Origin of the sequence: Variovorax soli (assembly GCF_031454625.1) — a bacterium.
GTDB classification, from domain to species: Bacteria; Pseudomonadota; Gammaproteobacteria; order Burkholderiales; family Burkholderiaceae_C; genus Variovorax; species Variovorax soli_A.
The window spans coordinates 555,899-610,087 of the sequence record NZ_JAVDRF010000002.1 but is presented as its reverse complement, the minus strand read 5'-3'; the positions used below and the strand labels follow the sequence as shown (position 1 = coordinate 610,087).

At 66.0% G+C, this 54,189-nt stretch carries 60 protein-coding genes and 2 tRNA genes (2 of these 62 only partly in view); 26 read left to right on the top strand and 36 right to left on the bottom strand.

Going from position 1 to position 54,189, the window contains the following annotated elements; translation table 11 throughout:
* From nusA to J2739_RS06845, 7 genes are all read right to left on the bottom strand, one after another.
* A protein-coding gene (gene nusA, locus J2739_RS06875) for a transcription termination factor NusA (RefSeq protein ID WP_309899852.1) crosses the window boundary here: on the bottom strand, positions 1–329 show its 5' portion. It extends 1,156 nt beyond the left edge of the window; the window shows 329 of its 1,485 coding nt (coding positions 1–329); its start codon is at positions 327–329; the stop codon falls past the left edge of the window.
* 17 nt (positions 330–346) lie between these two features.
* Positions 347–970, bottom strand: a complete 624-nt coding sequence (gene rimP / locus J2739_RS06870) for a ribosome maturation factor RimP (RefSeq protein ID WP_309899850.1) — start codon at positions 968–970, stop codon at positions 347–349.
* Positions 971–1,123: 153 nt separating this feature from the next.
* A complete protein-coding gene (locus J2739_RS06865; RefSeq protein ID WP_309899848.1) occupies positions 1,124–2,329 on the bottom strand; it encodes a YbfB/YjiJ family MFS transporter in 1,206 nt (401 codons plus the stop codon).
* Between the two features lie 21 nt (positions 2,330–2,350).
* Complete coding sequence (locus J2739_RS06860) at positions 2,351–3,964, bottom strand: ABC transporter ATP-binding protein (protein WP_309899846.1); 1,614 nt, start codon at positions 3,962–3,964, stop codon at positions 2,351–2,353.
* Between the two features lie 31 nt (positions 3,965–3,995).
* Positions 3,996–5,015: an ABC transporter permease gene (locus tag J2739_RS06855; protein WP_309899980.1), complete on the bottom strand. Its 1,020-nt coding sequence runs from the start codon at positions 5,013–5,015 to the stop codon at positions 3,996–3,998.
* Positions 5,016–5,091: 76 nt separating this feature from the next.
* Positions 5,092–6,126 carry a microcin C ABC transporter permease YejB gene (locus J2739_RS06850; protein WP_309899845.1) on the bottom strand — a complete coding sequence of 345 codons (1,035 nt, stop codon included), beginning with the start codon at positions 6,124–6,126 and terminating at the stop codon, positions 5,092–5,094.
* A gap of 8 nt (positions 6,127–6,134) precedes the next feature.
* Positions 6,135–7,931, bottom strand: a complete 1,797-nt coding sequence (locus J2739_RS06845) for an extracellular solute-binding protein (protein ID WP_309899843.1) — start codon at positions 7,929–7,931, stop codon at positions 6,135–6,137.
* Positions 7,932–7,968: 37 nt separating this feature from the next.
* Here J2739_RS06845 and fabI point away from each other — a divergent pair, with 37 nt between their 5' ends.
* The 3 genes from fabI (at position 7,969) to J2739_RS06830 (ending at position 10,755) form a co-directional block, all read left to right on the top strand.
* Positions 7,969–8,751, top strand: a complete 783-nt coding sequence (fabI, locus tag J2739_RS06840) for an enoyl-ACP reductase FabI (protein ID WP_309899839.1) — start codon at positions 7,969–7,971, stop codon at positions 8,749–8,751.
* Between the two features lie 74 nt (positions 8,752–8,825).
* Positions 8,826–9,677, top strand: coding sequence for a DNA ligase (locus J2739_RS06835; protein WP_309899838.1), 852 nt, complete (start codon positions 8,826–8,828; stop codon positions 9,675–9,677).
* 208 nt (positions 9,678–9,885) lie between these two features.
* Positions 9,886–10,755 (top strand): EamA family transporter, encoded by an 870-nt coding sequence (locus J2739_RS06830; protein WP_309899836.1) that lies wholly within the window; start codon positions 9,886–9,888, stop codon positions 10,753–10,755.
* 63 nt (positions 10,756–10,818) lie between these two features.
* Here J2739_RS06830 and J2739_RS06825 read toward each other — a convergent pair whose 3' ends face one another.
* Positions 10,819–13,113 carry an Orn/Lys/Arg family decarboxylase gene (locus J2739_RS06825; protein WP_309899834.1) on the bottom strand — a complete coding sequence of 765 codons (2,295 nt, stop codon included), beginning with the start codon at positions 13,111–13,113 and terminating at the stop codon, positions 10,819–10,821.
* A gap of 117 nt (positions 13,114–13,230) precedes the next feature.
* Here J2739_RS06825 and J2739_RS06820 point away from each other — a divergent pair, with 117 nt between their 5' ends.
* The 4 genes from J2739_RS06820 to J2739_RS06805 all read left to right on the top strand — a co-directional run bounded on the left by J2739_RS06820 (position 13,231) and on the right by J2739_RS06805 (position 16,936).
* Positions 13,231–13,656 (top strand): NfeD family protein, encoded by a 426-nt coding sequence (locus J2739_RS06820; protein ID WP_309899831.1) that lies wholly within the window; start codon positions 13,231–13,233, stop codon positions 13,654–13,656.
* A gap of 49 nt (positions 13,657–13,705) precedes the next feature.
* Positions 13,706–14,635 (top strand): SPFH domain-containing protein, encoded by a 930-nt coding sequence (locus J2739_RS06815; RefSeq protein ID WP_309899830.1) that lies wholly within the window; start codon positions 13,706–13,708, stop codon positions 14,633–14,635.
* Between the two features lie 36 nt (positions 14,636–14,671).
* Positions 14,672–14,762: transfer RNA gene (locus J2739_RS06810), tRNA-Ser, on the top strand.
* Positions 14,763–14,842: 80 nt separating this feature from the next.
* A complete protein-coding gene (locus tag J2739_RS06805) occupies positions 14,843–16,936 on the top strand; it encodes an ATP-dependent nuclease (protein WP_309899828.1) in 2,094 nt (697 codons plus the stop codon).
* A 75-nt stretch (positions 16,937–17,011) separates the two neighbouring features.
* On the opposite strand, the gene J2739_RS06800 is transcribed toward J2739_RS06805, so the two are convergent.
* From J2739_RS06800 to J2739_RS06720, 17 genes are all read right to left on the bottom strand, one after another.
* Complete coding sequence (locus tag J2739_RS06800) at positions 17,012–17,257, bottom strand: HNH endonuclease (RefSeq protein ID WP_309899827.1); 246 nt, start codon at positions 17,255–17,257, stop codon at positions 17,012–17,014.
* Positions 17,258–17,559: 302 nt separating this feature from the next.
* The gene (locus J2739_RS06795; protein WP_309899825.1) at positions 17,560–17,748 is read right to left on the bottom strand and encodes a hypothetical protein; all 189 of its coding nucleotides are present in this window, start codon (positions 17,746–17,748) and stop codon (positions 17,560–17,562) included.
* The gene (locus J2739_RS06790; RefSeq protein WP_309899823.1) at positions 17,745–18,206 is read right to left on the bottom strand and encodes a P27 family phage terminase small subunit; all 462 of its coding nucleotides are present in this window, start codon (positions 18,204–18,206) and stop codon (positions 17,745–17,747) included. Before J2739_RS06790 ends, J2739_RS06795 begins: the two co-directional genes overlap by 4 nt.
* A 64-nt stretch (positions 18,207–18,270) precedes the next feature.
* The gene (locus J2739_RS06785) at positions 18,271–18,573 is read right to left on the bottom strand and encodes an HNH endonuclease (RefSeq protein WP_309899820.1); all 303 of its coding nucleotides are present in this window, start codon (positions 18,571–18,573) and stop codon (positions 18,271–18,273) included.
* Complete coding sequence (locus J2739_RS06780) at positions 18,563–18,736, bottom strand: hypothetical protein (RefSeq protein ID WP_309899819.1); 174 nt, start codon at positions 18,734–18,736, stop codon at positions 18,563–18,565. The genes J2739_RS06785 and J2739_RS06780 overlap by 11 nt, the downstream gene beginning before the upstream one ends.
* Positions 18,736–18,948: a hypothetical protein gene (locus tag J2739_RS06775; RefSeq protein WP_309899817.1), complete on the bottom strand. Its 213-nt coding sequence runs from the start codon at positions 18,946–18,948 to the stop codon at positions 18,736–18,738. Before J2739_RS06775 ends, J2739_RS06780 begins: the two co-directional genes overlap by 1 nt.
* Positions 18,948–19,388 carry a hypothetical protein gene (locus tag J2739_RS06770; protein WP_309899815.1) on the bottom strand — a complete coding sequence of 147 codons (441 nt, stop codon included), beginning with the start codon at positions 19,386–19,388 and terminating at the stop codon, positions 18,948–18,950. The genes J2739_RS06775 and J2739_RS06770 overlap by 1 nt, the downstream gene beginning before the upstream one ends.
* The gene (locus J2739_RS06765; RefSeq protein WP_309899813.1) at positions 19,388–20,410 is read right to left on the bottom strand and encodes a phage major capsid protein; all 1,023 of its coding nucleotides are present in this window, start codon (positions 20,408–20,410) and stop codon (positions 19,388–19,390) included. Before J2739_RS06765 ends, J2739_RS06770 begins: the two co-directional genes overlap by 1 nt.
* An 85-nt stretch (positions 20,411–20,495) precedes the next feature.
* Complete coding sequence (locus J2739_RS06760; protein WP_309899811.1) at positions 20,496–20,768, bottom strand: hypothetical protein; 273 nt, start codon at positions 20,766–20,768, stop codon at positions 20,496–20,498.
* Positions 20,765–21,091 carry a hypothetical protein gene (locus J2739_RS06755; RefSeq protein ID WP_309899809.1) on the bottom strand — a complete coding sequence of 109 codons (327 nt, stop codon included), beginning with the start codon at positions 21,089–21,091 and terminating at the stop codon, positions 20,765–20,767. Before J2739_RS06755 ends, J2739_RS06760 begins: the two co-directional genes overlap by 4 nt.
* Positions 21,091–22,416: an AAA family ATPase gene (locus J2739_RS06750; protein WP_309899807.1), complete on the bottom strand. Its 1,326-nt coding sequence runs from the start codon at positions 22,414–22,416 to the stop codon at positions 21,091–21,093. The genes J2739_RS06755 and J2739_RS06750 overlap by 1 nt, the downstream gene beginning before the upstream one ends.
* The gene (locus J2739_RS06745; protein WP_309899805.1) at positions 22,413–22,613 is read right to left on the bottom strand and encodes a hypothetical protein; all 201 of its coding nucleotides are present in this window, start codon (positions 22,611–22,613) and stop codon (positions 22,413–22,415) included. Before J2739_RS06745 ends, J2739_RS06750 begins: the two co-directional genes overlap by 4 nt.
* Positions 22,610–22,807 carry a helix-turn-helix transcriptional regulator gene (locus J2739_RS06740; protein ID WP_309899803.1) on the bottom strand — a complete coding sequence of 66 codons (198 nt, stop codon included), beginning with the start codon at positions 22,805–22,807 and terminating at the stop codon, positions 22,610–22,612. The genes J2739_RS06745 and J2739_RS06740 overlap by 4 nt, the downstream gene beginning before the upstream one ends.
* A 90-nt stretch (positions 22,808–22,897) precedes the next feature.
* The gene (locus J2739_RS06735; RefSeq protein ID WP_309899802.1) at positions 22,898–23,296 is read right to left on the bottom strand and encodes a hypothetical protein; all 399 of its coding nucleotides are present in this window, start codon (positions 23,294–23,296) and stop codon (positions 22,898–22,900) included.
* Positions 23,293–23,511, bottom strand: coding sequence for a hypothetical protein (locus J2739_RS06730; protein WP_309899800.1), 219 nt, complete (start codon positions 23,509–23,511; stop codon positions 23,293–23,295). The genes J2739_RS06735 and J2739_RS06730 overlap by 4 nt, the downstream gene beginning before the upstream one ends.
* On the bottom strand, positions 23,504–23,704 hold the full coding sequence (locus J2739_RS06725) for a hypothetical protein (RefSeq protein WP_309899798.1): 201 nt from the start codon (positions 23,702–23,704) through the stop codon (positions 23,504–23,506). The genes J2739_RS06730 and J2739_RS06725 overlap by 8 nt, the downstream gene beginning before the upstream one ends.
* Positions 23,705–23,835: 131 nt before the next feature.
* Complete coding sequence (locus tag J2739_RS06720; protein WP_309899796.1) at positions 23,836–25,071, bottom strand: tyrosine-type recombinase/integrase; 1,236 nt, start codon at positions 25,069–25,071, stop codon at positions 23,836–23,838.
* A gap of 340 nt (positions 25,072–25,411) precedes the next feature.
* On the opposite strand from J2739_RS06720, the gene J2739_RS06715 reads away from it, so the two are divergent.
* On the top strand, positions 25,412–25,813 hold the full coding sequence (locus J2739_RS06715) for a response regulator (protein WP_309899794.1): 402 nt from the start codon (positions 25,412–25,414) through the stop codon (positions 25,811–25,813).
* 32 nt (positions 25,814–25,845) lie between these two features.
* Here the strand turns inward: J2739_RS06715 and J2739_RS06710 are convergent, their stop codons facing one another.
* From J2739_RS06710 to J2739_RS06695, 4 genes are all read right to left on the bottom strand, one after another.
* A complete protein-coding gene (locus J2739_RS06710; protein ID WP_309899792.1) occupies positions 25,846–27,060 on the bottom strand; it encodes a branched-chain amino acid ABC transporter substrate-binding protein in 1,215 nt (404 codons plus the stop codon).
* 136 nt (positions 27,061–27,196) lie between these two features.
* Complete coding sequence (locus J2739_RS06705; protein ID WP_309899790.1) at positions 27,197–27,697, bottom strand: hypothetical protein; 501 nt, start codon at positions 27,695–27,697, stop codon at positions 27,197–27,199.
* On the bottom strand, positions 27,697–28,134 hold the full coding sequence (locus J2739_RS06700) for a DNA polymerase III subunit chi (protein WP_309899788.1): 438 nt from the start codon (positions 28,132–28,134) through the stop codon (positions 27,697–27,699). Before J2739_RS06700 ends, J2739_RS06705 begins: the two co-directional genes overlap by 1 nt.
* 6 nt (positions 28,135–28,140) lie before the next feature.
* The gene (locus J2739_RS06695) at positions 28,141–29,634 is read right to left on the bottom strand and encodes a leucyl aminopeptidase (protein WP_309899786.1); all 1,494 of its coding nucleotides are present in this window, start codon (positions 29,632–29,634) and stop codon (positions 28,141–28,143) included.
* A 21-nt stretch (positions 29,635–29,655) separates the two neighbouring features.
* Between J2739_RS06695 and lptF the strand changes: the two genes are divergently transcribed.
* The 6 genes from lptF (at position 29,656) to J2739_RS06665 (ending at position 34,792) form a co-directional block, all read left to right on the top strand.
* Positions 29,656–30,765, top strand: coding sequence for an LPS export ABC transporter permease LptF (gene lptF / locus J2739_RS06690; protein WP_309899783.1), 1,110 nt, complete (start codon positions 29,656–29,658; stop codon positions 30,763–30,765).
* On the top strand, positions 30,762–31,868 hold the full coding sequence (gene lptG / locus J2739_RS06685; RefSeq protein WP_309899781.1) for an LPS export ABC transporter permease LptG: 1,107 nt from the start codon (positions 30,762–30,764) through the stop codon (positions 31,866–31,868). Before lptF ends, lptG begins: the two co-directional genes overlap by 4 nt.
* A gap of 17 nt (positions 31,869–31,885) precedes the next feature.
* Positions 31,886–32,272: a sirohydrochlorin chelatase gene (locus tag J2739_RS06680; protein WP_309899779.1), complete on the top strand. Its 387-nt coding sequence runs from the start codon at positions 31,886–31,888 to the stop codon at positions 32,270–32,272.
* Positions 32,273–32,335: 63 nt separating this feature from the next.
* Complete coding sequence (locus tag J2739_RS06675; RefSeq protein WP_309899777.1) at positions 32,336–33,277, top strand: CysB family HTH-type transcriptional regulator; 942 nt, start codon at positions 32,336–32,338, stop codon at positions 33,275–33,277.
* 80 nt (positions 33,278–33,357) lie between these two features.
* Entirely contained in the window at positions 33,358–34,524 is a 1,167-nt protein-coding gene (locus tag J2739_RS06670) for a pyridoxal phosphate-dependent aminotransferase (protein ID WP_309899775.1), read from the top strand.
* Positions 34,525–34,633: 109 nt separating this feature from the next.
* On the top strand, positions 34,634–34,792 hold the full coding sequence (locus J2739_RS06665; RefSeq protein ID WP_083944858.1) for a DUF3309 family protein: 159 nt from the start codon (positions 34,634–34,636) through the stop codon (positions 34,790–34,792).
* 63 nt (positions 34,793–34,855) lie between these two features.
* On the opposite strand, the gene hrpA is transcribed toward J2739_RS06665, so the two are convergent.
* The gene (gene hrpA / locus J2739_RS06660) at positions 34,856–38,779 is read right to left on the bottom strand and encodes an ATP-dependent RNA helicase HrpA (RefSeq protein WP_405053838.1); all 3,924 of its coding nucleotides are present in this window, start codon (positions 38,777–38,779) and stop codon (positions 34,856–34,858) included.
* A gap of 134 nt (positions 38,780–38,913) precedes the next feature.
* On the opposite strand from hrpA, the gene argA reads away from it, so the two are divergent.
* The 9 genes from argA to J2739_RS06615 all read left to right on the top strand — a co-directional run bounded on the left by argA (position 38,914) and on the right by J2739_RS06615 (position 48,577).
* Positions 38,914–40,260, top strand: coding sequence for an amino-acid N-acetyltransferase (gene argA / locus J2739_RS06655; protein WP_309899770.1), 1,347 nt, complete (start codon positions 38,914–38,916; stop codon positions 40,258–40,260).
* A 24-nt stretch (positions 40,261–40,284) separates the two neighbouring features.
* The gene (gene dapC / locus J2739_RS06650) at positions 40,285–41,496 is read left to right on the top strand and encodes a succinyldiaminopimelate transaminase (RefSeq protein WP_309899768.1); all 1,212 of its coding nucleotides are present in this window, start codon (positions 40,285–40,287) and stop codon (positions 41,494–41,496) included.
* Entirely contained in the window at positions 41,493–42,317 is an 825-nt protein-coding gene (dapD, locus tag J2739_RS06645; RefSeq protein ID WP_309899766.1) for a 2,3,4,5-tetrahydropyridine-2,6-dicarboxylate N-succinyltransferase, read from the top strand. Before dapC ends, dapD begins: the two co-directional genes overlap by 4 nt.
* 38 nt (positions 42,318–42,355) lie before the next feature.
* Positions 42,356–43,504, top strand: a complete 1,149-nt coding sequence (locus J2739_RS06640; protein ID WP_309899764.1) for a PilT/PilU family type 4a pilus ATPase — start codon at positions 42,356–42,358, stop codon at positions 43,502–43,504.
* Positions 43,505–43,514: 10 nt separating this feature from the next.
* Positions 43,515–44,696 (top strand): succinyl-diaminopimelate desuccinylase, encoded by a 1,182-nt coding sequence (gene dapE / locus J2739_RS06635; RefSeq protein ID WP_309899762.1) that lies wholly within the window; start codon positions 43,515–43,517, stop codon positions 44,694–44,696.
* Between the two features lie 62 nt (positions 44,697–44,758).
* Positions 44,759–45,625: a 50S ribosomal protein L3 N(5)-glutamine methyltransferase gene (gene prmB, locus J2739_RS06630; protein WP_309899760.1), complete on the top strand. Its 867-nt coding sequence runs from the start codon at positions 44,759–44,761 to the stop codon at positions 45,623–45,625.
* Positions 45,622–47,592, top strand: coding sequence for an ABC-F family ATP-binding cassette domain-containing protein (locus tag J2739_RS06625; protein WP_309899758.1), 1,971 nt, complete (start codon positions 45,622–45,624; stop codon positions 47,590–47,592). Before prmB ends, J2739_RS06625 begins: the two co-directional genes overlap by 4 nt.
* Before the next feature lie 25 nt (positions 47,593–47,617).
* Positions 47,618–48,190: a hypothetical protein gene (locus J2739_RS06620; protein ID WP_309899756.1), complete on the top strand. Its 573-nt coding sequence runs from the start codon at positions 47,618–47,620 to the stop codon at positions 48,188–48,190.
* 162 nt (positions 48,191–48,352) lie between these two features.
* Positions 48,353–48,577, top strand: a complete 225-nt coding sequence (locus J2739_RS06615; protein WP_309899754.1) for a hypothetical protein — start codon at positions 48,353–48,355, stop codon at positions 48,575–48,577.
* 153 nt (positions 48,578–48,730) lie between these two features.
* Here the strand turns inward: J2739_RS06615 and J2739_RS06610 are convergent, their stop codons facing one another.
* Complete coding sequence (locus tag J2739_RS06610; RefSeq protein WP_309899752.1) at positions 48,731–48,925, bottom strand: hypothetical protein; 195 nt, start codon at positions 48,923–48,925, stop codon at positions 48,731–48,733.
* 140 nt (positions 48,926–49,065) lie between these two features.
* Here J2739_RS06610 and J2739_RS06605 point away from each other — a divergent pair, with 140 nt between their 5' ends.
* Together J2739_RS06605 and J2739_RS06600 are read left to right on the top strand one after the other, a co-directional pair.
* Positions 49,066–49,593, top strand: coding sequence for a protein-tyrosine phosphatase family protein (locus J2739_RS06605; protein ID WP_309899750.1), 528 nt, complete (start codon positions 49,066–49,068; stop codon positions 49,591–49,593).
* A gap of 205 nt (positions 49,594–49,798) precedes the next feature.
* Complete coding sequence (locus J2739_RS06600) at positions 49,799–50,050, top strand: hypothetical protein (protein ID WP_309899748.1); 252 nt, start codon at positions 49,799–49,801, stop codon at positions 50,048–50,050.
* A gap of 90 nt (positions 50,051–50,140) precedes the next feature.
* On the opposite strand, the gene J2739_RS06595 is transcribed toward J2739_RS06600, so the two are convergent.
* The 5 genes from J2739_RS06595 to tolB form a co-directional block, all read right to left on the bottom strand.
* A tRNA-Lys gene (locus tag J2739_RS06595) sits at positions 50,141–50,216 on the bottom strand.
* A 54-nt stretch (positions 50,217–50,270) separates the two neighbouring features.
* Positions 50,271–51,083 carry a tRNA threonylcarbamoyladenosine dehydratase gene (locus J2739_RS06590; RefSeq protein ID WP_309899745.1) on the bottom strand — a complete coding sequence of 271 codons (813 nt, stop codon included), beginning with the start codon at positions 51,081–51,083 and terminating at the stop codon, positions 50,271–50,273.
* Positions 51,084–51,098: 15 nt separating this feature from the next.
* Positions 51,099–51,854 carry a tol-pal system protein YbgF gene (ybgF, locus tag J2739_RS06585; RefSeq protein WP_405053837.1) on the bottom strand — a complete coding sequence of 252 codons (756 nt, stop codon included), beginning with the start codon at positions 51,852–51,854 and terminating at the stop codon, positions 51,099–51,101.
* Positions 51,851–52,366, bottom strand: a complete 516-nt coding sequence (pal, locus tag J2739_RS06580; RefSeq protein WP_309899741.1) for a peptidoglycan-associated lipoprotein Pal — start codon at positions 52,364–52,366, stop codon at positions 51,851–51,853. Before pal ends, ybgF begins: the two co-directional genes overlap by 4 nt.
* A 25-nt stretch (positions 52,367–52,391) precedes the next feature.
* A complete protein-coding gene (gene tolB / locus J2739_RS06575; protein ID WP_473774979.1) occupies positions 52,392–53,708 on the bottom strand; it encodes a Tol-Pal system beta propeller repeat protein TolB in 1,317 nt (438 codons plus the stop codon).
* 145 nt (positions 53,709–53,853) lie between these two features.
* Here tolB and msbA point away from each other — a divergent pair, with 145 nt between their 5' ends.
* Positions 53,854–54,189: the beginning of a lipid A export permease/ATP-binding protein MsbA gene (msbA, locus tag J2739_RS06570; protein WP_309899738.1), read on the top strand. The gene runs 1,449 nt beyond the window's last position; the window shows 336 of its 1,785 coding nt (coding positions 1–336); its start codon is at positions 53,854–53,856; its stop codon lies off the right edge, out of view.

The following is a 54,189-nucleotide window of genomic DNA, read 5'->3' as shown; positions in this document are numbered from 1 at the left end:
GCGCCGATGCGGCCGATCGGCACCGACTCCACCGCTTCCTCGATGTACTCGTCGACCTCGATGTCGGGCATCTCTTCCTTGGCCTCGAACAGCAGGATCTCCTGGTCGGGCAATTGCAGGCCGGCCTCGTCGGGCACCACGTGCCAGCGGCGGAAGGTCTCGTAGTCGCCGCTGTCGCGATCCACCGCGACGCGGATGTCCACATCGCCCTGGTAGAGCTTCTTGGTGGCTTGCGCCAGGGCGGACTCGACCGCGCCGAAGACGACGTCGCGCTCGACGTTCTTCTCGCGCGAGATCGCATCCACCAACATCAACATTTCGCGATTCATGCCACCACTCTCCTTGTTCATTCCGACGCCGTCATGTCGGGTTTGGGCCTGCGCCCCTTGAAATCCACGATCGGGGCGAGCCGCGCCTCGCGCAGTTCGTCCAGGGTGAAGCCCAGCGCCTGCATCGGGGCGGGCGCGCGCTTCTTGCTGATCTTCTGGCCGGGCTTCGGCGCCGTCTTTCCTTCGGGCTCCTGGTTCCAGACGATCTGCCAGCCCTGGGCGCCGTCGGCGCCTGCGACCCGCTCCAGCGTGCCGCGAAACTTCTTGCGGTTGGCCGCCACCTGGCCACCCGCGGCGGCGCCCATGGGCGCCTTCAGCGTGATGTCGACCACCTCGCCGATGAAACGTTCGAAATCCTGCTCATTGCGCAGCGGCCGGTCAATACCCGGCGAAGAAACCTCGAGCCGCTTGTAGTCGACGCTGTCCACCTCGAGCGCGAACTGCAGCTGGCGAGTGACCTTTTCGCAGTCTTCGACGGTGACGAAAGCCTCTGGCGTCCCCGGAGCCACCGCATCCGATGTGGGGCCGCTCCAGGGGAAATCAATCGTGACGCGCAGCAGTCCTCCCGCCGAGCGTTCGATCTCGACCAGGTCGTAGCCGAGGCCGGCCACGGTGCGTTCCACTGTCTGCTGCAATGCCACGTGCTTGAGTGAGCCTTCTGAGTGTGTGCCCGGTGCGCCGCCCGCTCGGCGCTCCGGGAAATGCTTCGACCAATAAAAAACGGGCGGTAGGTACCCGCCCGTTTGGTCGTGAGCCTCGAATTATATGCCAAACACGTCAGGAAGCGCCGGTTTCTACGCGGCGAACGCGCCTGCCGGCCGCCTGGAGCGCCACCAGACCCAGGCGAACAGCAGCGCGCCCAGCGCGAGCGCGGCGGCGGCCGCCAGCAGCGGCACGGTGAAGGAGCCGGTGCGCTGGGCCAGGGGCGCGGCGAAGAGCGGTCCCAGGATCTGCCCGACGCCGTAGGAAGCCGTCGCATAGCCGATCAGTCCGGCCGCCGCGTTGCCGCGCAGGCGACGCGCTTCCCTCATCGCGAACAGGGTGATTGCCGTGAAAGGGAGGCCCAGCAGCAGGCTGCCGAGCATGAAGCCTGCGATGCTGGGCCATGCCACCGACAACAGCACGCCGAGCGCCTGCAACGCATAGGCGAGCGCGAGCAGCAGCCGGTTGTCCCAATGCACCGGCGCCCGCGCACCGATCAGCGCACCGGGCACCACCGCCAGACCCAGCATCGGCCAGAACAGATCGGGCCAGGATGACCCCGGCAGGGCCTGGCGCGCGATCACGGGCAGGAAGGTGGCGGTGATGATGTAGCCGAAGCCCGCCAGGGCGTACAGCACGATCAGCCAGCCCGCATCGCTGCGGGCCGTGGCGCCCCCGGTTTGGGCCGCGGCCGCTGCGCCTGCGGCAGGCGCGGTAGCCTCTGAATGTGCGCCGTCGCCGAAGATGTGCCAGACGCCGGCGATCAGCAGCGCCGACAGCAGCCCGAAACCGATCCAGCCGGCTTCCGAGCCCCAGCGTCCGATCGCGCCGCCCAGCAGGCCGGTTACCGCGATTCCGATCCCGGGCCCCGTGTAGATCACGCCCTGCAGCGTCGGCGCGTGGGTTTCCGCCAACCGGCGCAGGCCCCAGCCCGAAGCGAAAACGAAGGTCCAGGCGCTCACGACGCCCGCGGCCGCGCGCAGCACGCCCCAAGCAGTGAAGTCGTCCCAGAGCCCCATGCCGAGCAGCAGGGCAGCGGTGGCGACCAGCCCGCCGCGCACCATGGCAGCGGCTTCGAGCCGGATCGCCGCACAGGACAGCGCGCCGACGAAGTAGCCGAGGTAGTTGAGCGAGGCCAGCAGCCCGCCCTCCTCCAGGTCCAGCTTGCCCTCGTGCAGCATGACCGGCAGCATGGGCGTGAAGGCGAAGCGGCCCAGGCCCATGGCGACCGCCAAGGTCACCATGCAGGCGAGCGCCGCCCGCCAGGCGTTGCGCCGGTCGCTTGCGATGGTGCTCATGGGTTCGTTGCGTCCTTGCAGTCAGCCGACGGCAGCGGCGACCAGCTTTTGGGTATAGGGATGTTCGGGCGCATCGAGCACCCGCAGGGCGGCGCCGGATTCGAGGATCGCGCCGTCCTTCATGACGATGACCTGGTGCGCCATGGCGCGGATCACCTCGACGTCGTGCGTGATCAGGAGATAGCTGAGCCCGCGCTCGCGCTGCAGGCGCTGAAGGAGAGCCAGCACCTGTTTCTGGATGGTGACATCCAGGGCGCTGGTGGGCTCGTCCAGCACCAGCAGCCGCGGGTCGACGATCAGCGCACGCGCGATGGCCAGCCGCTGGCGCTGGCCGCCGGAGAACTCATGCGGGTAGCGGTCGAGCAGCGAGGGGAACTGCGCCTCGCCCAGCCCCACGTCGGCCAGCGCCGCCAGCGCTCGCGACCGGCGGGCGGCGACGTCGAGTTCCGGCGAATGCACCGTCAGGCCCTCGCCCACGATCTGCTCCACCGTCATGCGCGGCGAGAGGGAGGAAAACGGGTCCTGAAAGACCACCTGCATCTGCCGGCGCAATGCGCGGTTGCTCGCCCGGCCGGCGTTCCAGCGATGGCCCGCGACACCAAGGGTTCCGCCGTGCTTGAGCAAGCCCAGCGCGGCGAGCGCCAGCGTCGACTTGCCCGAGCCGGACTCCCCCACCACGCCCAGCGTTTCGCCCTGCCCGATGCGGAAATCGGCGTCGTGAACCGCCACGAACTCGCCCTTGCGGAACCAGCCGGCCAGGCCCGGCCGTGGGACCGGGTAGCTCACGCGCAGGCCCTGTGCCTCGAGCACCGGCGGCTCCTGTTGGGCGGGCACGGGCGGCACGTCGCGCACTGGCCGGCTGTCGATCAGCTTGCGGGTGTACGGGTGCTGCGGCGCGCCGAACACGCCGCCCACCGTCCCCTGCTCGACGATGTGCCCGTCCTCCATCACCGCCACGCGATCGGCGAAACGGCGCACGAGGTTCAGGTCGTGGGTGATGATCAGGACCGCCATGCGGTGCTTGTCCTGCAACTCGGCCAACAGCTCCAGGATCTGCGCGCGCACCGTCACGTCGAGGGCGGTGGTCGGCTCGTCAGCCAGCAGCAGGCGCGGCTTGCAGGCCAGGGCCATCGCGATCATGGCGCGCTGGCGCTGGCCGCCCGAGAGCTGGTGCGGAAAGGCCCTCGCCCGCCGCTGCGGCTCAGGGATGCCGGTGTCGGCCAGGAGCTGCACTGCCGCTTCGTGCGCCGCCCGTTTCGGCAGCGCCTCGTGCAGTTCCAGCACCTCGGCGATCTGGTCGCCGACGGTGTAGAGCGCGTTGAGCGCGGTCATGGGCTCCTGGAAGATCATCGCGATCTCCTTGCCCCGGATCGCGCGCAGCGCACGCTCGGGCAGAGACAGCAGATCGCGCGGACCGGCACCCTCCCCGCTCCCGGCCAGCCGCGCGTGCCCGGACACGTCGGCGTTGAGGGCCAGCCGAAGCAGGCTCAGCGCGGTCACGGTCTTGCCCGAGCCCGATTCGCCCACCAGGGCCAGCTTTTCGCCGGGCGCGATGCTGAAATCGATGCCGTGCACCACTTCCTTGCCGCCGAAGGCGACGCGCAGGCCTTGCACCTCGAGCAATGCCGCGCTCATACCAACCCCTTGGAGCGGCCCGGCGCGGTGCTCATCGATCGGCCTTTCGCGGATCCAGCGCATCGCGCAGGGCGTCGCCCATGAAGGTCAGCAGCATCAGCGTCACGACAAGCACGCCGAAGGTGGAGATCGAGATCCACCAGGCATCGATGTTGGCCTTGCCCTGGCTCAGCAGTTCGCCGAGCGACGGGGTACCGGGCGGCACGCCCAGGCCCAGGAAGTCCAGCGAGGTCAGCGCCAGGATCGCCGCGCTCATCCGGAAAGGCAGGAAAGTCACGACCGGCACCATGCTGTTGGGCAGGATATGGCGCCACATGATCTGCAGGTTGCCCACGCCGAGCGCGCGCGCGGCCCGCACGTAGTCCATCTGCCGGTTGCGCAGGAATTCGGCGCGCACGTAGTCGGACAGGCCCATCCAGCCGAACAGGCTCAGCAGGATCAGCAGGAGCGCCACGCTGGGCGCAAAGATGGCGCTGAAGATGATCAGCAGGTAGAGCTCGGGCATCGATCCCCAGATTTCGATGAAGCGCTGGAAGGCGAGGTCGGTCTTGCCGCCGAAGTACCCCTGGATCGCCCCCGCGACGATGCCGAGGACCACGCCGATGGCCGTGAGGGCCAGCGCGAACAGCACGCTGACGCGAAAGCCGTAGATCAGCTGAGCCAGCAGGTCGCGGCCGCGGTCGTCGGTGCCGAAGATGTTCTCGCCGGACGGTGCCGCGGGATTCGGCGACTTGGCGAAGTAGTTGAGCGTCCGGGGGCCATAGTGATTCGGCGCGTAGATCGCCCAGTTGCTGCCTTGTGTGATGCGGTCGCGGATGAATGGATCGAGGTAGTCGGCCGGGGTCTCGAAGTCTCCGCCGAAGGTCTTCTCGGAGTAGTCGCGCACCACGGGGAAATAGATCTGGCCGTCGTAGCGCACCACCAGCGGCTTGTCGGTCGAAAGCAGCTCGGCAAAGAGGCTCAGCACGACCAGGACGCTGAAGAGCACCAGGCTCCAGTAGCCGAGCCTGTTGCGCTTGAAGCGCAGCCAGGCCCGGCGGCCGGGACTCAGACTGACCGCCGGCGCCGCCCCGCCCGTCCGTGCCGAACCTGTCGACGCCGAGACGGCCCCTTGGGCGAGAGGCGACTCAATCGAACTTGACACGCGGATCCACCCACACGTAGCAAAGGTCACTGATCAGCTTGGTCACCAGCCCTATCAGCGTGAAGAGAAAGAGCGTGCCCAACACGACGGGGTAATCGCGCCGGATCACGCTCTCGTAGCTCAGCAGGCCCAGGCCGTCGAGCGAAAACAGGGTCTCGATCAGCAGCGAGCCGGTGAAGAAGGCGCCGATGAAGGCGGCCGGGAAGCCGGTGATGATGGGGATCAGCGCATTGCGGAACACATGCTTCCAGAGCACGCTGCGATCGCTCAGGCCCTTGGCGCGCGCGGTCAGCACGTACTGCTTTCGGATCTCCTCGAGGAAGGAGTTCTTCGTCAGCATCGCGGTCACGGCGAAGCTGCCCAGCACCATGGCCGTGACCGGCAACGTGATGTGCCAAAGGTAGTCGACGATGCGGGCACCCCAGCCCATGCTCTCCCAGTTGGACGAGGTGAGCCCGCGCAACGGAAACCATTGCAGCTGGCCGCCGAAGATCACCAGCAGCGCCACGCCGAGCACGAAACCTGGAATGGCATAGCCGATCAGCACGAGCAGCGTGGTCGCGAGATCGAATCGGCTGCCCGCGCGCACGGCCTTGGCCACGCCCAGCGGTACCGCGATCAGGTAACTGATGAAGAAAGTCCAGAGTCCGAGACTGATGGAGACCGGCATCTTTTCCTTGATCAGTTCCCACACGGCCTTGCGCTGATAAAAGCTGGCGCCCAGGTCGAAACGCGCAAAGGACTTGAGCATGCTCCAGAAGCGCTCGGGCGCCGGCTTGTCGAAGCCATAGAGCTTGCGGATTTCTTCGATGCGCTGCGGGTCCACGCCCTGGCGGCCGCGATAGCCGGCACCCGCAGCCGCCGCGCGTTCGCCACCCGAGTCGCGCCCCTGCAGCTGCGCCATCATCTGCTCCACCGGCCCCCCGGGCACGAACTGGATCACCACGAAGGTCAGCAGCAGCACGCCGAACAGCGTGGGCAGCATGAGGAGCAGACGCTTGAAGATGTAGCTGGCCATGGGGTGCTCTACTTGTTCGAGGGCGAGGCCCACCAGGTCGATACGGCCCAGGCCCCCACGTCATAGTACGGCGGCAGCACCTTGGGAAGCACGAAGGGCCCCGGCCGATAGCCGACCAGGAAGCTGTTGCTGGTCCATTGCGGAATCGAGTAGTAGCCGTGGGAGAGCACCCTGTCGAGCGAACGCATGGCCGCTGCCAGCTGCGGGCGAGTGGTGGCCTCCACCACCTTCTGCAGCAACGCATCGACCGCCGGATCGCGAATGCCCCAGAGGTTGGCGGAGCCCGAGGTCTCGGCAGCCTTGGAGCCGAAATAGTCGAACAGCTCGCCGCCTGGCGCCGCCGTGCCGGGCTTGCGCAGGCTGCCGAGCTCGAAGTCGAAGACATCCATGCGCTGCTGGTACAGCGAGGCGTCCACGTTGCGAATGGTGAGCTCGATGCCCAACTTGCGCATGGCGGCCTGCATCGGAAGCACCAGCCGATTGCCTGAAGGCTGTGCGTTCAGGTACTCGATGGTCATCGCCTCGCCCTTGGCGTTGCGCAGGGCGCCGTCGCGATAGGTCCAGCCGGCCTCGCCCAGCAAGGCACGCGCCTTGCGAAGGTTTTCGCGCAGGCTGGAGGGCGGATCGGTGCTGGGCGGCACCGGCGCCGGCCCGAAGACCTCGGGGCGAAGCTGCTTGCGCAGCGGCTCCAGCAACGCCAGTTCTTCCGCGCCGGGCAAGCCTTCGGCATGGAAATCGCTGTTCGGGAAGTAGCCCACCGCCCGTTTGTACAGGCCGTAGAACATCTGGCGGTTGAGCCATTCGAAGTCCATCGTCAGGCCCAGTGCCTGCCGCACCCGTATGTCCTGGAACTTCGGATTTCGCAGATTGAGGATATAGCCCTGGAAATCGCCGGGATTGCGGTTTTCGAACGCCTGCTTCCTGAGCTCGCCGGTGTCGAAGGCCTTGCCGTAGTACTGCCGGGCCCAGTTGCGCGAAATGAACTCGCGCATGAAGTCGAACTCGCCGGCCTTCAGCCCTTCGAAGCGCGCCGTCTCGTCCAGGTAGAGTTTGAAAGTGACGCGATCGAAATTGAATTGGCCCCTGCGCACAGCCAGCGCCGCGCCCCAGTACTTGGGATCGCGCACATAGGTGATGTCGCGCCCCAGGCGAGCACTGGACGGCCGGTAGGGCCCGGATGCGATGGGCAGGTCGGTGTTGATTTGGTCGAAAGGCTTGCCGCCGCCCCAGGCGCGGCTGAACACCGCCATGCCGCCCACGACCAGCGGCAGCTCCGCGTTGCTGCGCGTGAAATCGAAGCGCACGCTGCGCTCGCCGAGCGCCTTCACGCCCTTCACCTCGGCATAGATCGTCTTGAACTGCGGCGCCGCCAGCTTGCCGGTCAAGGTCTCGAAGGAATGGACCACATCGGCCGCCAGCACGGGCGTTCCGTCGTTGAAGCGTGCCTCGGGCCTGATCCTGAAGGTGGCCGACAGCTTGTCCGGCGCCACTTCCACGTCCTCGGCCAGCAGGCCGTAAGCGGTGGTGGGTTCCTCGTCGTTGCCGATGAGGAGGCTCTCGAACACCAGTTGCGTCAGCCCGGCCGGCGGCGTGCCTTTGAGGGTGAAGGGATTGAACTTGTCGAAGTTGGTGGAGACGATGGGCGGCACCATGCGGATCTCGCCGCCCTTGGGGGCTTGCGGATTCACATAGTCGAAATGCGTGAACTCCGGCGGGTACTTGATGTCCCCGAACTGTGCATACGCATAGGCGGCCCACGAGGGAGCTGCCGAGAGCGCCAACACCAAGAGCAGCCAACCTCGCATGCGAGAATTCTGCCCAAGATTTTCACGAGGTCGCTTCATGGGCTTTCTTTCCGGCAAAAAATTCCTGATCACGGGCGTGCTGAGCAACCGCTCCATCGCCTACGGCATCGCCAAGGCTTGCCACGAGCAAGGCGCCGAGCTCGCCTTCAGCTACGTGGGCGAGCGCTTCAAGGACCGCATCACGGAGTTCGCCGCCGATTTCGGCTCCAGCCTGGTGTTCGATTGCGATGTCGGCGATGACGACCAGATCGCCAGGCTGTTCGGCGACCTGTCGCAGACCTGGCCCAAGTTCGACGGCTTCGTGCACAGCATCGGCTTCGCGCCGCGCGAGGCGATCGCCGGGGACTTCCTCGACGGCCTGTCGCGAGAGGGCTTCAAGGTGGCGCACGACATCAGCGCCTACAGCTTCCCGGCCATGGCCAAGGCCGCGCTGCCCTACCTCAACGACAAGTCGGCCCTGCTGACGCTGACCTACCTCGGCTCGGTGCGTGCGCTGCCCAACTACAACACCATGGGCCTGGCCAAGGCCTCGCTCGAGGCCTCGGTGCGCTATCTGGCCGAGTCACTGGGCCCTAAGGGCATGCGCGTCAACGGCATCAGCGCCGGGCCGATCAAGACGCTGGCGGCCAGCGGCATCAAGGGCTTCGGCAAGATCCTCTCGGCGGTGGCCGAGTTCTCGCCCATCCGCCGCAACGTGACCATCGAGGAAGTGGGCAACGTCGCTGCGTTCCTGCTGAGCGACCTCGCCAGCGGCGTGACGGCCGAGATCACCTACGTCGACGGCGGCTTCAGCCAGGTGGTGGGCGGCACCGCCGAGTAGCCGCGCAGCCCGCGGCACTCTGCCGGCGGCGGACCGGCTTCGCAGCAACAAGAAGATCACTCAGGGAACAACACATGGATCGTCGAAAGCTTCTGCTTCTCGGCCCGGCACTCGCGCTGGCGCCCTTCACCCTCGCGCATGCAGCCGCCCGAGCCCTCATGCTGTCCGATGTCTACCGCCGCGGCATGCCGCTGGCGGACTACTGGGTCAGCGAGAAATACGACGGGATGCGCGGCTACTGGGACGGCAAGCAGTTCTGGACCCGCAGCGGCGAGCGCGTGGCCGCTCCCGCCTGGTTCACCGCACCCCTGCCGGCCGTGCCGATGGACGGCGAGTTGTGGGCCGGCCGGGGGCGCTTCACCGACGCGGTGTCCACCGTCCGCGACCAGACGCCGAACGACCCGGCCTGGCGCAACATCCGCTTCATGGTCTTCGACCTGCCGGAACAGCCCGGCGACTTCACCGCACGGCTGGCGGTGCTGCGCAAGCTGCTGCCCCTCACGGCTGCGCCCTGGGTGCTGCCGGTGCCTCAGGCGCGCGCCACCACGCACGAAGACCTGAAGGCGCTGCTCGACAAGACGGTGCGCATGGGCGGCGAAGGCCTGATGCTGCACCGGGGCGCCTCCCTCTATCGCGGCGAACGATCGCCCGACCTCCTGAAGTTCAAGCCCTACGACGATGCCGATGCCCGCGTGCTGGCGCATGTGCCGGGTCGCGGCCGGCACACCGGCCGCATGGGCGCGCTGCTGGTCGAGACGCCCGAAGGCCGGCGATTCAAGCTCGGGGGCGGCTTCAGCGATGCGCAGCGCGAGCATCCGCCTGCGGTGGGCAGTTGGGTCAGTTATCGCTTCAACGGGACGAACCCCGGCGGGCTGCCGAGGTTCGCGCGCTTCCTGCGAGTGCGCGACGACCTCGGGTCCTCCTAGAACCCTCGCCTGGGCAGCAGCACCTTGTGGGGGTTGAGACCGGCGCCGGAAGGGCGGCGGCTGTAACCAGTACGGGAGCCGCTCCGTACCGGATTCGCTGCATGGCGCGCGATGCTGCATTTCTGCCCCGCTACCATCGGCGCATGTCCAGTCCCGTCTCGACGCACGACGCGCGCACCGGCTCGCGCTGTTTCGAAGCGCCTGCACGGTGGCGCTGAGCGGCCCCATCGTCCTGGCGGTGCTCTTCGGCGCCCTGCTGCACGCCGCCTGGAATGCGCTCATCAAGTCCGGGCGAGACAAGGCGCTCGACACGGCGCTGGTCCACAGCCTGGGCATCTTCATCGCCGTTCCACTGGTGATGGTGACCGGCCTGCCGCCGGTGGCCGCCTGGCCCTACATGGCCACTTCGCTGTTGATCCATGTCGGCTACTACATCGCCCTTGCCGGCGCCTACAAGCACGGCGACCTGAGCCTCACCTATCCGGTGATGCGCGGCTGCGCGCCGCTGCTGGTCGCGATGGGCAGCCTGAGCGTCATCGGCGAAGTGATCTCGACGATCGCCTGGGCCGGCATCGCCCTCCTGTGCATGGGGGTGGTGACGCTGGGTCTGTCGCCCTCCGCCCTGCACGGAAAGGACGAGGGCCGTCGCGGCAAGGCCCTGGGCTTCGCACTGGCCAACGCCGCCATCATCGCCCTGTACACCGTCGTCGACGGCATCGGCGTGCGCATCTCGGGCCATGCGCTGGCCTATGTCGCCACGCTGTTCCTGTTCGACGGCATCCCCTTCCTGCTGCTGGTCCTTTGGCGCCGGCGCGGCCAGCGCCGGGCCGCCCTGGCCTACATGGCGGGGCGATGGAAGCCGGCGCTGGTGGGCAGCGCGGCCTCGCTGTGCAGCTATGGCATCGCACTGTGGGCCATGACCCGCGCGCCGATCGCGATCGTGGCGGCCTTGCGCGAGACCTCGGTGCTGTTTGCTGCGCTGATCGGCGCGCTGTTCCTGCGCGAGGCCTTCGGCTGGCAACGCGCAGCCGGCACGCTGGTCATCGTGGCCGGTGTCATGATGCTGCGCCTGGGCTGAGCCACCGGGCCCGCTCCAGGACGAAGGCCGCAGCGCGCGGGGCGGAGACTATTGGCTCGCTGCTCAGCCGGCGCGCACGCAGTCCGCGTAGTAGCGCTTCCTGCCGTTCTCGTCGATGCGCGCCACCAGGCCATGGATGTCGGTCTCGAAGCCCGGGCACTCCTTGTTGAATTCGCGCGCGAACTTGAGGTAGTCGACGATCTTCTTGTTGAAGACCTCGCCCGGGATCAGGAGCGGAATGCCCGGCGGATACGGTGTGATCAAGCTGGTGGTGATGCGCCCCTCGAGTTCGTCGATCTCCACCCGCTCGGTCTTGCGGTGTGCGATGTGGGCAAAGGCGTCGCTCGGCTTCATCGCCGGCGTCAGGTCGCTCAGGTACATCTCGGTGGTGAGCCGCGCCACGTCATAGCGTGCATAGAGCTCATGGACGTGCTGGCAAAGGTCGCGCAGCCCCAGGCGCTCGTAGCCCGGATGGCTCTGGCAGAACTCCGGCAGGATCCGCCACATCGGCTGGTTGCGCGCGTAGTCGTCCTTGAACTGCTGCAGCGCGGTCAGCAGCGTGTTCCAGCGGCCCTTGGTGATGCCGATGGTGAACATGATGAAGAAGCTGTAGAGCCCGGTCTTCTCCACGATCACGCCGTGTTCGGCCAGGAACTTGGTGACGATGCTGGCCGGGATGCCGGTGCCTGCGAACTTGCCGTTCAGGTCCAGGCCCGGCGTCACGATGGTCGACTTGATCGGGTCGAGCATGTTGAAGCCGTCGGCCAGCTTGCCGAAGCCATGCCAGTGGCGCGAGCCGTTCTTGCCGTTCGCGTTGCTGCGCGACTCGCCCTGCATGATCCAGTCGCTCGCGCGGCCGATGCCCTCTTCCACCAGCTTCTCAGGCCCCCAGACCTTGAACCACCACTCGTCCTTGCCGAACTCCTCCTCCACCTTGCGCATCGCGCGGCGGAAATCGAGTGCCTCGAGGATGCTCTCTTCCACCAGCGCCGTGCCGCCGGGCGGCTCCATCATCGCGGCGGCCACGTCGCAGCTGGCGATGATGGCGTACTGCGGGCTGGTCGAGGAGTGCATCAGGTAGGCCTCGTTGAAGAGGTCGCGGTCGAGTGCGCGGTTCTGCGAGTCCTGCACCAGGACATGGCTCGCCTGGCTGATGCCCGCCAGCAGCTTGTGGGTGGACTGGGTCGCGAACACCAGCGACTCCTTCGGCCGGACGCGCCGCTTGCCCATCGCGTGGTAGGCGCCGTAGAACGGATGGAAGGCCGCGTGAGGCAGCCAGGCCTCGTCGAAGTGCAGCGTGTCGACGTAGCCGTCGAGCATGCCCTTGATGGTCTCGGTGTTGTAGATCACGCCGTCGTAGGTGGACTGCGTCAGCGTCATGACCCGCGGCTTGACCTTGCCGGCGTCGACGTGCGAGAGCAGTGGATTGGCGCGGATCTTGTCCCTGATGGCGGACGGTTCGAACTCGCTTTGCGGGATGGGTCCGATGATGCCGAAGTGGTTGCGCGTCGGCTTCATGAAGACCGGAATCGCGCCGGTCATGATGATCGCGTGCAGCACCGACTTGTGGCAGTTGCGGTCCACCACCACCACGTCGTCCGGCGCCACGGTGTGGTGCCACACCATCTTGTTGCTGGTGCTGGTGCCGTTGGTCACGAAGAAGCAGTGATCGGCGTTGAAGATGCGCGCCGCATTGCGCTCGCTGGCCGCCACCGGGCCGGTGTGGTCGAGCAGTTGACCCAGTTCCTCCACGGCGTTGCACACGTCAGCGCGCAGCATGTTCTCGCCGAAGAACTGGTGGAACATCTGCCCGACCGGGCTCTTGAGGAAGGCCACGCCGCCGGAATGGCCCGGGCAGTGCCAGGAGTAGGAGCCGTCCTCCGCGTAGTCGATCAGCGCCTTGAAGAAGGGCGGCTGCACCCCCTCGAGGTAGGACTTGGCTTCCCGGATGATGTGGCGCGCCACGAACTCCGGCGTGTCCTCGAACATGTGGATGAAGCCGTGCAGCTCGCGCAGGATGTCGTTGGGGAGATGGCGCGAGGTCTTGGTCTCGCCGTAGATGTAGATCGGCACGTCGGCGTTCTTGCGCCGTACCTCGCCGATGAAGTTGCGCAGGTTCAGCACCGCCGGATCGAGGTCGGGACCGGGGGTGAACTCCTCGTCGTCGATCGACAGGATGAAGGCGCTCGCGCGGCTCTGCTGCTGCGCGAATTGGCTCAGGTCGCCGTAGCTGGTGACGCCCAGGACCTCGAAGCCCTCTCTTTCGAAAGCCTGCGCCAGGGCGCGGATGCTGAGACCCGAGCTGTTCTCGGAGCGGAAGTCCTCGTCGATGATGACGATCGGAAAGCGGAATTTCATGGCGGGCTCCGGGGGGCGGGACAAGCAAACAGGCGCGAAGTGTACGGAATTCAAATGAAGGAACCGCAGTCCTTTTGACACAGAATGTCTTGCCTTCACTTAGAGAGGAGTGGTGTCATGGCGAGTTCCACCGTCTGGTGGCTGATTGCGGGGGGAGCCATCGTGCTGGAGCTGATGTCCGGCACCGTCTACCTGCTGCTGCTGAGCGCGGGTTTCGCGGCAGCGGCGCTCTCGGCGCATGCCGGCGCGGGACTGGCCGCCCAGCTGGTCGTGGCCGCGGTGGTCGGCGTCGGCGCCGTGCTCGCATGGCACCTGGTCCGCCGCCGGCGCCCGGCCGAGCCGCCGGCCGAAGCCAATCGCGACATCAACCTCGATATCGGCGAGCGGATCTACGTCGACGCATGGAACCCGGACGGCACCGCCACCGTGCGCTACCGTGGCGCGCAGTGGACCGTGGTGCCCCGCGCCGGCGCCATCCCGGCAGCCGGCGAGCACCGGGTGGCCGAAGTGGTCGGCAGCCGGCTGGTCGTCGACAAGGTCTGAGTACAAGCAAAAAGCAACAAGCAACAAAGCAACCGAGGAACACACGCCAATGGAAATCACCGTCCCGCTCGTCATCCTGGTCATCGCGATCATCGTCATCAGCCAGTCGGTCAAGTTCGTGCCGCAGCAGAACGCCTGGGTGCGCGAGCGCCTGGGTCGGTACAACGGCACCATGACGCCCGGACCGAACTTTCTGATCCCCTTCATCGACAAGGTCGCCTACAAGCACAGCCTCAAGGAGATCCCGCTGGACGTGCCGAGCCAGATCTGCATCACGCGCGACAACACGCAGTTGCAAGTCGACGGCATTCTCTATTTCCAGGTGACCGACCCGATGCGCGCGAGCTACGGCTCGTCGAACTACATCGTGGCCGTCACGCAACTGGCCCAGACTTCGCTGCGCAGCGTGATCGGCAAGCTCGAGCTCGACAAGACCTTCGAGGAGCGCGACATCATCAACGCGCAGGTGGTGGCCGCCATCGACGAGGCGGCGCTGAACTGGGGCGTGAAGGTGCTGCGCTACGAGATCAAGGACCTGACGCCGCCCAAGGAGATCCTGCAGGCGATGCAGCGCCAGATCACGGCCGAGCGCGAGAAGCGGGCGCTGATCGCGGCCTCCGAGGGCCGCCGCCAGGAGCAGATCAACATCGCGACCGGCGAGCGCGAAGCCTTCATCGCGCGCTCCGAGGGTGAGAAGCAGGCCCAGATCAACAATGCGCAGGGCGAGGCCGCGGCCATCACCGCCGTGGCGGAAGCCACCGCCGGCGCGATCGAGCGCGTGGCCGCGGCGATCCGCCAGCCGGGCGGCGAGCAGGCGGTGCAGCTGAAGGTGGCAGAACGCGCCGTCGATGCCTACGGCAAGGTCGCGGCCGATGCCACCACCACGCTGATCGTTCCGAGCAACATGAACGAAACCGCGGCGCTCATCGCCTCCGCGATGCGCATGGTGCAGGCCGGAAAGACGGCGGGCTCCGCCTGAGGACGGCCCCTCCCCGCTGCTACAATCGCGGGCTTCGGAGCGGTGGATGAGTGGTTTAAGTCGCACGCCTGGAAAGCGTGTGAGGGTTAATAGCCCTCCGCGGGTTCGAATCCCGCCTGCTCCGCCAACCACCTAGTAAACACGGGCCTTTGCGGCCCGTTTTGCTTTCAGTTCCCACATAAAGAACCACAAAACTTTGGAGGAGCTATGGAGCTCATCGGGTATCGGGTAACGAACTTTCGTTCCGTTGGCGATAGTGGATGGATTGACGCTGACCGCGTTACCTCGCTGATCGGAGTGAACGAATCAGGCAAGACGAACCTACTGATCCCCTTGTGGAAATTCAACCCTGCCCAGGAAGGCGAACTCCAACCAACCGCTGACTACCCCAAGCGTCTTTTCGGCAAGATCCGAGACGACCCAGGAAGCTACCAGTTCATCACCGTCCGATTTACGTTGGACGAGCCGTTTGCAACCAAGATCGGTGAAATGGCCGGCATCGCGAGCAACGTCTCAGCCCAAGTGGACGTTACTCGGTACTTCGACGGTGAGTACACGATAGAGTTTCCGTTGTACTCGCGCGCTCCGCTCATGCCGGAGAGGGTTAACGCAGTGCTCGCCGCCGCCAAGGATCAGTTGGCGACGCTCGCGCCGCTGAAGGCCGAAGAGTCAGCGCACAGCGGCCTGCTCGAGCGACTCGCGAGGCTGCAAGAAGAAATGCTCCATGGAACTGGAAGCGTCGTTGTGAGGCTTCGCACAGTCCTGAGTGTCGTGAAGCAACAGATTCCTGAATCCGTCGCCAAGACGAGCGTTATCTATCCACGGCTCACCCAAGCCGTTGAAGAACTTCAAGCCGTTCTCTCTGAAGCCACCGCCCCCGATCCTTCAGATAAAGAAGGCGTTCTTGAAGCAGTGGTTGAGGCACTGCCCAAGTTCCTTTATTACTCCAACTACGGCAATCTCGACTCTGAGATCTACTTGCCCCACGTTGTGGAGAATCTTAAAAGGGCAGACCTTGGCGCCAAAGAGGCGGCAAAGTCGCGCACGCTTCGTGTTCTTTTCAAATTCGTGAGCCTGCAACCGGACGAAATCTTGCAGCTCGGCAAGGACTTCAACGATCCGACTCGACAGCCTACTCACGCCGAGATAGAAGCGATCGCAGAAAAAAAGCGGGAACGTTCGATCTTGTTGCAATCCGCCGGAACAGCGCTCACAACTCGGTTTAAAGAGTGGTGGAAACAGGGGGACTACCGCTTCAGGTTCGAAGCAGACGGCGACCACTTCCGCATCTGGGTTGCCGACGATCGACGACCGGAAGAAATTGAACTGGAAAGCAGAAGCACTGGGCTCCAGTGGTTCCTCAGCTTCTACTTGGTTTTCCTGGTTGAGAGCCAAGGTGGTGCGCACCAGAGTGCCATCCTACTTCTCGACGAGCCTGGCCTTTCGCTCCATCCTCTTGCGCAACGGGATTTGGCGCTCTTCTTCGATGGCCTCTCGAAAACGAACCAAATCATCTTCACTACTCATTCACCCTTCTTGGTTGATGCTGACCGGTTGGATCGTGTTCGCAAGGTATACGTTGATGACGACGGCACGACCAAGGCGTCGCCTGACCTTCGCCAAAGCACCGGCAAGAACGCTCAGGCGGGCGCGGCCTACGCTGTCTATTCGGCGCTCAACCTCAATGTGTCCGAGAGCCTCTTACTTGGCTGCCAACCGGTGGTTGTCGAAGGGCCGTCGGATCAACACTATCTGACCGCAATCAAAGTTCTACTGATTTCGGGCGGACGGATCTCGCCGGTGCGCGAGTTGGTATTTCCGCCTGGCGGCGGCACCAAGACCTTGAGAATCACAGCAGGCATCCTGACCGGTCGCGATGAGGTTCTGCCAGTCACGCTGCTTGACGGCGATACGCCGGGCTTGCGCATGATCAGCGAACTGAGCACCAGTCTCTATTCGAGCGAGAAGAAAAAACTTTTCTGCACGGATGACTATGTGGAATTTTCGGGGTCGGAAGTGGAAGATCTATTCCCCCCGAAACTGGTTGCCGAGGCGGTGGATAGATATGAACGTAGCGCAGACACGTTATTCGCGGATGTCGTTCAATCAGGAAAGCCGATAGTTCCCCAGATTGAGGCTTGGGCAAAGAGTCACAGCATCTCTTTGCAGCTCGGTTGGAAGGTTGAAGTCGCCAAGAGGGTCAAGCAGTCTGCACTGAATGCCGGCATTTCTTCGTTTGACGAGCCCACTCTTGCGAGATGGACGAAACTTTTCGGGGATCTGCTGTCAGCCTCGAAGTGAATACGGGAAGAGGAAGAGCCCGCACGCTGCGCATAGCCCGCAGTGCGCGGGCTTTTTTTAAGTCCGCCTGACCGCTCAGCCGGCACCGCACCTTCGCACATCACCGTCACCCCCAGTAGCAACAAAGGTCGGCCAGGTTTGCTCGAGCACTGCGAAAGCCACAAAGACCGCGTAGCTGAGCGAATCGAGCGCCTTTGCCGGCTGATTGGCATGTCGTTGATGGTTGCAATGCCAACACGCCGCCACGATGTTGGCGCGCGTGTCCTTGCCGCCGTCCTGACAAGCGATCTTGTGCTCGGCAGTGCACTCGAATAGGTGCATGTGCTCAGGCCTGATGCCAAATCCCCCCGCGAAGGGCTCGGGACTTTTGAGCCACATCGGGCAACCGCAGTAGTAGCAGCGTCCTCGCTGCGAGATGAAGGCGTGATTTCGGTGTTTGCGTATCTTTGCTGTCGTCATAGAGTTCCACTGTTGTGAATCTCCCGTGACGGCATGACCGCATATACGGGCGCCAGGTCATTCGAACGGCTGGCGGCGCGGGCTATACAACCCACACTGTCGAGATTTTCGGGCCTCGATCAGGACGAAGTGTAGCCTGACGGCAGCATTGCCGCGCGATGGAATCACGGCGACGCCGCGTCGTCCTCGGGCTCAAGCAGCGCGAGGACGCGCGTCAACAGGTCGCGCAACTCGCCAATTTGGAAGTCCAGATCGTCCAACCGCCCGGAGGTACTGATGTGCTCGGCAAGGACGCCGTCCAGGGCATCCAGCACGCTCTTTTCGGTTCTCGTGAGTTGGTCTACAAGGCTCATCGGGGCTTCCGTCCGCGGTTGAAGAACTTGTTTCCGATTTCGTCGTCATCACCAGCGAGGAGGCCGTCGGGATCAGATTCCCATGGGCGCCGGCTGTTTGGCTGCGAACGGGAATTGGCACCCGCGACCAGCCGATCGAAGCGAGACTGCGGGCAAATCCGCAACCGGGCCGAGAGCGCGACCAGCAGCTTGTCTGCCTTCTCCTTCGCCGCAAGCCATGGGGAGGCCCGGCCGCCGATGACGGTTCCTTCTTCGGCCAGGTGCTCTGCCGCCTCGCTCGTCAGATAGGCGGCGACGGCGTAGGACTCCAGCAAAGGAAGATCCACGTCGGAGAAATGCGACGGATCGACTGAATTGACCACATGAGCGAACACCCGCGCCGGGCCTTCCGACAGGTTGTTCAATGACTTGATGCGGGGTTTGCCGGTGATAAGCCGGCCTTTGGTCAGGGCTGCCATGGTCTCTAGGGTTCAAGGTCACATGAAAAAACGAACCTATGGACACGGTGTCCACGGGAGGCGGTCAGTGCTTTCCACACCGCCGCCCCCTGTCTTCCAGCCACCCGTCGAGGCCCACGGCCTCCTTGTGGCGACGTCCAAGGTCTGCATTGGTCTTGCGCTCGTGGCACGGCAGGCAGAGCACTTGGAGGTTCTCGTCGGCGTCAGCACCGCCCTTGAACAGCGGTTCGACGTGGTCGAGTTCAAAGCCCTCGGGGTAGTTGGTCAGGGTCTGGCAACCGGCGCAGTACGGATCGATCGCCCAGATCCGAAGTCGACGAGCCTGGGCCTTGCGGCCACGCAAGCGGCCCGGTGTGTCATCGAACATAGCGAGACCACGCAACGAGAAAGCCTTGCACGTCGTCCAGGTCGCGGGCGCGATGCACGACCTTCGCGCCGCGCTGCACAATCCATTGCCGGCGCTCTTCGTCTCGAGTCAGCACGAGGCCGGCATAGTCGGCCAATTGCTCGACGGATCGGAGTGTGCTCATCAGTGCACCTGACCTTTCATAAAGGCGACTACCACTTGGTAGTCGATCTCGATCAGCTTCTCCAAAACGTTGGACGACATGAACGCCTGATGCGCCAACTCTGCCTCCCGCTCAGACCATCCCTCGTGCGCGACGGCTGCCTGCATTGCGGCGAGGTTCTGCTGGCGATAGATCTCTCTGATGGCATCGCGTTCGATCTCGATCTCGTCCATCACGAAACTCCCTTGAACATGAGAACCCAACCGTGCATGCCATCGCGCAGTTGATCACCAGCGGGCATGTCCTTCGTTGCGAGGTAGATGCGATCGTTGCGGGTCACGATGTCACCTTCTGTGTAGTCGAGCGCGCGCTGGAACTCACCCTTGAACGAGAGACTGCGACGCCGCTCTCCGGCCTGCTTCTCCAATTCGGCAATGCGCTTCTGTAGTGGTTCGACGGTCTCGCGGATGAGCTCGCCGATAGCCTCACCGAACTTCTCGGGGTCAAAGCCTCCGCTGTGGTTTGAGGCCGGCGCGGGGGAAAAGTCTTTGCGATATTCCTCTGCCGCAGTCATCCCAGTTCGGACATTGATGGCGTTGGGCGACACGGCGGCCATCTCTGCCCGGCGCGCTCGAATGCGGTGCAGCGCGCTCATGTCGCGTGTCAGCAGCATCACAGTCCCTCCAGCACGATCACCGAGGCCGGCCGCTGGCGCTTCCAGTTGGCGAAGATCTCGGCTTTGTAGGCGATGCTGTTCGTCTGATAAAGCGACACATTGAAGACGGGCGAGCCGGCGTCGTTGGGGTCATCGCTCATCTGGAGCGTTGCGTGTTCGCTCATGTCGACCTCGAGCCCGCCGAGAGCCGCAGAGATGCCGGATGGGTCTATCAGCGACAGCTTGCCGCCCGAGCTGTCTTCGTTGCTGGAGCGGGTCGCGAGCACGGGAATGCCCAGCAGTTCGCCACCACGCGGGCCGATGTTGGGGAAGAGGTAGCGCCCGCCGTCGTCGGTCATGGTCGCGATGCGCGTCGCAGTGCCGGGATCGGTCACGAAGGTAGCGAGCCCGAGATCGCCTCGGTAGGCCTTGATCATCGCGCGCAGGTCGCCGCCGAAGTCGCTGGTTGCAGCCAAGACCGTTGCACCGTTGGAGATCGAAGCGGGCATGGCGTTGGAGATGCCTGCGTTGTCCGGGTCAAGAAACGCTTCGTCGAGCACGCCAGTTACGGCGCGGACCAAGTCGTCTTGCAAGGTGTCCTCTGCGGTAGGGTCGCTGGTCTTCAGCACCTCCTTCGTGACCACGAGGATCGCGGCCACCTTCAGCGGATCAAGCTGACTGCCATCGAGAGCGACGCGGGACAGCGGCTTGCTCTTGGCCTGGCTGACCCAGTAGCCCGTGGCACCGGTCTGCACGGCCAGCATGCGGACGTTGAACGGCACGCGGCGCAGGCCCACAAGGCGGCCGACGATCGATTGTTCGCGAGCCAGGCCGAAGAAGGCGCGGGCCATGTCAACGCCACCAGTGTCGCCAGTCCCGGTAGAGGCCACAGCGGCCTTTGTCACGTCATTGGCATGGGCGTCGCCCCAGCGGGTGCGGGCGAAAGCGTGCAAATGTTCAGGGTCGAAGCCGACCAGCGATCGGGCGATCAAACCGCGCACGAAGGTGCGACCAGGGGGAAGAAGTGAAATGGAGTTCATGACCGTGATCATTCGATGTGGCGCGATTTCGGTCGATCAAGAGGCATGGGCCATCGTTGGGTTTCGTGGCCTTCTGTGAAGCGACTTACCAGCCGGAGACGCAACGGCCCCGCTCGATCACTTCCGCCAGATCGATGAGCCGGTAGGTCGGGCGACCGCTCACACGGTAGAAGATTGGCCCAGTACCGGCCCTCCTTTGGTTTGCAAGCGTGCCGGGCGCGATGCCCAGCAGTGCAGCAGCGACCTCCTCATGCACCCGACCATCGCCAGAGATGAAAGCGCCGGCTTCCCGGGCGGCAGTGCGCAACATCGTTTCGCATGTTGCGGCCCGATCGGCTTGGGTCTGATCGGCGTTCATGGCTGGGGGCGCCCACGGAAGTGCTCGAGCAGATCCCGCTGCAGGACGATGTGGAGCGCCAAGCAGTCGCGCCGCATCTCTTCGCGGGCTTCTTCTCCGTCGTCGTGCCGGTCGCAGACGCGCATCGCCGCCGCGAGGAGATCGGCAGTGACCTGTCTCTCCTCCTTCAGCAGCGCGACGATCGCCGACTTGTTCGCCCGCAGGATCTCGCGCTGGCTGTCATGGAGCGTGCTGGCCGGGCTGACCAGCAGGCGATCGTCCTGGCCCAGGTCGACCGCGAAGCCCTGCGCCCACAGAAAATCGAGGATGGCGGCGGGGTTCATCAGATGGCCTCCACGTCGCCGGGCTGTGCCGAAGATTCCAAAGGTTCCACGTTTTCATTGATGGAGCCTTCGGAACCTTCGGGGTGAAATGGAACCTTCGAAGGTTCCGAAGATTCCGAAGATTCCGAAGATTCCGAAGATTCCGAAGATTCCGAAGATTCCAGGTTTCTGAACGTTGAACCTTCGGAGCCTTCAACGGAACCTTCGGTGTTGCCCCAGGTGAAGGCGGACTCGACGCCGGGCATCCGCCAGTACCAGCCCTCGTTCATGGCGCCCTTCTTGCGGCTGACGTTCAGCTTGTTGGATGCGGCCCAGATCTGCTTCTTGGTGAAGCCGGCATCCTTCAGTGGCTGAGTGGCTGTCTTCGCCGAAAACCAGCCTTGTCCGGTCAGTTCGGCGCGCAGCATCTCTACCGCGTCGCTGCCGGCGTCCTCGGCCTCGTCGGCTGGGTCGGTCAGCAGTTCGCGGGCGCTGCCCTGCACCGGGTCGCCCCATGCCACGCGAGAGGCCTCGATGCCGGGCCTGGCTTCGGTCTGCTCGAGGAAGTACTCGAAACCACCGTCGTCCGCGCCGATGTTCGACTTGCTGCGGGCGAAGATCCGGGCGTCCTTGCCTTCCTCACCCTTGACCTTGGCGGCCACCATGACGACGCGCGCCACGGCAGCGAAGGCCACGGAGCCGATCACCCGCTGAGTCGGGTCTTGGCCCTGGCCACCCTTCGAAAAGTGGCTGATGCCCAACACGGCGGCGTTGGTGACCGCAGCCAGGTCAACCAAGGGTTGCAGCGCGCGCCGAACTTCGGTGTTCTTGTGGCTGTCGCCCGTCACCGCGCTCACCACCGGGTCGACGATCAGCAGATCGATCCCCTTGATGCTTTGAATGGCGCTCAGCAGTTCAAGCAGATCGCGCGCCGGGTCAAAAGGCACGATCTCGCTGTCGACCAGCGCGGAGCGCACGAAGTAACAGCGCTCCGGATCGGCGCCTGCGGCCACTAGGCGCGGAAGCAGCGTGTCCGCGATGTCGTCTTCGCCGCTCCAGATCAGCACGTTGCCGGGCTTGCAGGTCGAGCCATCTGGGAAGCGCCCGCCGATAGTCACCGTGGCGGCCATCGCGAGCGCGAGCGTGGTCTTGCCGGTGCCAGGCTGGCCCGCCAACAGGCAGAGCTTGCCGCGGGGAAGCCAGCCATGCCAGAGCCATTCGATCGGCTGCAAGGTGATCTCCGATCCGCGTTCGAGCACCACACCCAGCGGCTCGACATAGGCCGGCAGCGGCGGCAGCGACTCCATGCGTGCCCGCAGTTCAGCTTGTATGTCTGCGACGCTCACGCAACCTTCTTTCCGGTCACCAGGTCGAGCCAAGCCTCAACGGCGTCTAGGTCGGTGAACTCGCGTGTCAGCGCCCACCGGCTGACGATAAAGATGTTTGGAACGAAGTCGCCTTCGGTGTGGTGCAGGATGATGCCGGCAAGGGCGGCGGTCGCAGTGAGCGTGGCGAGGCGCTTTTGGTCGACAGCCGTTGTCATGCCGTCTCCTTCTGCGCATCCCGCCAGGCAATCAATTCATCAAGACTGAAGACGGTGACGCGCGGGCCTATCTTTCTTGGTCGCGGAAAATCCTCACGCTCCCTAACCCAACGCCAAAGGGTCGTATTGCCAATGCCGCCGAGGATCTGACGAGCCTGCGGCGGCCTAACCGACCGCGAAATCTTTTTGTCCATTAGTCCAACTCCAGTTAGACCCGATGTGCGCTACGGTGCGCTGCGGGCATGGAGAGGACTTTGCTGAAGGACTAGCCGGAAGCGCCGCTTCTAGCTAATTGAGTCCTTTGGGTGCTTTTTCAGGATCTCTTTGAGCGTTGAAATCGGGATGTCGTACTCGGCCGAGAAAGCCTTCTGCGCGCCGTACTTCCCATGGTTGGCGACGTGCGTCCAATAGAGCCGGGCCAAACGCTTTTCATCGGCCGCTGTGCGCTTTCTCGGTCCCTTGGCGCGCTCACTTTGCTGGAAGGATGAAATCCTGCTTCTCGCGCTCGCCTCGGCCGCTTCGGTCAATCCCGCCATCCCTGCGGCGCGCAACTCTGCGTCACCCGAAGCGACCATCATGGCGAATTGCGCCAAGCGCTGACGCTCGACCTCTTCGAGAGGTAGTGAGTCCGTCGATCCGTCGCGATACTTGAAAACGACCTTCCACTTCGGTGGCTTTTTCATTGCTCTCTCGCGGGCAGGCCCTCTTCTGCTTGCTCGCGGCGAAGCATCTCGTCGGCTTGCTGGTACGCCATGCGGCTTGCAGAGCGGATGGCCAGTGCATACCCTTCGTTGTCGGCATCCATGATCGATCCGCCGTGCGAGGTCCAGATCCCATTCAGGACCGCGACCGCGCAGGCGCGCCGGAACGCCTTGTCGTTTGAGCTGAGCTTAGGCATGGGTCGCCTTCAGCGGCTGGCGGCGAGTCTTGGCTGCCGGCTGGACGAGTTGCAGATGGCGCTGACGGCCTTTCAGGTCAAGCAAATCGCCAGCTGGGCAGAAGTAGATCTCCCCGTCCTCGGCCCGCACCGTGTAGCCCTTGCGCTCGTAGCGGCGGGTTGTGGCCTTACGGCTTACAGTATCGGTAGCCATGGTGTGCATCTCCTCAAAGTTTGTGCACGTTGTGGTGAGGTCGGTCGGGTGCTCGAACACCCTTCCGGCCGTTTTTTTGCCTCAGCCAACTGGTCGCACGAGGCGACTAGCTACGCCCTGAGGCGCGGCGGTCACCCTATTCGTGCATGCGGCACGACATTCCCTTTCTTGACTGGGGTTTCGCAGAAGTCGGCCCAGGCCTGCATCATCTGGGATCGCTTGACCAGCAGGTCGCCGCGCCGGTATGCGGCCTCGACTTTGCTCTCGATGGTGTGCGCCAGAGCCATCTCAGCGAGCTCGCGCGGGAAGTTGGTCCGCTCGGCCGCCCAGTCCCTGAAAGTGGAGCGGAAGCCGTGAGGCACCGCCTCGAGGCCCATGCGACGCATTACCGCGCTGATGCTCATGAGGCTCAGAGGCTTGCCCTTGGCGCCGGGGAACAGAAGTTTGCCGCCTTCGATCTTGGGCAGCGCCTCCAAGACGCGGATAGCCTGCTTTGAAAGCGGCACGCGGTGAACCCTCTTGGCCTTCATGCGATCGGCCGGCACGGTCCAGAGCCGAGCGTCCATGTCGATCTCGTCCCACGTTGCGCCGCGGACTTCGCCGGAGCGCGCGGCAGTCAGAATCAGGAACTCAAGCGCCCGCGCGCCCATGCCTTCCATCCTTCGGAGCGCCTCCAGGAATGCCGAGGCCTCGTCGACAGGGACCGCGGGATGGTGGTCAACCTTCGACACCTTGGAAGGCTTCGGCAGCAACTGCTCAAGGTGGCCCTTCCACCTGGCCGGGTTGTCGCCCTCGCGGTAGCCGCGCACCGCCGCCCAATCGAGCACCGCCTCAATGCGACCACGGACGCGCGTGGCGGTTTCCGTCTTGGTCTTCCAGATCGGCTCGACCACTTCGAGGACGTGCGCAAGGGAGATGTCGCGGACCATCAACTCGCCGAGCACCGGCTCCGCGTAGGTCTTGAGCGTGTTCTCCCACTGCTGCCGGTGCTTCGGGTTGCGCCATTCGTCTCCCTTAGCATCGATGAACATCGTGGCGCAGTCGGCGAAGGTCTTGGCCTTGGCGTTCTCGGCCATCAGCAGCGCCCTCGCCTGTCGCCGCTGCTCCACCGGGTCGACGCCCTGCACGATCAGGTCACGGGACCGGCGCGCCGCCTCCTTGGCGCCTGCCAGCGTCACGTCGGGATAGCCGCCGAGCCCGATGTCCTTGCGCTTGCCGCCGACGAGCGACCGGAGCAGCCAAGCGGCATTGCCGTTGGACTTGACCAGAAGATGCAGGCCGGCGACGCCGCCGACAGCATGGCGCCCGGGCTGCTTTGCCAGCCTACTCACCCGCAGCGCTCCGATCTCGACCGCCTTCTTTGGCATTCAGTTTCCTTGTGGCATTGGTTCCCACAATACTAGCCAGCACCGAACGGTATTGCAAGGTACGCGTCGGCACGGCGTCTTGTAGTTTTTCCCTCTGAAACTGGCCTCTTTCGGCCTTGAACGGTACTCCACGGCACGGTAGGTTTGGGGACGCCTGCTCCGCCACTCAAGTTGAAGAAGCCCGCGAAAGCGGGCTTTTTTGCGGGTCCGCGGCGATGTCCCGCAACCGCTCCAGCGGCCTCTTTCGCGTGCGACTTTTCCTACGCAACAGCGGGCGGCTTCGGCGGGACGCACATGCTGCATCGCGGTAGGCTGCAGCCTTCAACAGGCAAGCAAGCCGATGGCGCTCTTCACCTTCCTCGTCGAAGACAACAAGACAATCCGCGACAACCTGATCCCCGCCCTCGAGGACCTGGTCGGTGCCGAGGTCGTCGGTTGCGCCGAGAGCGAGAACGAGGCGGCCGCCTGGCTCGCCTCCCACACCGCAGACTGGCAGCTGGTGGTGGTGGACGTGTTCCTCAAGCAGGGCTCGGGACTCGGCGTCCTCCGGACCTGCAAACAGCGCAGCGCCAGCCAGCGCGCGGTGGTCCTCAGCAACTACGTCAACGCCGACATCCGTGCGCGCTGCACGGCCCTGGGCGCGGATGCCGTGTTCGACAAGTCCAAGGAGCTCGAGGCCTTTTTCGACTACTGCAACGACGCCAGCCACCGCGAAATCAAGGAACAAAAAAAGGGCCCCTGAAGGGGCCCTTTTCCTTGGAAGCGCTTCTTGCTTCAGCTCGCGCCGCGCACCACGGCGATCTGCGTACGGGCACCACCCTTGTAGGTGTAGATCGTCAGCGCGCCGTTCTTGATGTCGCCCTTCTCGTCGAAGGCGATCGGGCCGGTCACGCCCTTGTACTGGATCTTGCTGAGCTCCGGCAGGTACTTCTCCGGTTCGGCCGAACCGGCCTTCACCATGGCCTCGGCCAGGACGTTGACCGCGTCGTACACGTACGGCGCATAGATCTGGACGTCGACGCCGTTCTTCGCCTTGAACTTGGCCTTGAAGTCTTCCAGGGGCTGCTTGAAGTCGCCCTCGACACCGCCGGCTTCCGCGCACACCACCATGTCTTCACCGATCGCATCGCCGGCCAGCTTGGCCAGCTCGCCGGTGCACAGGCCGTCGCCGCCCATGAACTTGACGTTCATGCCCAGCTGCTTGACCTGCTTGAGCATCGGGCCGCCCACGGCGTCCATGCCGCCGAAGAACAGGACGTCGGGCTTGGCGCCCTTGAGCTTGGTCAGGATGGCGTTGAAGTCGGTCGACTTGTCGGTGGTGAATTCGTGGCCGACGATCGTGCCGCCGGCAGCCTTGACGGCCTTCTCGAACTCCTCGGCGACGCCTTGGCCGTAAGCCGTGCGATCGTCGATCACGGCAATGTTCTTGCCCTTGAGCGTGTCGACCGCGTACTTGCCCAGCGTGCCGCCGAGTTGCGTGTCGTCAGCCACCACGCGGAAGGTGGTCTTGAAGCCCTGGCGGGTGTACTTGGGGTTGGTCGCTGAAGGCGAGACCTGCGGGATGCCGGCATCGCTGTAGATCTTGGAAGCGGGGATCGTGGTGCCCGAGTTCAGGTGGCCGACCACGCCGTTGACCTTGCTGTCGACCAGCTTCTGGGCAACCGCGGTGCCCTGCTTCGGGTCGGCCGCATCGTCTTCGGCCAGCAGCTCGAACTTGGCGACCTTGTCGCCGATCTTGACCCCCTTGGCATTCAAGTCCTCGATGGCCATGCGCGCACCGAGCTCGTTGTCCTTGCCCAGGTGGGCGATGGCGCCGCTGGTCGGGCCCACGTGACCGATCTTGACCACCAATGCATCGGCCGGAGGAGCCGCGGGCGCAGGCGCTGCCGCGGTGGTCGGCGCGGGCGCCGGAGCCGCTGCTTCTTCCTTCTTGCCACAAGCCACGAGCGCGAGCGCCGCCAGCGTGACTGCAGTCCATTTCAATTGCATGAGGAACCTCCAGGTATTGGTGGATAAGTACAGTAAAAACGGCCTTTTGATCCGTGCGCGAACCCTCAGCAAGTTCCGCGCCTCAGACCCGCAGCGCCCTCGCGCTTTCGACCTGGCGCGCAGTGTAGCCCAAGGATCAAGGGCCAAACGCTGGCATTGACCCGGGGTTGTCGGACAGTTCCTGGGCCAGCGCCTCGCTCACCAGCGCGCGCAGTTCGGCCTCGATTTCGTTGCGCAGGCGCGGGATCATGCTGTCGAGCTGTTGCTGGACGGCGGCCGACACCGCGTCGCTCAGGCGCTCCTCCAGCGAGAGGTCGATGCGCTGCAGGAGGCGGTGCAGCAGTTGCTCCTCGAGCCGGAAGGCTTCGGACTCGGTCAGCATCGCCTGCTTGCTGAGCGCCACCGCCTGCGCCGGGTCCACGGCGGCTGCGGCAGGCGGCGCTGCGGCAGCCGGCCCCGCAGCGGCAGCCTCTGGCACCGGCACGCTCGTGGCCGCCGGCAGGCTCGGAGGGATCGGCCCGCTCGTTGGCATCTGCGCGCTCGTGGGCACCGGCGCGCTCGTGGGCACCGGCTCGGCCGGCAGCTCGAGCACGGTCGTCAGCGTCGGCACGAAGCGTGGCGGGGTACGCGTGGACATCAGCCAGCGCTCCCGGCAAAGTCATGGCGCTGGATCGCGTAGCCGCGGTCGGCGTAGTGCCGCCAGCGCGTGCGGCCCGCCTGCCGGTCGGCCTCGTCGGCGCTCACGATGTCGATCAGGCGGTCGAAGCGCTCGAAGCCGCCGGGCACGCCGTGGCCCAGATTCACCATCACCTGGCGGTGCGGCAGCGGCGCATCGCCGCTCTCGGCCAGCACCACCGGCGAACGCGCGACGGTGTGCGGCTCGCCGTCGCAACGGCAATGGGCGATGAACTCCGCCGGGGCGAAGGTCCACAGCGCGAGATCGATCGCCTCCAGCATCTGCGCGTCGGCCACCACCACCACGCGCGCGCCATGGGTGGCAACGGCCTTGCGCAGCAACCGGCAGGCGTAGCCCAGCTTGTCCGGCGTGTTGAAGTGGAAGTCGATGCCGGTCATGGTGGCCTACCGCACCTTTGAAGGCTTGCGCGCCTTGCGCGGGGCCGGCTCTGCAGCGTCCTTGCGGGCGCGCGCCAGCAGATAGGACAGCAGCAGTCCGACCGGCCGACCGGTCGCGCCCTTGGCCGCGCCGCTCTTCCAGGCCGTGCCCGCGATGTCCAGGTGCGCCCAGGGGAAGTCTCCCGCGAAACGCTGCAGGAACTTGGCCGCGGTGACCGCGCCGCCGGCCCGGCCCGCGACGTTGGCGACATCGGCGAAGTTGGTCTTCAGGCCCTCGGCGTAGTCGTCGTCGAGCGGCATGCGCCAGCAGCGATCCTGCGACTCCTCGCCCGCCGCCAGCAGCGCGTCGGCCAGCGCGTCGTCGCTGGCGAACAGGCCGCTGCGCACGCCGCCCAGCGCCACCACGCAGGCACCGGTCAGCGTGGCGATGTCGACCACCACCGCAGGCTCGAAACGCTTGGCGTAGCTCAGCGCATCGCACAGGATCAGGCGCCCCTCGGCATCGGTGTTGAGGATCTCGATGGTCTGCCCGCTCATGCTGGTGATGACATCGCCGGGCTTGATCGCACGCCCGTCGTTCATGTTCTCGCAGGTGGGGATCAGGCCCACGACGTTGAGGGCCGGACGGATATCGCCGAGCGCGCGGAACACGCCCAGCACGCTGGCGGCGCCGCACATGTCGAATTTCATTTCGTCCATCTCGGCCGCCGGCTTGAGCGAGACGCCGCCCGTGTCGAAGGTGATGCCCTTGCCCACCAGCACCACCGGCGCCTCTTCCTTGGGCGCGCCCTGGTAGCGCAGCACGATGAAGCGCAGCGGCTCGGCCGAACCCTGCGCCACAGCTGCGAAGGCGCCCATGCCGAGTTTGTGGACCTCCTTCGGCCCCAGCACCTCGCACTTCAGGTGCGGCAGCGCGGCGAGCTCTTGCGCCGCCTCCGCGAGCATCGTGGGGGTGCAGTGATTGCCGGGGCGATTGGCCCATTCCTTGGCCAATTCGATGCCCGCGACCGTCGCCGCGGCCTCGTCGAAGGCTTCCCGCAGTGCGGCCGCGTCGGCCACGCCGAAGCTCAGCTGGCGGATCGAACGCGGCTCGGGCTTGGACTTGGTGGCGGTGTAGACATAGCTCGCGTCGGCGGCCGCGATCATCGCGCTGCGCAGACCCACCGCATCGGTGGGCTCGGCGAAGACGATCGCCACCCGCTTGGGGTCCGCCGCCTTGGCCGCCGCGATCGCGGCCAGCACGGCGGCGCGCACCGAGGCGGGCTCGCCGTCGCCCGCCGAGGCCAGCAGCACGCGCGCTGCCGCCACGCGCGCAGGCCGGTACAGCGCCAGCAGCTTGCCGGCCTTGTCACCCAGGTCGCCGGCCTTGCGGGCTTCGGCGACCAGCGTTGCGATCGGGTCCTTGGAGGGGGAGTTTCCGGCTGCGGCGAGCACGATGAGCGCGTCGCATTTTTCGGTGGCAGCCTGGGCGGTGGAGAGGGTCTTGAGTTGAAAGTCCATAATCCTTTTTTTCCCTCGACGATGTTATTCCATTCCTCCATACGCAAGGAGCTGTCGCGCAGCTTCGGGGCCACGCTGGTGGTGCTGATCACCATCGTGATGACCATGATGCTGATCCGCACGCTCGGCCTGGCGGCCCGGGGCAGCGTGAATCCCTCCGAGGTCTTCCTGGTGATGACCTATACGGTGCTCGGCTACATGCCGACCATCCTGAGCCTCAGCCTGTTCGTCTCCATCGTTGGCACGCTATCGCGCATGTACCGCGACAGCGAGATGGTGATCTGGTTCTCCAGCGGCCGCGGCCTCGGCAATTTCGTGGCGCCGCTGTTCCGCTTCGCCTGGCCGATCCTGCTGCTGATCGCCGTGTTCGCATTGGTCGGCTGGCCCTGGGCCAATTCGCAGACCGAGGGCATGCGCGACCAGTACCAGCGCCGCAGCGATATCGAACGCGTGGCGCCCGGCGAGTTCCGAGAGTCGGCCGGACGCCTGCGGGTCTTCTTCATCGACAAGGACGCACCCAACAGCGCCACCGCCAGCAACGTGTTCATCTCCTCGATCGAGCGCAACCTGCAGATCATCACCTCCGCGCAGAGCGGCCGCATCGAGAACGTCGGCGATACCCGCTACCTGATGCTCAGCAACGGCCAGCGGCTCGAACGCCCGCTGACCCCGGGGGAGCTCAAGATCAGCGAGTTCCGCAGCTACGGCGCCAAGGTCGGCGGCGACATCGACCCCTCCGAAGGCGCTGCGCCGGCGCGTGCCAAGACCACCCTGAGCCTCCTGCGTGAGCCCGGCGCGGTCAATCACGGAGAGCTGGCCTGGCGCGTCGGCATGCTGCTCGCCGCCATCAACTTCGTGGTGCTGGCGCTGACGGTATCGAGCGCCAACCCGCGGGTGGGCCGCAGCGGCAACCTGCTGTTCGCGCTGTGCGCCTTCGTCCTCTACTACAACATGCTCAATCTCGGACAGAACTGGGTCAGTTCGGGCCGTTACGACATGGGCGGCTTCATGCTGGCGCTGCATGGCGGCGCGCTGCTGCTCGGCCTGCTCTGGCTCGCGAAGCGCCATTTCAACTGGAGCTGGCGGCCGTTGCGCGTGCGCCGCGGGTCGCCGAAGGGCTCTTCCACGTGAAGACCATTCGCCGACTGATCTACATCGAGGTGCTGAAGGCCGTGGCCTTCGTGACACTGGGCTTCCTGAGCCTGTTTTTCTTCTTCGACTTCGTCGACGAGTTGCAGTCCATCGGCCAGCCCGGCACGCCGGGCTACGGCGCCGCCCAGGCCTTGATGTACGTGGCCCTGCTGATTCCGAGCCACCTCTACGAGTTGCTGCCGATCACGGTGCTGATCGGCACCATCTTCGTGATGGCGCGGCTGGCGCAGAGCTCGGAGTACACGATCCTGCGTACCAGCGGCCTCGGCCCTTGGCGCGCGCTGCGCACTCTGCTCGTGCTGGGCCTGGGCTTCGTGGTCCTGACCTTCGCGGTGGGCGACTATGTCTCTCCGGCGTCGGGACGCGTTGCCCAGTTGTTGAAGTCGCGCTACCAGGGCACCTACTCGCTGGTGGGCTACACCGGTGCCTGGCTGCGGGAAAAGCAGGGGGACAAGTCCTATGCGGTCAACGTGGCATCCATCTCCCGCAACGCCATGCTGAAGGACCTGCGCATCTTCGAATTCGGCCCCAATGGCCTGCTGGTTTCGCATACCTCCGCCGCGCAGGCACACATCTCGAACGGCGTCTGGACGCTGGTCGGTGTCGAGCGGCAGGAGTACGACACGGGCAACGCCGACAAGGTCCGCGTCACCACGACACATACGCCCGTGGTGAACTGGCCGACCTCGCTCACCAACGAGATGGTGTCGGTCGCGCTGCTGCGGCCCGACCGCATGCGCACGATCGACCTGTTCGAATACATCCAGCATCTGGACGCCAACGGCCAGACTGCCCAGCGCTACGAGATCGAGTTCTGGCGCAAGGTCTTCTACCCGCTGTCCTGCCTCGTGATGGTCGTGCTCGCCCTGCCCTTCGCCTACCTGCATTTCCGCCAGGCGGGGATCACGGCCTACGTGTTCGGCGGCGTGATGATCGGGATCAGCTTCTTCCTGCTGAACAACGTCTTCGGCTACCTGGGCAACCTGAGCAACTGGCTGCCCTGGATCACGGCCGCGGCTCCTGGCCTGATCTATTCCGTGATGTCGCTGGCAGCCTTCACCTGGCTGGTGCTCCGGCGTTAGAGGGCCTGTGGACGGCTATGCAAGGCATCGCGCAGCAGGCAGGCACATGGGGCATCGTCCTGCTCGCACATGGCTCGCGCGATGCGCGCTGGCGCGAGCCCATCGAGGCCGTGGCGCGGCGCGTGGCCGAGCGCGCACCGGCCACGCTGGTGCGCTGCGCCTACCTCGAGCTGTCGCAACCCGACCTGCGCAGCGCCATGGCGGACATGGTGGCCGCCGGGGCCGTGGGCGTTCGCGTGGTCCCGCTTTTTCTCGGCATGGGCAAGCATCTGCGCGAAGACCTCCCGCGGCTGCTCGACGACTTGCGCGCCCGGCATCCCCATGTGCCTTTGGAGTTGGCGAGCGCCATCGGCGAGGAGCCCGAAGTGCTCGACCTGCTGGCACGCATCGCACTGAAATCCTGAACTTTCGGCGTTTTCGATAGACGAGGACGGCATAATAAATTCCGGAATAAGACGGAATTTGTTATGAATCTTCACCAGTTCAAGTTCGTGCAGGAAGCGGTGCGTCGCAACCTCAACCTGACCGAGGCGGCCAAGGCCCTGCACACCTCGCAGCCGGGCGTGTCCAAGGCCATCATCGAGCTCGAGGAGGAACTGGGGGTGGAGATCTTCGCGCGCCACGGCAAGCGCCTGAAGCGCGTGACCGAGCCGGGCCAGCATGTGCTCGCGAGCATCGAGCTCATCATGCGCGAGGTGGGCAATCTCAAGCGCATCGGCGAACAGTTCAGCGCCCAGGACAGCGGCACGCTCTCGATCGCCACCACCCACACGCAGGCCCGCTACGTGCTGCCGGTGCCGGTGGCCAAACTGCGCGAGGCGTATCCCAAGGTGAACGTGAGCCTGCACCAGGGCTCGCCGGACCAGGTGGCCCGCATGGTGATGGACGAGATCGCGGAGATCGGCATCGCCACGGAGTCGCTGTCCGACTACACCGAACTCGTGACCCTCCCCTGCTACGAGTGGCAGCATGTGCTGGTGCTGCCCAGGACCCACCCTCTGGCGGACAAGGAGCGCATTCACCTCGAGGACATCGCGGCCGAGCCGATCATCACCTACCACCCCTCCTTCACCGGCCGCACGCGCATCGACCATGCCTTCGCGCAGAAGAAGCTCACGCCGCGCGTCGCCCTGGAGGCCATCGATTCCGACGTGATCAAGACCTACGTGCGCCTGGGACTAGGCGTCGGCATCGTGGCGGAGATGGCGGTGCGCGACGACTCCAACGCCGATCTCGTGGTGCGGCCGATGGGCCATGTGTTCGGCACCAACATCGCCCGCGTCGCCTTCAAGCGCAGCGCCTACCTGCGCAACTTCGTCTTCAAATTCGCCGAGTTGCTTTCCGACCGGCTCGACCGCAACCTGATCGCCAAGGCCTTGGCCGGTCACAACCAGGACTACGAACTATGAGCAACGCTGGGCCGCCCCAAGTGGCGAAAGCCCCCTCGGGAGGGCAGCGAGTACAGGAAGCGCCGAGCGTGGGCGCAAGTGTGAAAGCCCCTGTCGCGCGCACCCCCGACGTGCAGACCAAGCTGCCGAGCGTCGGAACGACCATCTTCACCGTCATGTCGGCGCTCGCCGTCGAGAAGAACGCGGTCAATCTCGGCCAGGGCTTCCCGGATTTCGACTGCGATCCGAAGCTGCTCGACGCCGTGACGGCCGCCATGGCCGCGGGCCACAACCAGTACCCGCCGATGCCAGGCATCCTGCCGCTGCGCGAGGCGATCGCCGCGAAAATCGAGACGCTGTACGGCCACCGCTACGACCCGGCGAGCGAGATCACCATCACCGCCGGCGCCACGCAGGCCATCATCACCGCGATCCTCGCCGTAGTTCGCGCCGGCGACGAGGTGATCGTTCTCGAGCCCTGCTACGACAGCTACGCGCCCAACATCGAACTGGCCGGCGGCACGGTGGTGCGCGTGCCGCTCACGCCCGGCAGCTTCAGGCCCGACTTCGACAAGATCGCGACCGCCATCACGCCGCGCACGCGCGCCATCGTCGTCAACACGCCGCACAATCCCAGCGCCACGGTCTGGACCGAGGCCGAGATGCAGCGCCTCGAGGCGCTGCTGGCCCCCACCGACGTGCTGGTGATCAGCGACGAGGTCTACGAGCACATGGTCTATGCCGGAGCCCGCCACGAGAGCGCGGCGCGCTTCCCCGGCCTGGCGGCGCGCACCTTCATCGTCAGCAGCTTCGGCAAGACCTACCACGTGACGGGCTGGAAAGTCGGCTACGTCGCGGCGCCGGCGCCGCTCACGGCCGAGTTCCGCAAGGTGCACCAGTTCAACGTATTCACCGTCAACACGCCGATGCAGCATGCGCTCGCCAGCTACATGGCAGACCCGGCGCCCTACCTCGAACTGCCGGCCTTCTACCAGCGTAAGCGCGATTTGTTCGCCGAGGGCCTGGCCAAGACGCGCCTGAGGCTGCTGCCGAGCGCCGGCACCTATTTCCAGTGCGTCGACATCCGCGAGGTCAGCGACCTCGGCGAGGCCGATTTCTGCCAGTGGCTCACCAGCGAGCTCGGCGTGGCCGCCATCCCGCTGTCGGCCTTCTATGCCGAGGGTTTCGACCAGCGCGTGGTGCGTTTCTGCTTCGCCAAGAAGGACGAGACGCTGCGCACGGCGCTGGAGCGGCTGGCGCGGCTCTGACACGAATGGTAGGAGAGTCCTGACCGCCGGAGGGCGCGCCTTCCGGCGAGGGACGGTCCGGCTTGCCTCGACCATGAAGGCCTAGGTTTACAACACCAAGGAGTCTTCCATGTCGCTCTCGCTGATCCTGCTGATCGTCCTGATCCTGCTGTTGATTGGGGCGCTGCCGAGCTGGGGCTACAGCCGCAGCTGGGGCTACGGGCCGAGCGGCGGCCTTGGCCTGGTGGTGCTGGTGGTCATCGTGCTGCTCCTCATGGGGCGCATATAGAACACGCGGTGCCCGGCGCCGCCTCGGAAGAGCCCACTTCGGTGGGCTTTTTTTCGGCCGCCATCAACCCTGCAGCTGCGCCCAGAGCTTGTCGAGCCGCTTGACGCTGACCGGCTGCGGCGTACGCAGCTCCTGCGCGAAAAAGCTCACGCGCAGCTCCTCCAGCAACCAGCGGAACTCGTCCATGCGCTCGTCGACCACCCCCTTGCGCTCGGCCACCAGGCGCCAGTAGCGCTGCTCCTGCGGGCGCAGTTCCGCCAGCCGTTGGGCGTCGCGGGCCGGATCGGCGCGCAGCTTGTCCAGCCGCAGGCTGATGGCCTTGAGATAGCGCGCGAAATGCGCCAGCCGCGGCCAGGGTGTCTGCGCGATGAAGCGCTTGCCCATCAGGCGCTGCAGCTGCTGCGCGGCATCGGCCGTCGCTTCGGGCTGGACCTTGGTGTCCTTGATCTTGCGTGCGGCGAGCGTGTACTCGACGAGGATGGTGCCCGCGAGGCGGGCGATCTCGTTGGCGATCAGCGTGAGACGCCCGCGGCCTTCCTCTACGCGACGCTCGAAGGCTTGCCGATCGGCCGGCAGCGGCTCCTGCAGAAAGGCCCGCTCCAGCGCCACGTCGATGATCTGCGCGCGCAGTTCCTCGGCCGTGCCCAGCGGCATGTAGGCCACCGCCATCTTCTGAAGGTCCGGGATGTTCTTCTCGAGGTACTTGAGGGCGTCCTTGAGCTGCAGCGCGAACAGGCGGCGCAGTCCTGCGCGGTGCTTTGCGGCCGCCACCGCCGGCTCGTCGAAGACCTCGATCGTCACGGCATCGCCGTCGTCGACCAGGGCCGGGAAGCCGATCAGCGACTGGGCCCCGCGCCGCACTTCCATCAGCTCCGGCAGCTCGCCGAAGCTCCAGCTGGTGTAGCGCTGGCCGGCGGACAGCGCCGGCGCGGCATCGGCTGCCGACGCGGCGCGAGCCGCAGGCCGCACGGCCTGTGCGTCCGCGGCGGGAACATCGGGCGAGGCCTTGACCTGCAGCCCCGCCAGAGCCTGGAAGGCGCCGCGCGCCTTCGCGCCCAGCTCCGCCTTCAGCGCGCCGAGATTTCGGCCCATGCCCAGCTGTCGGCCGTGCTCGTCGACCACGCGCAGGTTCATGAACAGATGCGGCGGCAGCATGTCGAGCTTGAAATCGGTTCGCTTCACGTCCAGGCTGGTCTCGTCCCGCACGCGCTTGAGCAGCGCGTCGGTCAGCGAGCCCAGGCCGAAGAGCTCCGGCGCGCCCAGGACGCCGGCCAGCCGTGCGGCGGAATCCGGCAGCGGCACCAGCCGCGCGCGCGGCTTCTGCGGCAGGCTCTTGAGCAGCGCCTGCACCTTGTCCTTGAGCATGCCGCCGACCAGCCACTCGCAACGCTCCTCGCTCACCTGGTTGAGCACGAAGAGCGGCACGGTCACGGTCAGCCCGTCCCTGGGGTCGCCGGGCTCGTGCAGATAGGTGGCCGCGCAGTCCACGCCACCCAGTCGCAGGGTCGGCGGAAAGGACTGCGTCGTGATGCCCGCCGCCTGGTGGCGCATCAGCTCCTCGCGCGTGAGGTAGAGCAGTTTCGGCGCTTCCTTCGAGGCCTGGCGGTACCAGTTCTCGAAGCCCAGGCCGCTGGAAACGTCGGGCGGCAGCTGGGCGTCGTAGAAGGCGTAGATCAGCTCGTCGTCCACCAACACATCCTGGCGGCGGGCCTTGTGCTCGAGCCCTTCGATCTCGCGCACCAGCTTGCGGTTGGCCGCCAGGAAAGGCAGCCTGGTCTCCCATTGCCCGCCGACCAGCGCCTCGCGAATGAAGATCTCGCGTGCGGCCACCGGATCGACGCGGCCGAATTCCACGCGCCTTCCGCTGTAGACCACCAGGCCATAGAGCGTGGCGCGTTCCAGCGCCACGGCCTGCGCGCTCTTCTTCTCCCAGTGCGGATCGAGCAGTTGCTTCCTGAGCAGGTGGCCCGCCACCTGTTCCAGCCATTGGGGCTCGATATTGGCGATGCCGCGCCCGAACAGACGCGTGGTCTCCACCAGTTCGGCGCAGACGATCCAGCGGCCGGGCTTCTTCTTGAGGTGCGCGCCCGGATGACGGTGGAACTTGATGCCGCGCGCGCCGAGGTAGGCTTCCTCCTCTTCCATCTTCCAGCCGACGTTGCCGAGCAGGCCGGAGAGCATGGACAGGTGCAGCGCCTCATAGCTCGCCGGTGTGCTGTTGATGCGCCACTTGTGCTCGGTCACCACCGTCAGCAGCTGCGAATGGATGTCGCGCCACTCGCGCACGCGGCGCACGTTGATGAAGTTCTGGCGCAGCAGCGTTTCGTATTGACGATTGCTCAGCTTGTGGGTTGGCGCGCTCGCACTCCCGCCCTCGCGCCGAGGGACAGCGAGACTGGTCTTTCCCCGCTCCTTTCCGGCAGAGAGCTGGGGTGGGGGCATCCCCCCGCGCGCATCGTGAATCCACTGCCACAGCCGCAGGTACCCGCTGAATTCGCTCTTCTCGTCGTCGAACTTGGCATGCGCCTGATCGGCCTGCTGCTGCGCATCGAGCGGCCGGTCGCGCACGTCCTGCACCGAGAGCGCGCTGGCGATCAGCAGCACCTCCTCGAGCGCGCCGCGGCTGCGCGCCTCCAGGATCATCCGCCCCACGCGCGGATCGAGCGGCAGCTTCGCCAGCTCCGCGCCCATCGCGGTCAGTTCATTCGCGTCGTCGACCGCACCGAGTTCATTGAGGAGCTGGTAGCCGTCGGCAATCGCACGCCGCTGCGGCGCTTCGAGGAAGGGAAAGCGCTCCACATCGCCCAGGTGCAGCGACTTCATGCGCAGGATCACACCGGCCAGCGAGGAGCGCAGGATCTCTGGGTCGGTGAAGCGCGGCCGTCCCTCGAAATCCTTCTCGTCGTAAAGCCGGATGCAGATGCCGTTGGCGACCCGCCCGCAGCGGCCGGCGCGCTGGTTGGCCGCGGCCTGGCTGATCGGCTCGACCAGCAACTGCTCCACCTTGCTGCGGAAGCTGTAGCGCTTGACGCGCGCGGTGCCGGCGTCGATGACGTAGCGGATGCCAGGCACCGTCAGCGAAGTTTCGGCCACGTTGGTCGCCAGCACGATGCGCCGGCCGCTGTGGCTGTCGAAGATGCGGTCCTGCTCGGCCTGCGACAGCCGCGCGAACAGCGGCAGCACCTCGGCGTTGCGCAGCAGCGGCTGGTGGCTCAGGTGCTTGCGCAGGTGGTCGGCCGCCTCGCGGATCTCGCGCTCGCCGGGCAGGAAAACGAGGATGTCGCCGCCATCGCGCGGATCGCGCCAGAGCTCGTCGACGCCGTCGGCAATGGCATCGTTGAGGTCGTAGTCGCGCGACTCCTCGAAGGGGCGGTAACGCTGCTCGACAGGGTACATCCGCCCCGACACCATGATCGTCGGCGCCGGCGTCATGGGCCCCCGCGCGCCGCGCTGCGCGTCGCCGCCGCCCTCGAGTCGGCCGGGCGCCCGGGGAGCCGACGCGAAATGCTTCGCGAAACGGTCCGCATCGATGGTCGCCGAGGTCACGATCACCTTGAGGTCCGGGCGCCGCGGGAGGATTTCGCGCAGGTAGCCCAGCAGGAAGTCGATGTTCAGCGAGCGCTCGTGCGCCTCGTCGATGATCAGGGTGTCGTAGGCCTTGAGCAGCGGGTCGGTCTGCGTCTCGGCCAGCAGGATGCCGTCGGTCATCAGCTTCACGGAGGCGTCGCGCGACAGCCGGTCCTGGAAGCGCACCTTGTAGCCCACCACCTCGCCCAGCGGCGTCTTGAGCTCCTCCGCGATGCGCTTTGCGACCGACGAAGCAGCGATGCGCCGCGGCTGCGTGTGGCCGATCAGCCGGCCCTGGCCAGGCGGCGCATTGAGCTTGCCGCGGCCCATCGCCAGTGCGATCTTGGGCAGCTGGGTGGTCTTGCCCGAGCCGGTCTCGCCGCAGACGATGACGACCTGATGGCCTGCGATGGCGGCCATGATTTCGTCGCGCCGTGCCGACACCGGCAGGGATTCTGGAAATTCGATTCGGAGCGCAGTCGAAGACAAGGCGGCAGTTCGGGGAAAATCGACCATTATCTTGCGCTCCTCGTTCACGCCTGCCTGACCATCCCATGTCCACCGTCTTCAACTTCACCTTCGTCCCCTGGTTCCGCTCGGTGGCGCCCTACATCCACATGCACCGCGGCAAGACCTTCGTGGTGGCGATGGCGGGCGAGGCGATTGCGGCCGGCAAGCTGCCCAACATCGCGCAGGACCTGGCGCTGATCCAGAGCATGGGCGTCAAGGTGGTGCTGGTGCACGGCTTTCGGCCGCAGGTCAACGAACAGCTGCGCGCCAAGGGCCACGAAGCGAGGTACTCGCACGGCATCCGCATCACCGACGAGGTGGCACTCGACTGCGCGCAGGAGGCCGCCGGCCAGCTGCGCTACGAGATCGAGGCCGCCTTCAGCCAGGGCCTGCCGAACACGCCGATGGCGGGCTCGACCGTGCGCATGATCTCCGGCAACTTCATCACCGCGCGGCCCGTCGGCGTGGTCGACGGCGTCGACTTCCAGCATTCGGGCCTGGTGCGCAAGGTCGATGCCGCGGGCATCCGCCGCGGGCTCGATTTCGGCGCCATGGTGCTGATGTCGCCCTTCGGCTTCTCGCCCACCGGCGAGGCCTTCAACCTGACGATGGAGGAAGTCGCGACCAGCGTGGCGATATCCATCCAGGCCGACAAGCTGATCTTCCTGACTGAAGTGCCCGGCATCCCGCAGGACCCGGCCCAGCCCATCGGCGAGGACAACCCCATCGACACCGAACTGCCCCTGGACAGCGCGAAAAAGCTGCTGGCCTCGCTGCCGCCGGCGCAGAAGCCGACCGACACGGCCTTCTACCTGCAGCACTGCGTCAAGGCCTGCGAAGCGGGCGTGGAGCGCAACCACATCATCCCCTTTGCGGTCGACGGCTCGCTGCTGCTCGAGGTCTACGTGCACGATGGCATCGGCACCATGGTGATCGACGAGAAGCTCGAATCGCTGCGCGAGGCCACCGCAGATGACATCGGCGGCATCCTGCAGTTGATCGAGCCCTTCGAGCGCGACGGCACGCTGGTCAAGCGCAGCCGAACCGAGATCGAGCGCGACATCGGCCAGTACACGGTGATCGAACACGACGGCGTGATCTTCGGCTGCGCAGCGCTCTACCCCTATCCGGAAGCGAAGACCGCCGAGATGGCGGCGCTCACGGTGTCGCCGCAATCGCAGTCGCAAGGCGACGGCGAGCGCATCCTCAAGCGCGTCGAGCAGCGCGCCAAGGCCAGCGGGCTCGAAAGCATCTTCGTGCTCACCACGCGCACGATGCACTGGTTCCTCAAGCGCGGCTTCCAGCAGGTCAACCCCGACTGGCTGCCCGAGGCGCGCAAGCGCAAGTACAACTGGGACCGCAAGAGCCTGGTCCTGGTCAAGAAGCTCTGAACGGGCCCCCCGGACACCGACAACATGAACCCCCTGCTCTCCAAGCTGCAGCCCTATCCCTTCGAGCGGCTGCGCCGGCTCTTCGCGGATGTCACGCCGAATCCTGAATTCGCCCCCATCAGCCTCGGCATCGGCGAGCCCAAGCACGCGACGCCGGAATTCATCAAGCAGGCGCTGTCGGCCGGCCTGGGCGCGCTGGCGGTCTATCCCGCGACCGCCGGCGAGCTGAAGCTGCGCCAGTCCTTCACCGGCTGGCTGCAGCGCCGCTATGCCCTCGAGCTGGACCCGGCAACGCAGGTGCTGCCGGTCAACGGATCGCGCGAGGCGCTGTTCGCGCTCGCGCAGACCGTGGTCGATGCGTCGAAGACGCCGGCGCCGGTGGTGCTCTCGCCCAATCCCTTCTACCAGATCTACGAAGGCGCAGCCCTGCTGGCCGGCGCCGAGCCGTACTACGTGCCCAGCGTGCCGTCGCGAAATTTCGCGGTCGATTGGGACAGCGTGCCCGCCGCCGTGTGGGAGCGCACCCAGCTGGTCTTCGTGTGCTCGCCCGGCAATCCGACCGGCGCGGTGATGCCGATCGATGAATGGCAGAAGCTCTTCGCCCTGTCGGACCGCTACGGCTTCGTGATCGCGGCCGACGAGTGCTACAGCGAGATCTACTTCCGAGACGAGCCGCCGCTCGGCGGGCTCGAGGCCGCGGCGAAGCTGGGCCGCGGCGACTTCCGCCGTCTCATTGCCCTCACCTCGCTGTCCAAGCGCAGCAACGTGCCAGGGCTGCGCAGCGGCTTCGTGGCCGGCGATGCCGCGATCATCAAGTCCTTCCTGCTCTACCGCACCTACCACGGCAGCGCCATGAGCGGCGCGGTGGCCGCGGCCAGTCTCGCCGCCTGGGGCGACGAGGCGCACGTGGTGGACAACCGCGCCCAGTACCGCGCCAAGTTCGCGGCCGTGACGCCCCTGCTCGAGAAGGTGCTGGACGTCCGCCTCCCCGACGCCGGTTTCTACCTGTGGGCCGGCATTCCCGCGGCGTGGCAAGGCGACGACGCCGCCTTCGCCCGGGCGCTCTACGCTCAATACAATGTGACCGTGCTGCCCGGCAGCTACCTCGCCCGCGAGGCAGGTGGCGCCAACCCGGGCCGCGGCCGCATCCGCATGGCACTGGTGGCCGACACCGCCGAATGCACCGAAGCCGCCCAGCGCATCGTGAACTTCATCCAGAACCGAGCCCATCCATGACCCAGCAACTCCAGCAGACCATCGACGCCGCGTGGGAAGACCGCGCCAACCTCTCCGCCACCAGTGCCCCGAAAGAAGTGCGCGAAGCCGTCGAACACGTGATTGCCGAGCTCAACAACGGCCACCTGCGCGTCGCCACCCGCGAGGCCGTGGGCCAGTGGACCGTGCACCAATGGATCAAGAAGGCGGTGCTGCTGTCCTTCCGCCTCAAGGACAACGAGCAGATGCAGGCCGGCTCGCTCGGCTTCTACGACAAGGTGCCCACCAAGTTCTCGCACCTCTCGGCCAACGAGCTCAAGGAAGCCGGCGTGCGCATCGTGCCGCCGGCCGTGGCGCGCCGCGGCAGCTACATCGCGAAGGGCGCGATCCTGATGCCCTCCTACGTGAACATCGGCGCCTACGTCGGCGAAGGCACCATGGTCGACACCTGGGCCACCGTCGGCTCCTGCGCCCAGATCGGCGCCAACGTGCACCTCTCGGGCGGCGTGGGCATCGGCGGCGTGCTGGAGCCGCTGCAGGCGGGCCCCACCATCATCGAGGACAACTGCTTCATCGGCGCGCGCTCCGAAGTGGTCGAAGGCGTGGTGATCGAAGAAAACTCCGTGCTCTCGATGGGCGTGTACATCGGCCAGAGCACCCCGATCTACGACCGCACCACCGGCGAAGTCACGTACGGCCGCGTGCCTTCGGGCTCGGTCGTCATCAGCGGCACGCTGCCCAAGGACAACGGCAAGTACAGCCTCTATGCCGCGATCATCGTCAAGCGCGTCGATGCGCAGACGCGCGCCAAGACCTCGCTGAACGACCTGCTGCGCGACTGAGCCGCCCCTTTTCACAACCACGCTGGAGGAGAGAGCCGATGAAGACGATGGAGCGAATTCTTCGCCTGATGGCCGAACGCAAGGCATCCGACATCTACCTGTCGGCGCATTCCCCGGCGCTGATCCGCATCAACGGCAACTGCGTGCCCATCAACGCGCAGGTGCTTCCGACCGAGGCGCCGCTGGCCCTGCTAGCCGAGGTGGTACCCGAGCACCGCATCGCCGAGCTGGAAGGCACCGGCGAGCTCAACATGGCCATCGCGCTCGAGGGCGCGGGCAACTTCCGCATCAGCGCCATGCGGCAGCGCGGCAGCTATGCGGTGGTGGTGCGCCACATCGCCTCGGAGATCCCTTCCTTCGACGAACTGAACCTGCCCGAGATCCTCAAGACCCTGGTGATGGAGAAGCGCGGCCTGATCCTCATGGTGGGCTCCACCGGCGCCGGCAAGAGCACCACGCTGGCCTCCATGCTGGACTACCGCAATGCGCACGCCAGCGGCCACATTCTCACGGTCGAGGAGCCGATCGAATTCACTTTCACCAACAAGAAGTCGATGGTGAACCAGCGCGACGTCGGCAGCGACACGCAATCGCTGCAGATCGCGCTCAAGAACGCGCTGCGCCAGGCGCCCGACGTGATCCAGATCGGCGAGATCCGCGACCGCGAGACCATGACGGCCGCGATCGCCTATGCCCAGTCGGGCCACCTGTGCGTGGCCACGCTGCACGCCAATAACAGCTACCGCGCGCTCAACCGGATCCTGAGCTTCTACCCGGTCGAGGTGCGTCCCACCCTGTTGAACGACCTGAGCGGCGCGCTGCGCGCCATCGTCGCTCAGCGCCTGCTGCGCACGCCGGACGGCAGCCGTGTGCCGGCGCTGGAGGTGATGCTCAACACCGCGCTGGTGGCGGAGCTGATCGGCAAGGGCGACTTCTCCGGCGTCAAGGAGGCAATGGAGCAGTCCATGGCCGAAGGCTCGCAGACCTTCGAGGAAGACATTGCCCGTCTCATCATCGAGAACCGCACCACCCGCGAGGAAGGCCTGTCGCAGGCCGACTCGCCGACCAACCTGATGTGGCGCCTGCAGAACCGCAACGCGTCCCCGTCGCGCAAGGACGAGCAGGCCTCGCTCGACCCGCTCGACGAACCTTCTTTCACGGACATCACGCTCGACGTCCGCCACTAGCTTCTTTTTCATGTCCCGCACGCTGCAACTTGCCGAACAACTGATCTCCCGCCCCTCGGTCACTCCCGACGATGCGGGTTGCCAGCAGATCCTCGGTGAGCGGCTGGCGCGGCTGGGCTTCAGGCTCGAAACGCTCGAAAGCGGCCCCGCCGACTTCCGCGTGACCAACCTGTGGGCCGTGCGTCCGGGCAGTGCGGACGCCGGTGCCGCGCGCACGCTGGCCTTCGCGGGCCACACCGACGTGGTGCCCACCGGTCCGCTGGAGCAGTGGAAGAGCCACCCCTTCACGCCCACCCACCGCGACGGCCGCCTCTACGGCCGCGGCGCCTGCGACATGAAGACATCGCTGGCCGCCTTCGTGGTCGCGATCGAGGACTTCCTGGCCAGCCGGCCGGACCCGCGGCTCACGCTCGCCCTCCTGCTCACCAGCGACGAGGAAGGTCCCGCCGTCGACGGTACGGTGGTGGTCTGCAATGCGGTGGCCGCGCGCGGGGTGCGCATCGACTACTGCATCGTCGGCGAGCCGACCTCGGTCGAGCGCTGCGGCGACATGATCAAGAACGGCCGCCGCGGCACCATGAGCGGGCGGCTCACCATCCAGGGCGTGCAGGGCCACATCGCCTACCCGCACCTCGCCAAGAACCCGGTGCATGCCGTTGCGCCGGCACTGGCCGAACTGGTCGCGATCAACGCCGCAGGGGGCTGGGACGCATCGCCCAACGCGTACTTCCAGCCGACCAGCTGGCAGATCAGCAACATCCACGCGGGCACCGGGGCCAGCAACATCATCCCCGGCAACGCGGTGATCGATTTCAATTTCCGCTTTTCGACCGAGGCCACCCCGGAGTCGCTGCAGACGCGGGTCAAGGCGGTGCTCGATGCGCACGGCCTCGACTACACCTTGTCCTGGACCGTGGGAGGCCTGCCCTTCCTCACGCCACCCGGCGAACTGGTGGCCGCGGTGCAGCAGGCCATCCGCGACGAGACCGGCATCGAGACCGAGCTGTCGACCAGCGGCGGCACCAGCGACGCGCGCTTCATCGCGAAGATCTGCAAGCAGGTGGTGGAGCTGGGCCCGGTCAACGCCAGCATCCACAAGATCGACGAGCACATTGCGGTGGCCGAGATCGAGCAGCTCAAGAACATCTACCAACGCACGCTGGACCGGCTCGAAGCGCTGATTTCGGCATGAGCCCCAGGGCCGTTCCGAACGGGGCTCGCACCGTAAGCGGAGGCGAAGACGAAGGCATTCCAATGCGCACCGTCATCGAACTGATCGAGGCCGGCGAAAGGCAACTGGCCGCCGCCGGTGTCGCCTTTGGCCACGGCACCACCAATGCCTTCGACGAAGCGGCCTGGCTGGTGCTGTGGCGCCTGGGCCTGCCGCTCGACGGTCTGGACGAAGTGGCCGGAGGCCGGGTCTCGCCGGCGGACGAGGCGCGGGTGGCCGAACTGCTGGCCGCGCGCATCGCGACACGCAAGCCCGCGGCCTATCTCACCAGGGAGGCATGGCTGCAAGGCGTGCCCTTCTACGTGGACGAGCGTGCCATCGTGCCTCGCAGCTTCATCGCCGAGCTGCTGGCCGACGACAGCATCGACCCCTGGCTCGGCGCGCACACGCAACGGGTGCTGGACCTTTGCACCGGCAATGGCAGCCTCGCAGTGCTGGCTGCCCTGACCTATCCGGACACCGCCGTCGATGCCGCCGATCTTTCGACCGAGGCCCTGGAGGTAGCGGCCATCAATGTCACGCGCCACCAGCTCGACGACCGCATCACCCTCGTCGAATCGGACGGGTTTGCCGCCGTGCGGGGCCCCTACGACCTGATCCTCTGCAACCCACCCTACGTCAACGCGCAGAGCATGGCCGCCCTGCCCGCGGAATATCGCGCCGAGCCGGAGCTGGCGCTGGCCGGCGGCGCCGACGGCATGGACTTCGTGCGCCGCCTGTTCGCCGAGGCGCCGGCCTGCATGCGTGAGAACGCCGTGCTGGTGCTGGAGATCGGCAACGAGCGCGCGCATTTCGAGGCGGCGTTCCCGAAACTCGAGGTGGTGTGGCTCGCCACCAGCGCTGGCGAGGACCAGGTGCTCCTGGTCACCCGCGAAGTACTTCTTTCATGATCACCCTCAAGAACGTCATCCTGCGCCGCAGCGCCAAGGTCCTGCTGAACGGCGCCAGCGTCACCATCAATCCCGGCGAGAAGGTCGGGCTTGTCGGGCGCAACGGCGCCGGCAAGTCGACTCTCTTCGCGCTCTTCAACGGCACCCTGCACGAGGACGGCGGAGATTTCTCGGTGCCGACGTCCTGGCGCCTGGCCCAGGTTGCCCAGAACATGCCCGAGACCGAGGAATCGGCCAGCGACTTCGTGGTCGGCGGCGACACTCGGCTGGTGGCGTTGCGCGAGGCGCTCGCGCGCGCCGAGGCCGACCACGCCGCCGATCCAGACGATGCCGAGATCGGGATGGCCCTGGCCCATGCCTATACCGACCTGCACGACGCCGGCGAGCACGATGCCGTGCCGCGCGCGCAGGCGCTCATCCTCGGCCTGGGATTCAAGGTCCACGAACTTGATCAGCCGGTCAACAGCTTCTCCGGCGGCTGGCGCATGCGGCTGCAGCTGGCGCGGGCCCTGATGTGTCCGAGCGACCTGCTGCTGCTCGACGAACCGACGAACCACCTGGACCTGGATGCGCTGGTCTGGCTGGAAGCCTGGCTGCAGAAGTACGCGGGCACCATGATCGTGATCAGCCACGATCGCGAGTTCCTCGATGCCGTGACCGACGTCACCCTGCACATCGTGCACGAGCAGCTCACGCGCTACGGCGGCAACTACAGCGCCTTCGAGACGCTGCGCGCCCAGCAACTCGAGCTGCAGCAGGCGGCCTTTGCCAAGCAGCAGGACAAGATCGCCCACCTGCAGAAGTTCATCGATCGTTTCAAGGCGAAGGCGAGCAAGGCCAAGCAGGCCCAGAGCCGCGTCAAGGCGCTGGAGCGCATGGAGAAAGTGGCGCCACTGCTGGCGGAGGCCGACTTCAGCTTCGAGTTCAAGGAGCCGGGCAACATTCCGAATCCGATGCTCACGATCAGCGCGGCGAGCTTCGGCTATCGGGTGGCCGGGGAGCCGCCGAAGACCATCCTGACCGGCGTCAACCGCTCGGTGCTGGCCGGCCAGCGCATCGGCATCCTGGGCGCCAACGGACAGGGCAAGTCCACGCTGGTGAAGACCATCGCGCGCGAGATGGGCGCCCTCGCCGGCACCGTGACCGAAGGCAAGGGCCTCAACATCGGCTACTTCGCGCAGCAGGAGCTCGACGTCCTGCGCCCGCAGGACACGCCGCTGGAGCACATGGTGCGCCTCGCGCGCGAGCTCGGGCCCAATGCCCGCGAGCGCACTGGAGAGCAGGACCTGCGCGGCTTCCTGGGCAGCTTCAACTTCAGCGGCGACATGGTGAAGCAGGCGGTCGGCACCATGAGCGGCGGCGAGAAAGCGCGCCTGGTGCTGGCCATGATGGTCTGGCAGCGCCCCAACCTGCTGCTGCTCGACGAGCCGACCAACCACCTGGACCTGGCCACCCGCGAGGCCCTGGCCATTGCCCTCAACGAGTTCGAGGGAACGCTCATGCTGGTGAGCCATGACCGCGCCCTGCTGCGCTCCGTCTGTGACGAGTTCTGGCTGGTCGGCCGCGGCCGGGTCGGCGACTTCGACGGCGACCTCGACGACTACCAGCGCTACCTCCTGGACGAGGCGAAGCGCGTGCGCGAGGAGGCCCGGCTGGCCACACGCGAGGCAGAGAGCGTTGCCGTTGCCGTCGCCGCCGCGCCCTCGTCTCAGGCGGCGGCGCAGGAGCGCCAGCAGCGCAGCAACCAGGCCAAGCCGCTGAAGCGCGAGCTCGCGCAGATCGACGAGCAGCTGGCCGCTGCCGGCGCCGAAAAGACCTCCCTGGAAGCACGGCTATCGACTTCGCTGCCGGCGTCAGAGATCGCCGAGACAGGCCGGCGCCTCAAGGCACTGAACGACCAGATCGATGCACTCGAGGAGCGCTGGCTGGCGCTGTCGGACCAGATCGAGGCACTGGCCGCCGCATGATCGACGTGCTAGCCTCCGCCGAACCATGCCCTCGGCCCTCGAACTCGCCCGCGGCGACCCTCAGCTGATCGCGGCCATCCAGCGCAGCCGGCGCATGCTCGGCCGCAACGCACTGATCGCCGCCGTCGCGAGCGCCGTTCCCGTCCCCGGAATCGATTGGGCCGCCGATGCCGCATTGCTGGCGCGGCTGATACCGCGGATCAGCGCCCAATTCGGCCTCTCCGTGACTCAGATCGAAGGACTGGCACCCCACCAGCGCGAACGAATTCACCAAGCGGCCGCCGCGGCAGGCGCCCTGCTGGTCGGCAAACTGGTGACGCGGGAGTTGCTGATCAAACTCGCCCGCCACGCCGGCATCCGCCTGACGGCGAAACAGGCCACCAAGTACGTGCCCATTGCGGGCCAAGTGGTCTCGGCAGCGATCGGCTACGCCGCCCTCCGGGCCTTGGGCGAGCTCCATATCCGCGACTGCGTCCTGGTGGCGCAGTCGGTGAAGCACTTGCTTCCAGGGGCGGTGACGGAACAAGAAGTGCAGCCGCTCGGCGCGACAGGCGCTCCCCGCAGCCGCTTCGGCTGGGCGCGCTTGCGGGCCAATTGAGCGGCGTCGGCCGCCAAAACCGTCTGTTTGCCCCCACGCATTGATGGCATACCATCTGACGAAATCCGGGCTGGCCACGTGTCAAGCTCATAATGACAGCGAAAGACCGGGAAAGTTGGCGGTCCGGCGTCCAGTCAGGGGATCGAGGTGAGGAGTTAACAGATGAATGAGACAGATCTCGCAGCATCGTTGGAACGGCTCATGGCACGGGTCGATTACTACCTGCACTGCGAGTTGGACGAAGAGTACGACCACGACCGGCCCGACACGGCGCGCCGTCAGCTGGAGGCGGCACTGCGGCAAGAGTTGCTGCGCGCAGGCGCCGTCGGCCTCGTTTCCGCAATCGCGGGTGGCCAGCAGGTGCTGAGCGGCCGCGACCCCGACTGAGCGTTCTATCCCTTTCCCTCTCCACCTGATCCGGCTGCATGCCAAGCCAGCCGGAGTTCCCCTTGTTCCCCACTTCTGCGCGCGTCGCCAACACCGCGCGAGTTCCTCCAGCTCGTCGATGCTCCGACGCCCGAAATGGAGGTCTTTCCTTCATCACAGGCTGCTGATCAGGGGCACCAGGATCGGAATGGCGACGAAAAGAAGGCCCAGCATCACGTTGCGGCGCCACACCACCGCGTGCTCGATGCGTCGGACGGAACGATGGAAAGCCAGGAAGGCGCGCTGCTCGTCAGGATTGGCCTGATCCTTCCACCATTCGCGGGGCGTGGCTTGGGTAGTGGTTTTCATGTAAACCATTGCGCTTACTTTTTGCCCTTTGAACATAGGTAGAAATGCACGCTTTGGTTTACAGACTCGACCTACATCAACGTGGGGAGAGCTGTGATATCCCTGCACTCCAACCGAACCAATCGCGCTAGAGTTTTTCCGTGGACGCTTGGCAACCCAATTTCAACTGGATCACCGAGCTGCTGGCCGTCGGCGGCAGCTACCCCTCCGAATGCGCGGAGCTGTTGGCGCGCGAGCATCACATCCAGGCCGTGATCGACCTGCGCGGCGAGGCCATGCCCGACCCGCAGCTGTTCAGGCGCCACGGCATCACCCTGCTGCACCTGCCCACCTCGGACATGCATCCGGTAGCGACGCCGGACCTCGAGCACGGCATCCGTTTTGCGAACGAATTCCTGGACCAGGAGCAGCGCGTGCTGATCCATTGCGAGTACGGCATCGGCCGCAGTGCGACGCTGGCGCTGTGCGTGCTCGTGCATCGCGGCCATGCGCCACTCGAAGCGCTCGCCCTGATGAAGAAGCAGCGCCCTGTCATCTCGCCTTCGCCGCCGCAGTTCGCCTGCTGGTCGGCGTGGCTGGACAGCCATCGTTTCTCCAGCGATGTCGATTGGGAGATTCCAAGCTTCGAAGACTTCAAGGCGCTGGCTTATGCCCGCCCCAACCGCTGAGCAAGGCGTTGAGCCGGCTCGTTAACTGAAGCTTGCTTCAGCGCTCAACGGCGCGGCAGCCCAGGCTGCATTCCTGGTTCCGTTATCGGCGCCGCCTCCGCGCCTTCCACCACTCGCTTCCGCTTCGGCTGTTCGCCTACAGACGGAGCTTGACGCTTCCCCGATCCTGGAATTAAAACTTAAGCACTCAATTCAAGGTGAGGTCATGGAATCACCCGACCGGGACGAATTGGAGAAGCTGCGCGCGAGCGTGGTGAGCAGCAGGGCCGCGGTGGTGGCATGGCGCGAACTGCTGATCGAATCCGTGGGAGACCGCCTGTGCGGGAGCGGCGAGGGCCCCACGCCCGAACAGATCCAGACCCTGTCCTCCCTGGAGCGAGCGGAGCAACAGGCCCGGGAGCGCTATGTGCGGTGCCTCGTATCGACTTTGCTGAGGGGAGACCGGCAGCCGCGTTGACCCTGCCGCGTCCCTGCGCCGTGGAAAGCGGCGCGGACAAGAAGGCGCTCTGACGCAAATAGGGGTGAGAAGACTTTCCTGTAAACGGGGTGGTAGGACGTACAAGATTCGAACTTGTGACCAACGGATTAAAAGTCCGCTGCTCTACCAACTGAGCTAACGTCCCACGCTTTTTTTCTTTGGTTTTTGCCGGCTTCGGACCATTCGGCAAAGCCCGAAATTATAGCGTGCCGCCGCGCGCAATCCGATCGAGCACCCAGCCTGCCGCGCATTGCCCGAAGGTGGCCGTCACGCTGACCACGGAGCCGTAGCCATGGCAGTTGAGCGAACCGTCGGCTGCCTCGATGGCGCAGGAGGCATCGGGCGGCGCGACGCTTTCGCGGCTGAAGACGCAGGTGACGCCGATCCTGCGGCCCTCGCGCGGCGCGCCATGTTCCTTGCGCAGGCGCTGGCGCAACTGCGCCAGCAGCGGATCGTGCGTGACCAAGGCGAGGTCGTCGATGTCGACCTTGTGCGCAAGGCGCTTGCCGCCCGCCGCACCCACCGTGATGAAAGCGGCGCCGGTTGCTCGTGCCCAGGCGGCCATGGCCAGCTTGGCTCGCACCTGGTCGCAGGCATCGACGACGGCGGCCACCGGCCCATTCGCGGCCTGCGCGCTCGCCAGCAGTTGGTGCCAGTTGCCCGGCTCCACGAAGTCGTCGATGGCCAATACCTCGCAGCCAGGATGGATGTGCGCAATGCGCTCGCGCATGGCCTCGACCTTGGCCTGCCCGACAGTGCTGTCGAGCGCGTGGATCTGGCGGTTGATGTTGGATTCGGCAATGTGGTCGAGGTCGATCAGCGTCAGCCGCCCGACCCCGCTGCGCGCCAGCGCCTCTACGGCCCAGGAGCCGACGCCGCCGATGCCGGCGACCAGCACGTGGGCATCGCGGATGCGGGCCGCGCCCGGCACGCCATACAGGCGCTCCAGGCCGCCGAAGCGGCGGGCCAAGTCGGCGTCGTCCAGCTCGACGACGGGGCCGACGACGCTCACCTCGCGGCCCCTGCTTCAGCGCAGGCGCGAGAGGCGCTCGCGCCCGGCCTGTGCGGCTTCGGACTGGGGATAGGCCTTGGTCAGGTCTTCCAGCGTACGGCGTGCCGCCCGCGTGTCCTTCAATTCGATCTGGCAGTTCGCGATCGACAGCACGGCCTCGGGCGCCTTGGCGTGGTCGGGCGCCAGCGAGAGCATCGAACGGAAGTTCGCGATGGCCTCGTTGTAGTTGCGCGTGGCGTACTGCGCATTGCCCAGCCAGAACAGCGCTGACGCGTTGTAGCCGCTCTGCGGATAACGCTTCACGAACTCGGCGAAGGCCGTTTGCGCCTGTGCGAACTGGCCGCCGCGGAAGATGCCCAGTGCGGCTTCGAAGTCGGCCTTCTCGCGTGGATCGGCCGAGAACTCGCGCCCGTCGACCGAGACCTTCGAAGGCTCGCTCTTCTTGAGCCGATCGTCGATCTCGCCCTGGCGCTGCTGCATCTCGGTGACCGCGCGCGTGAGCTGCTCGTTCTGCCCGGTCATGCGCTGCAGGTCGCCGCGCATCTGCTCGATCTGCGTTTGCAGCTCGAGCAGGCTGCGCCGCAGCTGCGCGTTCTCTTCGTTCTGGCGCTGCTCGGACTGCTGGCGCATCGCCTCCACCCGCTGCCGCAGATCGAGGATGGCGCGACGCGCCTCGTCGTCCTCGAACAGCGCGGCCTGCGCGCCGAGGGAGGCGCACAGCAGAGCGACGGCAATCGCCGCACCACGCAGCGGGGCAACGACTCGCATCATCTGCGGTAGGTGATCTCGGCGCGGCGGTTCTGCGCCCACACGTCTTCACCGCTGCCCTGGACAGCCGGCTTTTCCTTGCCGAAGCTCACGGCTTCGATCTGGCTGTCCGGCACGCCGAGCAGGACGAGTGCGCGGCGCACGGCCTCCGAACGCTTCTGGCCGAGCGCCAGGTTGTACTCGCGGCCGCCGCGCTCGTCGGTGTGGCCTTCGATCGAGACGCGGCGCTGCGGGTTGGCCTTCAGGAAGCGGGCGTGGCCGTCGATCAGCGACTGGAACTCCGGCTTGATGGTGTAGCTGTCGAAGTCGAAATAGACGATGCGCGCCACGCCGACCGGGCCCTGTGCAGTCTGCGCACTCTGGTCGATGCTGACCGGCGCGACGCCGCTGGCCGCACCGCCGGAGCCCGTGCCGCCTGAGCGATCCACCACCGGCGCATCGTTGAGCTTGGTGCCGGACGAGCACCCGGCGATGAGCGCCACGATGGCCAGCGAATAAATCGTACGTCTTAACATTTCGAACTCCTCAGGTGTTGATCATTCATTGCTTTTGAAACGGACCCCAGTCCGGTTCGCGGATGTCTCCTGCCTGCCCGGCCAGCCGTGCCTTTATTTTTCCGTCGAGCGTGGTCGTCATCAGCGCCTCGCGGCCTCCCAGCCGTGTGGCGTAGACGATCAGCTTGCTGTTGGGGGCGAAACTGGGATTCTCGTCGGCGGTCGTGTCGGTGAGCGCCGTCACGTTGCCGGTCGCCAGCTCCATCACATGGAGTTTGAAGGCGCCGCCGACCCGCGAAATGTAGGCCAACCACCGGCCATCGGCGCTGATGGACGGAGAAATGTTGTAGGTCCCGCTGAAGGTCACGCGCGTGGGATTGCCGCCGCTGGCGCTCATCTTGTAGATCTGGGGCGCGCCGCCGCGGTCGCTCACGAAGTAGATGGTGCCACCGTCGGCAGAGTACACCGGCTCCGTGTCGATGCTGTTGCTCTGCGTCAGCCGGCGCGGCTCGCCGCCGCCCGAAGGAATGGTATAGAGCTGCGAGCCGCCGTCGCGGCTCAGCGTCACGGCCAGGGTGTTGCCGTCGGGCGCCCAGGCCGGCGCGCTGTTGGAGCCCTTGAAGTTGGCCACCAGCCGGCGCTGCCCGCTGGCCACCGTGTGCACATAGACCACCGGCTTGCGCGACTCGAAGGACACATAGGCCAGTTGACTGCCATTGGCGGACCAGACCGGCGAGATGATCGGCTCCGGGCTGGCGAGCGCGGCCTGCGCATTCTCGCCATCGGCATCGGCCACCCACAGGGTGTAGCGACTGCCGCCCTTGGTCACGTAGGCGATGCGGGTCGAGAAGATGCCTTTCTCGCCGGTCAGCTTTTCATAGACATAGTCGGCGATACGGTGCGCCGCGAGCCGCAGGTCGCCCTGCGGCACGGTGTAGCTCTGGCCGCCGAGGTCCTGGCCGCGCACGACGTCCCACAGGCGGAACTTCACGTCGAAGCGGCCGTCGGCCAGGCGGGTCACGCTGCCCGCGACGAGCGAATCGGCAGTGCGCTGCCGCCACAGGCTCAGATCGGGACGGGAGGACTCGTCGAGCGACTGGCCGCTGGCATCGACGCCGCGGAACTGGCCGCTGCGTTCCAGGTCGGCCTGCACGATGGCCGAGATCTTCTGCGGCGAGGCGTCCTCGCCCCTGAAGGGCGCAAGCGCGATCGGCAGCTGCGTCAGGCCCACACCCGAGACTTCCACCCGGAACTGGGCGAACGCGGGAGCGAGAGGGGAGACAGCCAGGGCCGCGATCAAAGTGCGGCGAACGAAGAACGATGAAGAAGGGGTTGGGGAGATTTCTTGCAACTGCTTTTTCATGCGGTTCGGAGAGCTTTCCGGGAATTTAGTTTCCTGCCCGGATGAAACGAGGCCACATGGTACACATAGCGATGCACCGGCCGTCACAAAACGTGTATGTGCCGGCGCGGTCCTACAGGAAGGCGAGAACTTAGAATCCGCCGCCATGCAGCCTTCCCCCGCCGCCGAGTCCGCGCGCCCTACTCTCACGCGCCGACTCGCGCGACTCATGACCTGGTTCGGAGGCTCGCGCCATTGGTGGACCCTGGGCCTCGTCTGCGCCCTCATCGCCGCCGTGACCGAACCGCTGATGGCCGCCATGCTCAAGCCGCTGCTCGATCGCGGCTTCACGCGCGGCCAGCTGCCGCTCTGGGCCATCCCGGCCGCCGTGATCCTGCTGTTCGCGGTGCGCGGCCTGGCCCAGTTCATCTCCCAGTACGCGCTCGCGCGCATCGCCAACGAAGGCATGCAGCGGCTGCGGCGTGTGCTCTTCCAGCGCTTG

Excerpts from the sequence above, each read along its gene's own strand:
- J2739_RS06775 (WP_309899817.1), bottom strand. The coding sequence starts at position 18,948 with ATGGACGAGATCGAGATCGAACGCGATGCCATCAGAGAGATCTATCGC.
- J2739_RS06610 (WP_309899752.1), bottom strand. The coding sequence starts at position 48,925 with ATGAAAACCACTACCCAAGCCACGCCCCGCGAATGGTGGAAGGATCAG.
- J2739_RS06850 (WP_309899845.1), bottom strand. The coding sequence starts at position 6,126 with ATGGCCAGCTACATCTTCAAGCGTCTGCTCCTCATGCTGCCCACGCTG.
- J2739_RS06760 (WP_309899811.1), bottom strand. The coding sequence starts at position 20,768 with ATGAACGCCGATCAGACCCAAGCCGATCGGGCCGCAACATGCGAAACG.
- J2739_RS06665 (WP_083944858.1), top strand. The coding sequence starts at position 34,634 with ATGTCGCTCTCGCTGATCCTGCTGATCGTCCTGATCCTGCTGTTGATT.
- J2739_RS06620 (WP_309899756.1), top strand. The coding sequence starts at position 47,618 with ATGCCCTCGGCCCTCGAACTCGCCCGCGGCGACCCTCAGCTGATCGCG.
- J2739_RS06695 (WP_309899786.1), bottom strand. The coding sequence starts at position 29,634 with ATGGACTTTCAACTCAAGACCCTCTCCACCGCCCAGGCTGCCACCGAA.
- J2739_RS06715 (WP_309899794.1), top strand. The coding sequence starts at position 25,412 with ATGGCGCTCTTCACCTTCCTCGTCGAAGACAACAAGACAATCCGCGAC.
- J2739_RS06845 (WP_309899843.1), bottom strand. The coding sequence starts at position 7,931 with ATGCGAGGTTGGCTGCTCTTGGTGTTGGCGCTCTCGGCAGCTCCCTCG.
- J2739_RS06710 (WP_309899792.1), bottom strand. The coding sequence starts at position 27,060 with ATGCAATTGAAATGGACTGCAGTCACGCTGGCGGCGCTCGCGCTCGTG.
- J2739_RS06765 (WP_309899813.1), bottom strand. The coding sequence starts at position 20,410 with ATGAACTCCATTTCACTTCTTCCCCCTGGTCGCACCTTCGTGCGCGGT.
- J2739_RS06755 (WP_309899809.1), bottom strand. The coding sequence starts at position 21,091 with ATGAACCCCGCCGCCATCCTCGATTTTCTGTGGGCGCAGGGCTTCGCG.
- prmB (WP_309899760.1), top strand. The coding sequence starts at position 44,759 with ATGCGCACCGTCATCGAACTGATCGAGGCCGGCGAAAGGCAACTGGCC.
- pal (WP_309899741.1), bottom strand. The coding sequence starts at position 52,366 with ATGTTAAGACGTACGATTTATTCGCTGGCCATCGTGGCGCTCATCGCC.
- J2739_RS06820 (WP_309899831.1), top strand. The coding sequence starts at position 13,231 with ATGGCGAGTTCCACCGTCTGGTGGCTGATTGCGGGGGGAGCCATCGTG.
- J2739_RS06725 (WP_309899798.1), bottom strand. The coding sequence starts at position 23,704 with ATGGCTACCGATACTGTAAGCCGTAAGGCCACAACCCGCCGCTACGAG.
- J2739_RS06805 (WP_309899828.1), top strand. The coding sequence starts at position 14,843 with ATGGAGCTCATCGGGTATCGGGTAACGAACTTTCGTTCCGTTGGCGAT.
- tolB (WP_473774979.1), bottom strand. The coding sequence starts at position 53,708 with ATGAAAAAGCAGTTGCAAGAAATCTCCCCAACCCCTTCTTCATCGTTC.
- J2739_RS06770 (WP_309899815.1), bottom strand. The coding sequence starts at position 19,388 with ATGCTGCTGACACGCGACATGAGCGCGCTGCACCGCATTCGAGCGCGC.
- J2739_RS06640 (WP_309899764.1), top strand. The coding sequence starts at position 42,356 with ATGAAGACGATGGAGCGAATTCTTCGCCTGATGGCCGAACGCAAGGCA.
- dapD (WP_309899766.1), top strand. The coding sequence starts at position 41,493 with ATGACCCAGCAACTCCAGCAGACCATCGACGCCGCGTGGGAAGACCGC.
- J2739_RS06865 (WP_309899848.1), bottom strand. The coding sequence starts at position 2,329 with ATGAGCACCATCGCAAGCGACCGGCGCAACGCCTGGCGGGCGGCGCTC.
- lptF (WP_309899783.1), top strand. The coding sequence starts at position 29,656 with ATGTTATTCCATTCCTCCATACGCAAGGAGCTGTCGCGCAGCTTCGGG.
- J2739_RS06780 (WP_309899819.1), bottom strand. The coding sequence starts at position 18,736 with ATGAGCACACTCCGATCCGTCGAGCAATTGGCCGACTATGCCGGCCTC.
- hrpA (WP_405053838.1), bottom strand. The coding sequence starts at position 38,779 with ATGGCCGCCATCGCAGGCCATCAGGTCGTCATCGTCTGCGGCGAGACC.
- J2739_RS06730 (WP_309899800.1), bottom strand. The coding sequence starts at position 23,511 with ATGCCTAAGCTCAGCTCAAACGACAAGGCGTTCCGGCGCGCCTGCGCG.
- J2739_RS06835 (WP_309899838.1), top strand. The coding sequence starts at position 8,826 with ATGGATCGTCGAAAGCTTCTGCTTCTCGGCCCGGCACTCGCGCTGGCG.
- ybgF (WP_405053837.1), bottom strand. The coding sequence starts at position 51,854 with ATGATGCGAGTCGTTGCCCCGCTGCGTGGTGCGGCGATTGCCGTCGCT.
- J2739_RS06680 (WP_309899779.1), top strand. The coding sequence starts at position 31,886 with ATGCAAGGCATCGCGCAGCAGGCAGGCACATGGGGCATCGTCCTGCTC.
- J2739_RS06705 (WP_309899790.1), bottom strand. The coding sequence starts at position 27,697 with ATGTCCACGCGTACCCCGCCACGCTTCGTGCCGACGCTGACGACCGTG.
- dapE (WP_309899762.1), top strand. The coding sequence starts at position 43,515 with ATGTCCCGCACGCTGCAACTTGCCGAACAACTGATCTCCCGCCCCTCG.
- J2739_RS06785 (WP_309899820.1), bottom strand. The coding sequence starts at position 18,573 with ATGTTCGATGACACACCGGGCCGCTTGCGTGGCCGCAAGGCCCAGGCT.
- J2739_RS06700 (WP_309899788.1), bottom strand. The coding sequence starts at position 28,134 with ATGACCGGCATCGACTTCCACTTCAACACGCCGGACAAGCTGGGCTAC.
- J2739_RS06740 (WP_309899803.1), bottom strand. The coding sequence starts at position 22,807 with ATGGACAAAAAGATTTCGCGGTCGGTTAGGCCGCCGCAGGCTCGTCAG.
- argA (WP_309899770.1), top strand. The coding sequence starts at position 38,914 with ATGTCCACCGTCTTCAACTTCACCTTCGTCCCCTGGTTCCGCTCGGTG.
- J2739_RS06825 (WP_309899834.1), bottom strand. The coding sequence starts at position 13,113 with ATGAAATTCCGCTTTCCGATCGTCATCATCGACGAGGACTTCCGCTCC.
- fabI (WP_309899839.1), top strand. The coding sequence starts at position 7,969 with ATGGGCTTTCTTTCCGGCAAAAAATTCCTGATCACGGGCGTGCTGAGC.
- J2739_RS06795 (WP_309899825.1), bottom strand. The coding sequence starts at position 17,748 with ATGAGCCTTGTAGACCAACTCACGAGAACCGAAAAGAGCGTGCTGGAT.
- J2739_RS06745 (WP_309899805.1), bottom strand. The coding sequence starts at position 22,613 with ATGACAACGGCTGTCGACCAAAAGCGCCTCGCCACGCTCACTGCGACC.
- J2739_RS06625 (WP_309899758.1), top strand. The coding sequence starts at position 45,622 with ATGATCACCCTCAAGAACGTCATCCTGCGCCGCAGCGCCAAGGTCCTG.
- J2739_RS06790 (WP_309899823.1), bottom strand. The coding sequence starts at position 18,206 with ATGGCAGCCCTGACCAAAGGCCGGCTTATCACCGGCAAACCCCGCATC.
- dapC (WP_309899768.1), top strand. The coding sequence starts at position 40,285 with ATGAACCCCCTGCTCTCCAAGCTGCAGCCCTATCCCTTCGAGCGGCTG.
- J2739_RS06675 (WP_309899777.1), top strand. The coding sequence starts at position 32,336 with ATGAATCTTCACCAGTTCAAGTTCGTGCAGGAAGCGGTGCGTCGCAAC.
- J2739_RS06860 (WP_309899846.1), bottom strand. The coding sequence starts at position 3,964 with ATGAGCGCGGCATTGCTCGAGGTGCAAGGCCTGCGCGTCGCCTTCGGC.
- J2739_RS06600 (WP_309899748.1), top strand. The coding sequence starts at position 49,799 with ATGGAATCACCCGACCGGGACGAATTGGAGAAGCTGCGCGCGAGCGTG.
- J2739_RS06735 (WP_309899802.1), bottom strand. The coding sequence starts at position 23,296 with ATGAAAAAGCCACCGAAGTGGAAGGTCGTTTTCAAGTATCGCGACGGA.
- J2739_RS06815 (WP_309899830.1), top strand. The coding sequence starts at position 13,706 with ATGGAAATCACCGTCCCGCTCGTCATCCTGGTCATCGCGATCATCGTC.
- J2739_RS06800 (WP_309899827.1), bottom strand. The coding sequence starts at position 17,257 with ATGCACCTATTCGAGTGCACTGCCGAGCACAAGATCGCTTGTCAGGAC.
- J2739_RS06615 (WP_309899754.1), top strand. The coding sequence starts at position 48,353 with ATGAATGAGACAGATCTCGCAGCATCGTTGGAACGGCTCATGGCACGG.
- J2739_RS06720 (WP_309899796.1), bottom strand. The coding sequence starts at position 25,071 with ATGCCAAAGAAGGCGGTCGAGATCGGAGCGCTGCGGGTGAGTAGGCTG.